Consider the following 57,096-nt stretch of genomic DNA (forward strand, 5'->3'; position numbering starts at 1 on the left):
CACAGGTGACCGAGCTGCAGACCCAGGTCGTGGAGGTGGAGCGGCGGCCCACCGTCGATAAACCGTCCTACAAACATCTCGGTGCGCGCGTCGAACAGATCTTCGCCATGGTCGACGACGAAGCGGCCGAGATTCGTGCGAAGGCCGAAGCGGACGCCAACCAGACCCGCGCCAAGGCCGAGCAGGACATCGAAGCGGTGAAAGCCGGCGTCGAGAAGACGTTCGCCGAGCGCCGCGAGGCCATCGAGGCCGAGTACGCGCAGAAGACGGCACACGCCGACAAGCTCGTCGTCGAGGCCGAGAAGCGGGCCGCAGCAATCCGCAAGGACGCCGAGGACGCGCGCGCCAAGGGCGAGCGCGAGGTCGGCGAGCTGCGGGAGCGAACGAAGGCCGACGCCCGCCGGGTGCAGGACGACGCCAGCCAGTTCTCCGCGCGGGTCCGCGGAGAAGCCGAGAAGCACGCCGCCGACGTGCTGGCCAAGGCCGACGCCCACTCCGCCGACGTGCGGCGCAAAGCCGACGAGGCCGCGCGGGGTGCCACGGACGCGGCCCGACGTCAGTCCGAGCAGACGATCACGAACGCCCGCACCGAGGCGGAGGGGATCCGCGCGAGCGCCAAGGCCGACGCCGAGCAGACGGTCGCCGAGGCGCGCCGGATCGTCGCCGAACTCGACACCCGGCGCAAGCAGATCAAGCAGGAGATCGGTCGGCTGCGCGAGGCGGTCGCCCGTCTGACCGGCGGTGGTGCCGGTCTCTTCGGCGACGACGACGTCGAGGAGACCGCTGCTGCGACGTTACTGCCAGAAGCTCCGGCGAGCTCGGCTGCTGCGCCCGCTCAGCAGCCGAAGCCCGCACCGCAGGCGCCTGCTCAGCAGGCACCTGCCCATCAGGCTGCAGCCGCCGCGACCACGCAGCGGATGGTGGTTCCCGGTCCCGCCGGGCAGCCGCAGGCACCTGCGCCGAACAACGGGATCGGCCCGCACCGCGGCGCTCCCACGAACGAGATGCCGCGGGTCAGCGCCGAGAGCTGATCGGAGAGGGCGAGCTCAGTTGGCGAGCTCGCCCTCTTCGTCGAGATCGAATTCCCCGTCGTTGACGCCGGCCAGGAACGCGTCCCACTCCGCCTGGGTGAACAGGAGGACGGCGGCCGGGTCGGTCGAATCGCGCACCGCGATCTGGTCACCGACGAACGCGACCTCGACGGTGGGGCCTTCGTCTTCCGCGCTTCGCGAGCTGCGCAGCCACACGGCCTCGGTGAGGTCGACGTCGGACATGGGGCCTCCGGTCCTGTACTCCCCGTAACGAACTACGGGCGCTGACGCGGGAAGGGTACACCGTGCGTCACGTCTGTCGCCGACCCCTCGGGGACGCCGTCGCGCCCCACCGAGGTGGTACGCGAACAGCGTCGGGCCGGATCCCGGGAAGCCCATCTACCAGGAGCGGGACGAGTAGTCGTAGTCCCACCGGCGATGGTGGTGACGGGGGCCGCAGCGGTAGTCGCGGTATTCGGCGAAGTCGCCGGGACCGTGACCGGCTGCGAGGTGCGCGCGCCACCTCGCGTGGCGCTTCCGATGCTTAGCGTGAGAAAAGAAAGTCAACGCCAGGAAGGCGAGCGGGAACACCGGCCAGAAGAAACCGCCACCCGCGATCGCCCAGACGGCGGTCAGCAGCAAGCCGAGGAACGTGATGAACGCGAAGTGCCCACCGAGGGCGGCGCGCACGGCCTGTCGTTCCCTGGTCTGCTCCTCCGGGTCCGGCGGGATCAGACCGCGGCCCTGATCCGGTAGATCAGCCAGCAGCGGTGCGAGTTCGTCGCGGTACTGCGACGCGTAGCAGGTGGCCATCCGCTCGTCGGCCTCGTCGAGCGTCAGGAGCCCGGCCTCGGCCGCCGCACGGAGGATCGAGACGACGCGCTCGCGCTCGACCGTGGACGATCGGGTACGGGGAGGAGGGGTGTGCTCGGCGGACATGTCGGTCTCCGTTCGAGTAGGTGACGTGTTCCATGGTCGGCCGCGATCGCGCTGATTTCGTCGGCTGCCGGGCGGCTGTGGATCTGCGTCGGAGGGCGCAGGCGGCGCGCCCACGTACTCCCGGCGTAGTACGTGCACGTGCCGTCGTGAGCCGATGACCGGCGACGTCGTCTGGCTTACGGTCTTGTCCATGAGGCGCGAGCAGCGGCATTGGAAAGAGCGGGCTCGCCGCTGGGAAGAGCGCGAGCGCAGCCGCGCCGAATGGCAGCAGCGCCGCTGGGAGGACCACGCCCAGCGCTGGGAGAAGCAGACCCAACGCTGGGAGGCGCAAGGACGCCGGTGGGAAGCACGCTGGGAGTCCCGTCAGTCGCCGGCGGGGGCCGCGGTGGGTGGCGTCGGCATCCTGACGATCGGCGGGACGCTGCTCGCCGAGCAGATCTTCGAGGGTTTCCACCCGCTCGACTCCCGCGGCTGGGCGCTGCTCGTCCTGGCCCCGCTCCTGCTGGGCGCCCGCCGGAAGGCGCCGATCCCGGTCGCGCTGCTCGTCACCGCGGTGCTGTCGGCGTACTACCTGCTGGGGTACCCGCCGGGGCCCGGCTTCGTGGCCCTGCTGGTCGCGCTCCACGCGCTGCAGACCCGATCCCGCCGCTGGATGGCATGGACGATCGCGGTGGCGGGATTCGTCGCGTTCATCACGGCGGAGCTCACGGTCGTGACCGGCCCGACGGTTCCGGTCGGCGGGCTGATCGCCGTCGCACTGTGGACCGCGCTGGTCATGATGGGCACCGAGGCCGGCCGTGCCGGGCGCGAGCGTGCGCAGGAGTACCGGGCCCGCCGGGCCGAGGCCGAACGCAGCCGGTTGGAGGGTGAGCGGCGTCGCGTCTCGGACGAGCGGCTGCGGATCGCCCGTGAGGTGCACGACCTGCTCGGGCACCACCTGTCGCTGATCAACGTCCAGTCGGGCGTCGCGCTGCACCTGATGGACACCGAAGTCGCGAGCGAAGCGGAACTCCGCACGTCGCTGGTGGCCATCAAACAGTCCAGCAAGGACGCCCTGGTGGAGTTGCGCGCCACCGTGAACGCGCTGCGCGGTGTCGACGAGGACGCGCCCCGGCAGCCGACCCCGACGCTCGACCGGCTCGACGATCTGCTGGCGGGGGCCACCGCCACCGGGCTCGCTGTCACGCTGGAGCGGGTCGGTGAGCCGCGGGAGCCGTTGCCCGCCCGCGTCGACCTCGCCGCGTTCCGCATCGTCCAGGAGGCGCTGACGAACGTGCGGCGGCACGCCGGGCCCGTGTCGGCCGTTGTCACGCTCGAGTACGGCAACGACCTGCTCGTCGTCCGGATCGACGATCCCGGCCCGGACGGCGCCCTGCCGGACGTCCATCTGGATCGCATCGATGAGCCACCACCGGGTGGCGGAAACGGGATACCAGGCATGCGGGAGCGAGCCCAGTCGGTCGGCGGGACGTTGCAGGCGGGACCGAAGCCCGACGGCGGGTTCCGGGTGCGGGCGGAGCTTCCGTTGTGAGCGAGATCCGGGTGCTGCTCGCCGACGACCAGGCGCTGGTGCGTGCGGGGTTCCGCGCGCTGCTGGACGCGCAGGCAGGCATCACGGTGGTCGGCGAGGCCAAGGACGGTGCCGAGGCGGCCCGGCTCGCCGACGCGCTGACGCCCGACGTCGTCCTGATGGACATCCGGATGCCGGGCGTGGACGGGTTGGAGGCGACCAAGCGGATCACCGCCAACGCGCGGCTCTCCGCGACCCGCGTGGTCATCCTGACGACGTTCGACCTGGACGAGTACGTCTTCGAGGCGATCCGGGTGGGGGCCAGCGGTTTCCTCGTGAAGGACACCGAACCGGCCGATCTGGTGCAGGCGGTGCGGGTGGTCGCCCGGGGTGACGCGCTGCTGTCGCCGGGCGTCACCCGGCGGCTGATCGCGGAGTTCGCCGGGCACTTGCGGAAGCCCGCGCCTGCCGTCGAACTCGACGTGCTCACCGACCGGGAGCGGGAGGTCGTCGCGCTGGTCGGGGCGGGGTTGTCGAACCAGGAGATCGCCGACCGGCTCGTGGTGTCGCCGGCGACGGCGAAGACGCACGTCAGCCGGGCGATGGCCAAGGTGAACGCGCGTGACCGGGCGCAGCTGGTGGTGCTGGCATATGAAACGGGCCTGGTACGCCCCCGCTCTACGTGAACGCTGGTTCGTACCACGGTGCGTCACTTGTCCGGCGCGGATTGCGATTGCCGTCGGCATTGGGTCACGATGCCCCGGTTCGTTACCGGGGGCGCACCCGTGGCGAAGGAGCAGGGCCGTGGCCCACGTCCATCACTTCACATACGGCTTGATCACATTGTTGCTGTCCTATGCGGTTTCGGTCCTCGGCTGTCTGCTCGGTCTGATCTGTACGGCTCGTGCCCGTGACACCCCGCGGATGAGCGCCCGCGTGCGGTGGCTCGCGCTGGGGTCACTCTCGATCGGCGGCACCGGGATCTGGCTGATGCACTTCCTCGCGATGCTCGGCTTCACGGTGTCCAACACGTTCGTGTTCTACGACCCGACGCTGACCGCGCTGTCGGCGCTGATGGCGGTCGGGATCGTGGCGGTTGGCATCTTCGTCGTCGGGCTCGGACAGCCGTCGATGCTCAAGGTTCTGGTCGGGGGCGTCGTCACGGGCCTCGGGGTGGCCGGGATGCACTTCACCGGCATGGCCGCGATGCGGGTCCTCGACGGTGAGGTGATGTACAACCCGATGCTGGTCGCCGCGTCGGTGGGGATCGCGGTCGTCGCCGCGACCGTCGCGCTCTGGTTCACTGTCGTCATCAAGAGCCGCCCCGCTCTGGCGGCCGCCTCGCCGATCATGGCGATCGCCGTGACCGGAATGCACTACATCGGGATGTTCGCGGCCACGGTGCGCGAAGTCGGTGGTCGGGGTCGCGTCGAGGGCGTCGACGTCACGACGCTGCTCATTCCCAGCGCGGTGATCGTCGGGACCGTGCTCATCGCGCTGCTGTACGCGACGCTCTCCGCGCCGGCCGCCGAGGAGCGTGCGGCCGAGGCGCTGATGACGCGGCTGCTCTATGCGAGCGAGGACATGGTGCCGCCGCCGGCCGCGCGTCCGACGCGAGCGACGATGCGGACCCAGCTGCGGCACGCGGTCATACCCCAAACCGACGCACGCACTACGTCCGTACCGCGCTGACGTGCCTGCGTTTGATGTGGTTTGTCGTCCATTGTTTGATGGCCATGTGTGATCGGTTCAACACCCTCCGAATTGGTCCGATTTGGGCCTTGAGAATGAGTGCGAGGTGAGCGAGCGTTCGGGCCCACGGCTGTTCCCTGGAGGGGTCTCGATGGCGGAAGTCCATCACTTTGCCTACGGCTGGCTGACGCCCGCACTGGCGTACGGCGTATCGGTGCTCGGCTCGTTGCTCGGGCTGGTCTGCATGGCCCGGAGCCGCCAGGCGCACACCGCGGCCAAGCGGTACGGCTGGTTGGCGCTGAGCGCGGTGTCCATCGGTGGAACCGGCATCTGGATGATGCACTTCCTCGCGATGCTGGGTTTCTCGGTGAACGGCAGCGACGTCCGGTTCGCTGTGGTGCCGACCATCCTGAGCGCGTTCCTCGCCGTGATCGTGGTGGGCATCGGCCTGCTGATCCTCGGCACGGGGAAGCTGAAGCTGTGGCGCGTGCTCCTCGGTGGTGTGTTCGCCGGGCTCGGCGTGGCGGGGATGCACTACACGGGCATGGCGGCGATGCGGCTCAACGGCACGGTCGGCTACGACCTGAAGTACGTCGCGTTGTCGCTGGTGATCGCCGTGGTCGCGGCCAGTGCCGCGCTCTGGTTCACGGTGGTCGCGCGGAACCTCTGGCTGGTGACCGGAGCGGCGCTGATCATGGGTGTCGCGGTCAACGGCATGCACTACGTGGGTATGGCTGCTGCGAGGGTGACGCTCGACGACACGCACAGCGCGGCCGAGGGCGCGGACGTGACGACCGCGCTGCCGATCATCGCCGGTCTCGCCGGGGTGATCGTCGTCGTGCTGCTGTACTCGGCGCTTTCGACGCCGATCGACGAGGAGAGCCGCAAGGAGGATGGGCGGCACCTGTTCGCCGGTCCCGAGGGGTCGGACGCGGAGGCGTTCTGGACGCCGAAGACCACGGGGCAGCCGCAGCCGTCGGTGCCCGGTAGCGCCACCGGCTCCTGGGCCGATGCGCCCAGCAACGGCAGGCCCCAGCAATGGTCCCCGGCCCCGGGCGCCCCGGGTACGCCGGATCTACCCCGGCGGCAGGCACCCTCGCATGCGCAGGTGCCGCAGAACGGGCAGGTGCCGGCGCAGGGGCAGCCAGGGCAGTGGCCCGCCGCGGCCCAGGCATCCGAGGATTCGCGGTGGGCGGCGTTGCGGCAGAAGCCTGCGGAGCAGGACACCGGAACGGGCCCCTGGGCCGACGTCGACCTCGCCGACGCGGCGCGTCGGCGTGACGCTCGCGACCCGTGGTGAGGTTCGCGCGGGTCCATTGACGGGTAGCTCCACACTGTCACCGGCCGGTGACATCGCCGGCGACGACCGGGTGAGGTGAGCGACCCATGCCGAACGACAACGAGTCCGGTATCGCACGTACTGAGCCGCTACCCTCGGGCGCGCTGCCCGAACTGCCTGACAAGCCCAACGAGCCGCTGGACCTCGAGCCCCGAGGAAACCGCCGTTCCCGCGTCTTCGGCCTGATCCTGCTGGCCGTCATCTTGCTGGTCGGCCTCGGTACGTTCCGCGCGTGCTCGTGGTGGAACAGCGACGACCGCCCGCTCGCGGAGAGCACTGTCGACCGCAGCGGTCCGGTGGTGCTCAAGTCGATCCAGGACCTGGCCCGGTTCCAGGCCGCGACCGGCACCTTCCAGGTCGTCGTCGATCTGGAGAAGGACACCAAGTACGTCCCGAAGGCGATCCTCGGCCAGCGGACGCTGTTCGTCGGCGTCGGCACCGTGGACGCGTACGTCGACTTCTCCGGGATCACCAGCGACGCGCTGACGATCTCCGAGGATCGGCGCTCGGTGTCGCTGCGCCTGCCCCCGCCGGCGCTGGAGAAGGTCAACCTGGACCAGGACAAGAGCTACGTCTTCGCGCAGGAGCGTGGCGTCATCGACCGGTTCAAGTCGCTCTTCACCGACGACCCGAACAAGCTCGGTGACGTCTACAAGGCCGCCGAGGCGAAGATCGGCGACGCCGCCAAGGAGACCGACCTCTCGAAGCGTGCACAGACCAACACCCAGGCGATGCTCGAGGGCCTCTTCAAGTCACTCGGCTTCACCACCGTCACGGTGACGTTCTCGGGTACCTGATCAATGAATTCTTTTTGACCGACCTCGGCGATACCACCGGGACCCTGGTGATGCTCTGAGGTTAAAAAGAGTTCACCATGGGGCTCGTGACCCCCAAACCTTGGCAGCCGGGGCCGGTACTGGCCGGAACACTGGTCGTACTGGCCTCCGGCGCCGTGCTGGTGCTGGAGATCCTGAGCCTGCGGCTGATCGCGCCGTATGTCGGGATCACGCTGGAGACGAACACGGCGGTGATCGGGATCGCGCTGACCGCGATCGCGGTCGGCGCGTGGGCGGGCGGGGCGGTGGCCGATCGGCTGCCGCCCGCCTATCTACTCGGGCCGCTGCTGGTCGCCGGTGGCGCGCTCGTCTTCGCGGTGACGCCGCTCGTCCGCTTCATCGGTGAGCTCGTCCAGGGCGCCGACGCGTCGGGCGTCCTGCTGGTCGCGGCGGCGGCGGTGTTCGCGCCGGCTGCGCTGCTCTCGGCGGTGCCGCCGATCGTGGTCAAGGCGCGGCTGGCGAACCTGAGCGAGACCGGCACGATCGTCGGTCGGCTGTCGGGGCTCGGCACGGTGGGGTCGATCGTGGCGACGTTCGGCACCGGCTTCGTCGCGGTGGCGATGGTGCCGACGACGCTGATTCTGACGGGTCTCGCGACCGTGCTGCTCGCCACCGGCCTCGGCGTCATCGCGGTCAGCCAGAAGAAGATGCCGAAGCGGATGGCCGGTCCGTTGGCGCTCGCTCTGTTCGGTTTCGGTGGCACGGTGGTCGCACCCAACCCCTGCGAGTTGGAGACCGCGTACCACTGCGCCAGCGTCAGCGCCGATCCCGCCCGCCCCGACGGCCGGGTGCTCCAGCTCGACACGCTGCGGCACTCCTACGTCGATCTGAAGGACCCCACCCATCTGGAGTTCGAGTACCTGCGGGTGATCGCCGCTGCCACCGACGTGTTCCGCGCGCAGGGTGCCCCGGTGAAGGCACTGCACCTGGGCGGCGGTGGTCTGACGTTGCCGCGGTACCTGAAGGCGGTCCGGCCCGGCAGCGACAGCTTGGTCTACGAGATCGACGCGGGGGTGCTCAAGATCGACCGGGAGCAGCTCGGCCTGCGTGAGGGCGACGGCATCCGGACGCGCGTCGAAGATGCCCGCGTCGGTCTGGCCGACCAGCGGGCCGACAGCTACGACCTGGTCGTCGGCGACGCGTTCGGCGGGGTCGCCGTGCCGTGGCACCTCACCACCCGGCAGGTCGTCGCCCAGGTCGACCGCACGCTGACGCCCACCGGTATGTACGCGGTCAACCTGATCGACCACGGCTCACTCCTGTTCGTGAAGGCCGAGGTCGCGACGATCGCCGACGTCTTTCCGCACGTCGCGCTGGTCGCCGAGACGGCTGCGTTCAGCGGCGACGGCGGTAACCTCGTGGTGCTCGCCTCGGCGTCGCCGCTGCCGCTCGACGCGTTGAAGTCCGCGCTCGCCACCAAGGCGCCGGCGATGAACGTCATCAGTGGAAACGACCTGACAGGGTTCGTGCGGGAAGCAAAGGTGCTGACCGACGATTTCGCCCCCGTGGACCAGCTCGTCACGCCTTACCGTTCAGCAGCGTCTTAGTGGGGTAGGCCCTTCGCGAGCGAGCTAAGGAGCGTTTGTGGCAGACAAGAAGCGCATCGTCGTTGTCGGAGCCGGGTTCGCCGGGCTGCACGCCGCCAAGACCGCGGTGCGTCAGACCAGGGGACTCGCCGAAGTCGTGGTGGTCAACCCGACCGACTACTTCCTGTACCTCCCGCTGCTGCCGGAGGTGTCGGCGGGAATCCTGGAGCCCCGCCGGATCACGGTTCCGCTGATCAGGACGCTCGGGGGCGCCCGCCTCGTCCTCGGCGACGTGGACGGCCTCGACACCGACGAACGGCGGGTCTACTTCGAGAACCCTGAGGGCGACCGGGGGTCGATCCGCTACGACCGGCTGATCTTCGCCCCCGGCAGCGTCAACAAGCTCCTCCCGGTGCCGGGTGTGGCGGACCACGCCCACGGGTTCCGGAGCATCGCCGAGGCGCTGTACCTGCGTGACCACATCGTGCGCCAGCTGGAGCTGGCCAGCACGACGAGCGACCCGCAGGAGCGCGAGGCGCGGTGCACGTTCGTCGTGGTCGGGGCCGGCTACACCGGCACCGAGGTGGCCGCGGCCTGCCAGCTGTTCAGCGAGTCCGCGGCGAAACACCTGCCGAACCTGAGCAGGCAGAAGATCCGCTGGCTACTGCTCGACCTCGCGCCGAACGTGCTGCCGGGGCTGGACCCGAGGCTCGGCACGGCCGCCGACGAGACGCTGCGCAAGCGTGGCGTCGAGGTGCGGATGAAGACGTCGGTGGCCGAGGCCACCGCGGACGGCGTGAAGCTGACCGACGGCGAGTTCGTGCCGACGCGCACGCTGGCCTGGTGCGTCGGAGTCCGGCCGGATCCGCTGATCGAGAGCACGGGCCTGCCGACGCAGGCCGGTCGGCTGACCGTCGACGCGTGGCTCAACGTCCCCGACCACCCCGACGTCTACGCGGCGGGCGACAGCGCGGCGGTGCCGGACCTGACCCGGCCGGGCGAGATCACGCCGATGACCGCGCAGCACGCGCAGCGCCAGGGTGTGCAGGCGGGCAAGAACGTCGCGGCCTCACTGGGCTTCGGGGTCGGAGCCCAGTACAAGCACCACGACCTCGGGTTCGTCGTGGACCTCAGCGGCGCCAAGGCGGCAGCGAACCCGCTCGGCATCCCGCTCTCGGGGTTCCCGGCCAAGGTCGTCACCCGCGGGTACCACCTGCTCGCGATGCCGGGGAACCACCCGCGCGTGGTGGCCGACTGGATCCTGGACGCGGCGTTCCGCCGCCAGGTCAGCCAGATCGGCACGGTGCGCGGCTGGGCGGTACCGCTGGACACGTCGACCGGCGCGGAGCACTGAGAAAACACCGATGCCCGGCAGCTCCAGGCTGCCGGGCATCTGCGTGTGAGCTCAGCGACGCCGGCCGCGCCAACGCGCCGGGTAAGCGGTGCCGAAACCGCACAGGTGCAGTGCGATGAACAACAGACCCAGCGCGACGAGCGTGTTCCAGTTCAACAGATCGCCGATCGGAAGCTGGTCGATCAGGTCCAGGAACAATAAGAGTCCGAACGTGATCGCGGCCAGGATGGCAAACATGCAGGGCTCCTTGGGGGGGAGGAGTACTATGCGCCCCCAGTTCCCCGTCCTGTTGAGACTGAAACTAGCGTTACCAGTTCTCCATCGAGGCGCGGAAAATGCCCGCTAGATCCTCGGCGGACGGTGTGCGCGGTGCCACGTTCAGCAGCCGCTGCTGCTTGACCGTGCCCTCGACCAGAGCATCGACGTCGGCCTCGGCGAAGCCGACAGCAGCCACACCGGACGGGATCCCGATGTCGCGCATCAGCGCGACGAGCGTTGCCGGCAGACGCTCGACCGGGGGAGCGTCGGAGGCCGCGCCGCCGGACAGCAGGTCCGCCGCGCGGACGTGACGCTCGGGGTCGGTCGGGAACGTGAAGCGGAACGCGGCGGGCGCAGTCAGCGACACCGACTGTCCGTGCGGCACCATCGGCTCGTCGGCGTCGTAACCGGCCGGACGGTACTCGCTGACCATGCCGGCGATCGGATACGCACACGCGTGCGGAATGTGGACACCCGCGTTGCCGAAGCCCATGCCGGCGAACGTGGCGGCTGCCATCATGTCCGACCGGGCGTTCAGGTCGGTGCCGACCAGCACCGCGCGCCGGAAGCTCTTCGCGATCAGCGTGAGGGCCTTCTCCGCCCAGACGTCGGAGACTGGGTTCGAGCCGTTGTAGGCGACCCGGGTCTCCGCGGTGTGGCGCAGGAAACTGGTGTACGGGCGCGCGGTGTAGGACTCGAGCGCGTGGCAGACGATGTCCATACCGGCCGCCGCGGTCACCGCAGCAGGCAGTGAGAGCGTGACGAGCGGGTCGACGACCGCGAGCACCGGGCGCAGCGAGGGGTGGCTGATGCCGCTCTTCACCTTGAGGCCGAGGATGTCCAGGACGCACACCGGAGTGCTCTCCGCGCCGGTTCCCGCGGTCGTGGAAACGGCCACCAGGGGCTTCATCGGCTTGCGCGGTGCCTGACCGCCGCCCACCGGCTTGTTCACGTAGTCCATCACGTCGCCGCCGGACGTGCTGAGCAGGTTGACGGCCTTTGCGGTGTCGATCACCGAGCCGCCGCCGACCGCGAGATAGCCGTCGAACTCATCGTCACCGGCGAGCTCGGCGGCGGCGGTGACGGCGGCGCGCAGGCTGTCGTCGGTCGGTTCGCAGTGGACCTGGTCGTAGAGCGCGTGGTCGACGCCGGCCGCTTTCAGCGCCTCTCCGACGCGGGCCGGGAGTCCGGTGGCGGCTATCCGTGGATCCGTCAGTACCAGAACGCGGCGGACGCCGAGGCGCGCGACGTCGTAACCGATCTCGTCGACAGCGCCCGGGCCGAACTTCAACGGCGGGGCGCCCCAGGTGAACACGGACTCGGTAAGTAGGTCAGTCATCAACGACTCCCTTCGAGCAGACCGGCTGCTTGGAACAACGGTGCGCTCTTCTCGGCCATCGGCGCCAGCACATCCCGGAGAACCGGTGGTATCGCCGATGTCCGTCGTGTCTCGCGGTCGACGTAGACGTGCACGAAACGGCCGAGCGCGGCGGCCTCCTCGTCGTCCTCGCGGAAGATCGCGAGCCGGTACACGACGCTGGAGGTGCCGAGCTTGGCCACGCCGATGCCGACCTCGAGCCGGTCGGGGAAGCTGATCGACCGGGAAAACCGGCAGGACGTCTCGACGACCAGGCCGAGTTCCGACAGGTTCCGGATGTCGACGCCGGTGGCCTGCATCAGCCAGCCGTTCACCGCGGTGTCGAAGTAGGCGTAGTACACGACGTTGTTCACGTGGCCGTAGTGGTCGTTGTCGTGCCATCGGGTCGGCACGTCGTGGAGCACGGGGAACGTGGACCGGCTCGGGAGGTTGGGCATGGGGGTCATCGTGCCCCGGCGGGGTTCGAGATCGCTATGTCTACCAAGCCGATAGGAATTGTTTTCTTGACCAGGGTCTGAAAGAATTCGGTCATGCGCGTAGTCCAGCAGCGCCCCAGGTCACGTCCGTCTGCTACCGCCGCGACGATCTCGGTCGAGGTCGCCGTGGCCGGGCCCGAGGCGCTCGAGACCGCGACGAAGCTCGCGGGGAAGATCCGCGACCTGGTCGATTCGGCGAACGCCGATGCCGGGAGCGTGGCGATCTCCGCGTCGGTGGGGTTGCAGCTCGGTGCCGGCAACCGTGCGGCTCGGCCCACGTTGACCCAGGTCGGGCGCACGGGCTGGGCTCCCGCCGGACCGGTACCCCTACCGGCCTTCGTAGCACCGGCCCCGTTTCCCATCGACCGCTCGGTCGAAGCTCCGCCGCACGCGGTCGGTGCGACCGGGGCAGACGGCGCCGGGGTGGGCGTTGCCGGGGCCGGCTCGCCGGCTGCGGAGACGGCGCTGCTGCCGACCGTACCGACGCTGCCTGCGGCGCCAGAGGGCGCCGCGTCGTTGCGGATCTATCCGGCGCGGCGGGTGGCGCTGCTCGACGGGGTGCAGCTCCAGCTCACCCGGCGCGAGTTCGACCTGCTGATGTTCCTGTCGGAGCACGCCGGGCGGGTCTTCGACCGGCCCCAGCTGCTCCGGCTGGTCTGGGGCCACCAGGTGATCTGTGGCGAACGCACCGTCGACGTCCACATTCGCCGCCTGCGCGCGAAGGTCGAGCCCGCCGGTCCGGTCATCTCGACGGTCCGCGGCGTCGGCTACCGCCTGGACGCCGCCGAGCGGGTGGCCGTGCTCCACGAACGCTCCTGACACGGGAACGGCCCGGGTGATCGCCCGGGCCGTTCCCGTGTGACGCTCAGCGACTCGCTGCGGCGCGCGATCGACGGCGGCCGAGCCGGCCCGTGGCACCCGCCGAGATGGGGCGGAACGCGATCGTCTCCATGTCGCTGGGCGCCGGCATCGTCTGCGGCGCCGAGTCGGGCCGCGGTGTCGTCCGCATGTGCACGGCCAGCCCGGCGACCCCGGTGGCCGCGACGGTGAGCGTGGCGAGCACCGCGAACCCGGCCAGCGCGGCCAGGTCGGAGAACGCGCCACCGCCGCCGATCAGGTGCTGGTACGCCCAGTACCCCTCGAGCGCGGTCGCGGTGGCGCCGATCGCGGCCACCACCGACCAGTGCAGCGGCTCGCGCCGCGACCGCTCGGCGTCGAGCACCTTGATCGTGTTCAGCGTCAGCGTGATGTCGGTGGGAGTGGTCTCGATCGGAGCCGGGATCCGGCTGGTGCGCCGCCGGGTGAACAGGAACAGCGCGTTCGGCAACCCGTCGTCACGAGTGGCCAGCGCGTGCCGGGTGAGGTGGTGCACGGCGTAGGCGAGCGAGGCCCCGACCAGTGCGAGGAGCACCGGCGGGACGCCGCTCATCAGCGCGAGACCGGCAGCGGCGGCGGTCCAGAGCGCACCACCGACGACCGCGAGAGTGGTCAGCGTGCGTTTCTGGCCGGCGGTCACGGTTGTGGCGACCGCAACCGCCAGGACGACCATGGTGACGAAGAGAACCATCGAGGCTCCTCCTTCCTGGGAAGGGCTTCTCGGCGCAGGGATGACATCCGAGTGGGAGGGTTGAGCTCCATCCTAGGGGTTCCTTCACAGGGAAGTGTCAGACCCGTTGGTGAAACACAGACTAGGTGGCGGTCGCAACCGACTGTCGGCGGCGCGCGGGGGTATGTGCTCGGTAACGAGAGGAGCGCCAGTGACCAACCTGGTCGTTTTCGACGTCGACGGAACTCTGGTCGACACCAACTACCACCACGCGCTCGCTTGGTACCGGGCGTTCCGCCGGTACGACCTGACGCCGCCGATCTGGCGTCTGCACCGCGCGATCGGCATGGGCGGTGACCATCTGGTCGAGGCCGTCGCCGGCTCGGACGTCGAGCGTGACCTCGGCGACCGGCTCCGAACGGCCTGGGAGGACGAGTACGCCCCGCTGCTGCCCGAGGTGATGCCGTTCGAGGGGGCCCACCGCCTGCTGGAGAGCGTCGCCGAGTCGGGGCGGCGGGTCGTGCTGGCCAGCAGCGGAAAGGCCGATCACGTCGAGCACTACCTCGACCTGCTCGACGCCCGCTCGATCGCGCAGGACTGGACCACCGCGGACGACGTCGAGCGGACGAAACCGGAACCGGACCTCATCGCGGTCGCGATCGAGAAGGTCGGTGGCGGCGACGCGCTGATGGTCGGGGACTCCGTGTGGGACTGCGAGGCCGCCAAACGGCTGGACGTGCCGAGCTACGCGGTGCGGACCGGCGGATTCTCGGTCGACGAACTCCGCGAGGCCGGGGCCCGCGCGGTCTTCGACGACCTGCGGGAACTCAGGGAGGAGCTGGTCGCACCGTCGCGTGCGTAACGGCCCTATCCTTTTGCTGTCACACGGGCGAGGAGGGAACCGGCGATGCCTAAGCGCGAGCGTCGGCTCGCCGTTCCCGCCTACGCCCGGGCGGCCTGGCAGCGGGTCGCGACCGGTCGGGCGGGCGGGCGGCACCGCGGTTCCCCCGGCCCGGCGGTAGCGGATCCCGCGCCGACGTCGGCGCCGGATCCCGAGACCGAACACGAACGCCACCACCCGCGTCGGGCGGCGTCCGTCGACGACCTCGGTGACACGGCGTTCGGGCTGGAGGAGGCGGAACGGCACCGCCGGAACGCGGCCGACCGCCGTCGTAACGACCAGATGCCCCGGTGGCTGCCGAGGGCGTTCGTGCTGGCGGCGCTCACCGTCTCCGTCTTCTTCCTGACCTGGTGGCTGCTCGGCCGCCTGCGCAACCTGATCGGCCTGCTGCTCCTGGCGCAGTTCCTCGCGTTCGCGCTGGAACCGGCAGTGAACTGGCTGGCCCGCCGCGGTTGGCGCCGGGGCGCCGCCACCGGCGTCACGATGCTCGTCGTCCTGGTGGCGCTGATCGGATTCATGGTCGCTGTGGGTTCGCTGCTGGTGTCGCAGGTGACGACGTTGTCCGCGCGCTTCCCGCAGTACCTGGACCTGGCCGTGGAGTGGGCCAACGACACCTTCGGCACGCACATCTCGATCCAGCAGATCCAGAACCAGGTCGTGGCCGACGACGGCCCGGTGCGGCGGTGGCTGGAGGGCGTCGCCAGCAACGCTGTCGACCTCAGCACCAGCGTGTTCGGCATCATCTTCCAAGCGCTGACCGTCCTGCTGTTCGGCTACTACCTCTGCGCCGACGCGCCCCGGGTCCGCCGGTCGCTGTGCTCCGTGCTGCCACCGGCCCGCCAGCGTGACGTGATGCGTGCCTGGGAGATCGCTGTCGACAAGACCGGCGGTTACCTCTACTCGCGCATCGTGCTCGCCCTGGTGTCGTCGCTGGCGCACTACGTCGTGCTGTCGATCCTCGGCATCCAGTACTCGGTCGCGTTGGCGCTCTGGGTCGGGCTGGTCTCCCAGTTGATCCCGACCGTCGGTACGTACCTGGCGGCGGCGTTGCCGTTGATCGTCGCGCTGGTGGCCGACCCGGTCGACGCGCTGATCCTGCTTATCTTCGTCGTCATCTACCAGCAGGTGGAGAACTACCTGCTCCAGCCGAAGATCACCGCGCGGACGCTCGACCTGCATCCGGCGGTGGCGTTCGGGGCCGTGCTGGCGGGCGCCGCCGTGCTCGGTCCGATCGGCGCGATCCTGGCGATCCCGTTCACCGCGATCAGCCAGACGTTCGTCGGGTCGTACATCCGGCGGTACGAGGTCGAGGAGCACCCGATCCACGATCCGAAGGCGATGGCGCGGATCCCGATCGAGCCGGCGCCCGTGGTGCCGCCGCGGCACGGGGACGACGCCCCGCACCACGAGGACGGCTCGCTCGCCGTTCCGGCGGAGCCTTCCATCGGTGACGCAGCAGTGGCGCCCGGCCAGCCCCTGACCGTTCCGGATGCCACTGAGCCGGAGAAGGCTGGGCCGCAGAAAGACGCGGGGCCGCGAGATGTGCCGTAAGTAGCCTAAAATGGCACAAGATATGCCATTACTAGGCTTCGGGAGGGTGTCCGATGCCTCGCCCGGCGGCTACCGCCCCGTACGTCTACCGACGCACCGATGACGAGGGCCCACGAGCGCGCCGACGCCGCGTGCTGCGGGAACGCCGCCGGAAAGCCGCAGTGGTCAGCGGTGTCGTCGCGCTGATGATCGGAAGCGCTCCGGTGGTCGGCTCCCTGCTGCACGGCGATCCGGAAGGGCACGGGCGCGGGGGCGGTACTGTTTCCGGTGAACGGCGCTCAGCGCCGCATTCGTCGGGATCGGCTCAGGGGGAAGCGCTGTATCCGCAGGGAAGCCAGGGATACGTCGGAGTTCCGTTCGGCAGTCTGCGGAGGGCGCACTACCGTGGCGCCGTCATCCGCCCGTCCGGGGAGCAAGCCGACCTGAACGGCGCGGTCGTCGCGTACTACCGCCAATGGCAGGCCGCGTTCGTGCGGCAGCGCCTCTGCGGCCAGGACTGGTCCGCGGTCGTCTCCCCGGACGCCGACCTGCCGTACGTCGGCGAGGCGCAGGGCTGGGGCCTGGTGATCACCGCGCTGATGGCCGGTGCCGATCCCAATGCCCAACAGCAGTTCGACGCCATCCTGCGGTACGTGATGGCGCACCCGTCGTCGATCGACAGCGACCTGCACGCCGCCGAGCAGAACGAGCGGTGCGAGAGCGTCAACGGCAGTGACTCGGCCGCCGACGCCGACCTGGACATCGCGTACGGGCTGCTGCTCGCGCACGAGCAGTGGGGCGGCACGACCTACCTCGACCTGGCGCGGCGCCGCATCGAGGCGATCAAGCGCAGCATCATCGACCCGGAGTCGCACCTCGTGCGGGCCGGTGACTGGGCCCGCGACGGCGACGACGACGTCAGCCGCATCTCCCGCTCGTCGGACTGGATGCTCGGCCACTTCCGGGCGTTCCGCGCGGTGACCGGGGACCAGTTCTGGGACGTCGTCCTCGACGCGCACCTGTCGTTGATCACCCGGCTGCAGGCGGAGTACTCGCCGGGCACCGGGCTGCTGCCCGACTTCGTCACGCACATCCACCGGACGCCGCGGCCCGCCGACGGGGAGATCCTGGAGAGCGAGAACGACGGCCGGTTCTCGTGGAACGCGTGTCGGGATCCGTGGCGGATCGGTACCGATGCGGTGCTGTCCGGGGATCCGCGGTCGGTGGCCGCGGCAGCGCACCTGAACACGTTCGCACGCACCACCACCCGCGACGAACCGACGCGGATCCGGGCCGGGTACTCGCTCGACGGGCGGCCGCTCGTCGACTACTCGGAACCGGCGTTCGTGGTGCCGTTCGCGGTGCCCGCGATGCTCGACCGCAACGGTCAGCACTGGATCGACGCCGAGTGGCGGTACCTGACCTCGACGCCGATCAAGCAGGACTCGTATTACCCGGCGACGATCACGCTGCAGGTGATGCTCGTGCTCACCGGGAACTGGTGGACGCCAGGCGTCTAGCTTCCCTGGGGCGGCACGAACGTGTTGGCGAACGTCTGGAAGTAGGTCCGGTAGGCCTTGTCCCACTGTCCGGCCGGGGCCTCGAACCAGAAGCCGTACGCCTTCGTGGGCGAGGTGACGAACCCGCGGTTGAGCACGTGCACCTGGCCGCCGCCCCGGTTGAGGAAGAACTGCCAGTCGGCCGCGGTCGCGTAGTTGCGGTACTGCACGGTCTCGATGCTGATCCGCTGGTAACCGGGAAGGCTGCCGCGGCGCGCCTGCTCCTGCTGCTCCCAGTCGGCCTTGGCGTCCTGCTTGGGGGAGTTCGACGACTGGATCAGCAGGAAGAACCCGTTGTTGCCGTTGACCCGGATGCCTTCGCCGGAGCTGGAGGTGCTCCAGCCGTTCGGCACGCCGATCGTGTAGCCGCCGGGGCCGGTGTACTTGCGCCAGCCGGCGGGGATCGGGGAGCTGCCACCGGTGTTGGCCGAGGCGCTGGGGCTCACCGGTGCCGACGGGCTCGTGCTCGGCGCGGCGCTCGGGGATGCGCTCGGGGCGGCGGACGACGGGGCGGCGGACGACGGGGCCGGGGCGCTCGCCGACGGGGTCGGGTCCGCCGTGTTGTCGGTGTCGGACCGGTTGGCCAGGGCGTAGACCACGCCGGCGACGACGACAGCGACGACGAGCAGGGCTGCGATGACGCCGATCAGGCGTCCGCGGCCGGACGACTTGGAGCCGTAGGTGGCGGGGACGGGCGTGTCGCCGTCGGGTGGGAAGGCGGCGCGGCGCGGGGTTTTCGTGCCGGGCTCGGATGCGAAGCCGACCGGGGCCGGAGAGACCGACTCGGGCCCAGATTCCGGCAGCCCGGCGGCGACCGGGGCCGGACTTACAGCCGCCTCCTCCGGGGGCGTCCGCTGCGCCGGCGTAGCCGGACCCGCGACGCCGCTGCCTGCGGCGGCACCGGTCGCCGCCGGGCTGGCGGGCTCGACCGCCGCAGCACCAGCCGCCGCTCCGGAGGTCGGGGCGCCAGCCCCGGACACGGCGGCGTCGGTCGCGGGCGCGCCAGCCGCCGCGTCGGTCGCGGGCGCACCAGACACCGCACCGGACACGGGCGCACCGGACACGGGCCCGCCGGACACGGGCGCAGCAGTTGCCGGGGCACCGGACACGGGAGCGCTGGCCGCGGGGCCGCCGGACACCGGAGCGCTGGCCGCAGGGGCGCCGGACACGGGGGCGCTCGCCGCAGGAGCGCCGGACACGGGGGCACCGGACACGGGGGTGCCGGACACGGGGGTGCCGGGGGCCGCGGCTGCGCCGCCAGCCGCGATGGCTGCGCCGCCAGCCGCGATGCCACCAGCAGCGGGGCTCACCGGCTTCGCGGCCCCGGCGCGCCTGGAGGGCTTCTCCTGGGCAGGGTCGGTGGCGGGGAGGACGGCGGTGGCCGAGAGGTTGCGGCGGCGGGGCCGCTCGGGGGCGGGCGGCAACGCGGCCAGCGAGATCTGACGCAGGGCCAGGCGCGCTTCCTCCACCGACGGACGCTTCGAGGGCTCACGCTGCAACAGGGCGGTGAGCACCGGCGCAATCGGGCCGGCCTTCACGAACGGGTCGGGATCCTCCATCGCCGCCGCCGTGAGAATCGGCACGATCCCGTCGCGGTCGTACGGCGGACGCCCCTCGACGGCGGTGTAGAGCGTGGCACCCACGGCCCACAGGTCACTGGCCGGCCCGGCGGGCAACCCACGGGCCCGCTCCGGCGCGATGTAGGACGGCGAACCGAGGATCAGACCCGACCGGGTCATCGCCGGGTCACCCTGCACACTGGCGATACCGAAGTCGGCGAGCACGACCCGGCCGTTGTCGGAGACGAGCACGTTGCTGGGCTTCACGTCCCGGTGGAAGATGCCGGACGCGTGCGCGACGCCGAGCGCGTTCAACAGCTGCACGCCGATCTCGGCGACCCGCTCCGGAACCAGCGACCCCTCGTCACGAACGATCTGGTTCAGACCGCGCGCTTTGACCAGCTCCATGACGATCCACGGACGCCCCTCCACCTCGACGACGTCGAAGACCGTCACGACGTTCGGGTGGCTCAACCGGGCGGCGGCGCGTGCCTCGCGCTTGGTGCGCTCCATGAGGTCGTCGCGCGTCTCGTCGTCGACGCCGGGAGGCAGTAGTACCTCTTTGACCGCTACGTCACGATCCAGCAGCTCGTCATGGGCGCGCCACACCGTGCCCATACCGCCGCGACCAAGCTGGTCGACGAGGCGGTAGCGGCCCGCCAAGACCGTCTGCTGCGTGTCGGCCATCGCTCTGAGGTACCCCCGAGTCAGTCACCGAAACGATACCGATTCTCCACTGTGTCCGTTGAACGGGGGAGGCCTCGGCGTGCGGTCAGGACAACCGCCCTGGTCAGAATGCGTTATCGGGTCAAGTTGCGACGTGATCGAGCACACACCACGGGGCACCACTTTGCCGGTTTTGGACCAACGCCGAGTTTCCGGACGCTGAATGTCTGGCAAGTGCAGGTCCCAAAACGGAAACACTCCTGGAGTCCGGAGCTCCTCGGCGGTACGAATTCCCTGGTGCCGCACTGCGCGGGGCCACCGTGAAGGAGGACTTGTGCGTATCCACCTCGCTGCGCTCACCACCGCGGCTGCGCTCGCGTTGGCGATCTCGGCCTGCTCGCCACCGGCCGAGGACAACTCGAGTGACGGTGGGGACACCGCCAAGGCGGCGACCGCCACCAGCGCCAAGGACCTCGGGAGCCTGGACGACCTCGCCAAGGCCGCCAAGGACGAGGGCGAGCTCAACGTCATTGCCCTCCCGCCGGACTGGGCCAACTACGGGAACATCATCAAGGCGTTCTCGGACAAGTACGGCATCAAGGTCAACTCGGCGCAGCCCGACGCGTCCAGCGCGGACGAGATCACCGCGGCCAAGTCGCTCAAAGGCCAGGACCGCGCGCCGGACGTCTTCGACCTCGGCAGCGCCGTCGCGGTGGCGAACACTGACCTGTTCGCGCCGTACCAGACCGAGAAGTTCGCCGACGTTCCCGAGGGCCTCAAGGACCCCAAGGGCACCTGGGTCAACGACTACGGCGGCTTCATGAGCATCGGCTTCGATTCGAGCAAGGTGCCGGCTCCGGCGAGCCTCGCCGACCTGCTCAAGCCGGAGTACAAGGGCAAGGTCGCCCTGAACGGTGACCCGACGCAGGCCGGTGCGGCGTTCAGCGGCGTCGTGATGGCCTCGGTCGGCAACGGTGGTTCCGCCGACGACATCGCGCCCGGCGTCGAGTTCTTCAAGAAGCTCAAGGCCGCCGGCAACTTCCTGCCGGTCGACCCGACCCCGGCCACGATCGAGTCCGGCCAGACGCCGGTCGTCATCGACTGGGACTACCTGAACGTCAGCCAGGGCGAGAAGCTCAAGGGCAAGGTCGAGTGGAAGACCGTCGTCCCGGCGAACGCCGTCGTGGGTGGCTACTACGTGCAGGCGATCAGCAATGACGCTCCGCACCCGGCCGCCGCGCGGCTCTGGCAGGAGTTCCTCTACTCCGACGAGGGTCAGAACCTCTGGCTCGCCGGTGGTGCCCGTCCGGTCCGCGCCGAGTCCATGGACAAGGCCGGAACGATCGACAAGGACGCCTTCGCCAAGCTGCCCGCGGTCACCGGTACTCCGGTCTTCCCGACCGAGGACCAGAACACGAAGGCCAAGGAATATCTGGCAGCGAACTGGGCGAAGGCCGTTGCCTGAGTCAGCCCCTCCCGTCGAGGCGCTGGCCACACCCGCTCCGCTCTCCACATCGGAGGGCGGAGCGGGTGGGCGTCGGCGGTTGAATCTTCTGAGCCTGCTCGGCGTCGTCCCGTTCGGCGCCTACATCGTCATTTTCCTGATCATTCCGACGCTCGTCGTCGTGATCGGGGCGTTCGGCGCCAACCCCGAGGACGGCGGCGGCGCGACGCTGGAGAACATCAAGGCGCTCGGCAGCCGCCAGGTCGTCGACGCGTTCGTGTTCAGCATCTCGCTGTCGGCCGCGTCCGCGCTGATCGGCGCTTTCCTGGGTGCCCTGCTCGCGTACGCGGTGGCCACGGCGAAGCCCGACGGGATGCTCCGCCGGATCGTCACGTCGGCCTGCGCGGTGCTGGCGCAGTTCGGTGGCGTCACGCTGGCGTTCGCGTTCTACGCGACGATCGGCCTCACCGGATTTATCACCATCTACCTGCAGGACCACTTCGACCTCAACATCTTTAGCGGCGGCGTCTGGCTGTTCGAGCTCCCGGGTCTGACGCTCGTCTACACGTACTTCCAGATCCCGCTGATGGTGATCGTGTTCCTGCCCGCGCTGGACGGCATCCGTCCGCAGTGGCGTGAGGCCGCCGAAAGCCTGGGCGGCTCGACCTGGCAGTACTGGCGGCTGGTCGGTGGCCCACTGCTCGCGCCGGCGTTCCTCGGCTCGACCCTGCTGCTGTTCGCCAACGCGTTCTCGGCGTACGCGACCGCTGCCGCTCTGGTGAGCCAGGGCAGCCCGATCGTGCCGCTGCAGATCCGCGGTGCGCTCACCAGCGAGGTGCTGCTGGGCCAGGAGAACGTCGGCAAGGCGCTGGCGCTCGGCATGGTCGTGGTCGTCGCTGTCGTCATGTGGCTCTACGCGATGCTGCAGAAGCGCACGTCGAGGTGGCTCGGATGAACCGCACCCGCCGACGCAAGCTGAGCCTGTTCCGCTGGGTCGTGCTCGTCGTCCTCGGTCTGTTCTTCCTGCTGCCGCTCTACGCGATGCTCGAGTTCACGACCCGGGGAGCCGATGGGCGCACTGCCGAAGTCTGGACGACGCTCGCGAACTGGGGCCAGATCCAGGAGGACTATCCCGACCTCTCGGCCGGCGTCGTCTACTCGCTGGAGCAGGCCGCTCTCACCGCGGTGCTGATGCTGGTCCTACTGGTGCCGACGATGGTCTGGGTGCGCCTGCGGTTGCCCTGGCTGCGCCGGCCGATGGAGTTCCTCTGCCTGCTCCCGCTGACGATCCCCGCGATCGTGCTGGTGGTGGGTCTGGCGCCGGTGTACGCCTGGGTGACGTACCTCATCAGCGGCTCGTCGCTGTGGCTGACGTTCGCGTACGTGATCCTCGTCCTGCCGTTCGCCTACCGGGCGCTGGACGCGGGCCTGGCGGCGATCGACGTGAAGACGCTGTCGGAGGCTGCACGCAGCCTCGGCGCGGGCTGGGGCACTGTGCTCTGGCGGGTCGTGCTGCCCAACATACGCTCGGCCGTCCTGTCTGCTGCGTTTCTTTCGGTCGCGCTGGTACTCGGTGAGTTCACCATCGCGTCCCTGCTCAACCGCGAGAACCTGCAGGTCGCGATCAACCTGCTGGGCAAGAGCAGCGCCACGATCTCGGTCGCGGTCTCGCTGGTCTCGCTGGTCCTCGCGTTCGTCTTGCTGTTCGCGCTCTCGTTCGTCGGTGGTCGACGGCGTTCCAAGGAGGCCTCATGACTACCGAAGTCGCCCTGGCGGGCCTGCGCCGGACGTTCGGCACCGTGCACGCGCTCGACGGCCTCGACCTCACGCTGAGCCCTGGTGAGATGGTCGCGCTGCTCGGCCCGTCGGGCTGCGGCAAGACCACCGCGCTGCGGGTGCTGGCCGGCCTCGAGGACGCGGACGCCGGCACGGTGACCGTCGGCGGCAAGGACCTGACCCGCGTCCCGGCCAACAAGCGGAACATGGGGATGGTCTTCCAGGCCTACAGCCTGTTCCCGCACCTCACTGCCGTCGAGAACGTCGCATTCGGACTGCGGCTACGCAAGCTGGGCGCCGCGGAACGCAAGAAGCGGGCGGACGAGGCGCTGGAGCTCGTCGGCCTGTCCGCGCAGTCCGGCCGCTACCCGCACGAGATGTCGGGCGGTCAGCAGCAGCGGGTCGCGCTGGCCCGGGCGCTGGCGATCCGGCCGGCCGTCCTCCTGCTCGACGAGCCGCTCTCGGCGCTCGACGCGAAGGTACGCGTCCAGCTCCGCGACGAGATCCGGCGGATCCAGCTGGAAGTGGGCACCACGACGCTGTTCGTGACCCACGACCAGGAGGAGGCCCTCGCGGTCGCCGACCGGGTCGGTGTCATGCGCGCAGGCAACCTGGAGCAGATCGGCCCTCCGGAGGAGGTCTACTCCCGGCCGTCGACCGCGTTCGTCGCGGAGTTCGTCGGGCTGAGCAACCGACTGCCCGGTGTGGTTGCCGCCGGTGGAAAGGTTGCGGTCCTCGGTCAGGAACTGCCACTTGCCCAGTCCGACGCCACGCCGGCGGGCACCGAGGTCACCGCATACGTCCGTCCGGAAGCCGTGGAGGTGGCCGTCGACTCCACCAGCGAGGCGCGCGTTGCCTCCTCCGCGTTCCTCGGCTCCAGTAGCCGCGTGACGGTCACGATGCCCAGCGGTGAGCTGATCACCGCGCAGGTGCCCAGCTCGCAGGTCTCGGAGCTGGCACCGGGCACCGCCGTGCGGGTGACGTTCGCCCGCACGCCGGTGGCTGTCAGCTGAGTTTCACCCGCGCTCCCTCATTCGGGGCGAGGCGTGCTCAGCACTCCGTCCTCGACAGCCCGGTCGCGCAGCTCGAGCTTCGTCCGAGCTGCGCGACCGGCCTGCTCGTACTTGTCGCGCACCCGGTCCAGGTAGCTCTTCGCGGTGCCCTGCTTGACGTTGAGCCGCCGGGCGACGCTCGACATCGTCAGCCCCGACGCGTACAGCCGCAGGGCCTCCCGCTCCTGACCGGACAGCTCCGGCACCCCGTAGGACCGGGCCCGCTGGATCAGCGCCGCGTGGCTCTGCGACACGTACCGTTCGCCCTGGGACGCCGCGGCCAGCGCCTGACGCATGTCACCGGCCTCCCGCGACTTCCGGACGTAGCTCAGCGCCCCCGCGCGGCCCGCCTCGTGCACGAAGCCGGCGTCGTCGATCGTGCTGCAGGTGACGACCGCGAACCCGGCGTCGATCAACGCCTGGACGTTCTCGGCGACCCGTCGGCCGTCCCGGAGCCGCAGGTCCATCAGCGCCACCGGGTTGATGCGCTGCGGTGGCTCCTCGGCGTAGGGACTGGGCCGCATCGACGGCACGCTCGCCCGGCCGATACCCGTGGGCCGGCTGACGCCGTTGTTGCGGTGGTGCCCGTTGTTGTAGCCGTTCTGTCCCGGCAGATACGCGTAGTTCGGTGGGGTCGCCGGGGGCGGGGTCGGGGTCGGTCTAGGCGTGGTGGAGAGCAGGTCGACGACGGACTTCGCGGTTGCGACGACCTGGACGTCGAGTCCGTCCGGGGCATCACCGGAGTTGGGATTGCCCTGGCAGAGCCAGGCTTCGATGCCGTGCAGCAGGATCTCGTCGTCGTCGACCACCGAGACTCGGATCACGCTGTGCTCCTCGTGTCCCATGTCACCTCCAGCCATGCGGTGTTTGTCATGTCCGGTTCGATGTCCACTCGAACCTGACGGTCGGGTACCAACTGATTACCGACGCCGACCGCCACGGACTGCAGCAGCGGCGCCGGGGTGCGCGTCGGAAAACAGAACGTGATCGCGATCTCCTCGGACGAGCCACGCACGGTGAGCGTCGCCTCGCCGGGCAGCGCTTCCGCGAGCATGCGATCCGTGAGTTGCGCGAACGTGCGTTGCCAGCCCGGCGAGGCGACGTCCAGGCCCTCGCCGAGATGCACGATCGGGACGATGTCGCGCTGGCGTGCGCTGCGCGTGACCGCGGCGACGGCGTCCAGCGTGGCGATCGGGGTGGTGAGGTCGTCGTGGTCGACCAGCGCGCGCACCTCGGCGGCGGCGAGTTCGCAGCGACGCCGGACGACCGGTGAGTCGGGGTTCGCCGAACCGTTGGAGAGCGCCCGCAGCAGCGGGAACAGGTCCCGGCTGAGTGCGGCGTCGCGCTGGACGCGGTCGGCGGTCACCGCGTTGCGCGTTGCGCGTGCGGCGTCCAGACGGAGCTGTTCGGCGAGAGCCCTTGCCGCGTCGGTCGCGTGCCGACGGAGCTCGAAGACGATCACCAGCGCACCGACCTGCGGAATACCGGCGCCGAAGACGACGCCCAGCGCGATCGCCACCGCGGTGCTCGAACCGTTCCACTCGATCGCGACAGCGACCAGCGTCGTGAGCGCGATCGTCAGCCAGGCGAGGTCGAACCACAGCGGACGGCGCAGCGCGAAGACCGAGAGGATCCAGCCGAGAACGCCGATCGGCCAGTTCGCGGGCGTCAGCAGGCCGTCGGCCGTGCAGTCGAGCAGTACCGCGAGCGCCGCGGCGACCGACAGTACGGTCATCCAGCCGGCGTGCCGGTCGATCCAGTCGGAGGGATGGCCCCGCTTGCCCTGGAGCGTGACCAGGTAGACCTGCACGAGCGTGATGACGAACAGGACGGACCAGCCGCCGAGCGCGACCCAGCCGGAGCGGTAGCCCGACCAGTTGGTGATCAGCAGCCCGAGGCTGAGTGCCTGCCAGAAGTGGCCGATCCAGGCGAGCGCGAGCAGCCCGTACTTCGTGTACCGGTCGGCGAGGATGCGCTCGTCGTCGCTGTCGGCGACGGGCGGGCCGGCAGCAGGAGCGCTGCTGATCGCTTGCGCAGGCTCGGCCGACGGGAGGACGCCGACGTGAGCGGCCTCCTCGGCGGACCAGCGCAGGGTCACGACAGTGCCGCGGCCGATCGCCGACTGCACGCTCGCGGCGCCGCCGACCGCCGACATCCGCCCGGTGAGCGACTTCTTCAACCCGAGACCGCCGGTGCGCGCGTTCGCCGGGTCGAACCCGCGCCCGCGGTCGTGGATCGTCAGCTCGAGCCACTGTTCACCGCCACGGGCGGCGATGCCGACCTCCGTGGTGCCCGCGTGCTTCTCGACGTTCGACAGTGCCTCCCGGCTCGCGGCGGCGAAGGCGGTGGTCACTTCGGCAGGCAGCGGGGCGGTGGGGGCGCCCTCGGCGACGTACACGCGCAGCCCCCGGTGCGCGGCCTGGCGGTGGACGACGTCGATCAGCTGGCGTCCGGTGCGGACCGGTTCGTCGCGCCGCGGATCGTGGGCGAGCGATTCCATGTCGTCGGTGCACCGGGCGCGGACGACGTCCGCCCGGCCTTCGAGTCCGCCGCGGGCGATCGCGGTCAGCGTCGTCAGGACGGTGTCGTGCAGCAGGAGACGGCGGACGCTGCGGTCGTGCAGGCGGGCGCTCTCCACCTGGTCGGTGCGGCGGGCGTTGTTGCGGACACTGATCGTGCCGCTCGCGTTCAGCGCCCCGAGCCGCACGAGCCGGACGAGCACGAGACCGATCGCCGCCAGCGCCAGCAGCACACCGGCCGCCTGCGCGGTGTCCGCGACGGGCCGGGCCAGACCGAAGGGTTCCCCGCTCCCGGCGTCCGTGCCCGCCAGCCGGGAACCGAGCAGGTAGGCGCCGACCTCGATCACCGCCACCAGCCAGACCAGCGACGCCTGGAGCCGCCAGGAAGCCAGCAGCACCGAGACACCGGCCCACCCGATGACCCAGCTCCCGGCCGCACCGACGAAGTCGTCGGGGACCAGCCGGACCATCGTCACCAGCAGCCCCGCCGACACCACGACGTCGCCGACGACCAGCGAGGCCGGGATCCGGCCCGTCCAACAGATCGCGGCGGCGCTCAGGCCCCACGCGAGCGCACCGACGACGAGCACGTGCTGCCAGATCGAGGGGGCTGCGACCGGGCCCGCGCCGTAGGCGACCGCCGGAAGGACGAAACACCAGGCGGCCCGTAGTACGGCACCCGATCGTGCGGCGACCGGGCCGAGGCCGACACGTCCGGACAGCAGCGACGACGACAAGCCTTCGGAATCTGCGGTTCCGTCGGACGGGTCGGCCCCCGGGAAATCGGGCGGCACGTGCTCCGGTCTCCCGCGTAACGCGGAGACCAATGTCAGCGGCATCCTGATGGTCCTTCGCTGTCGTCGGTCACCGAATTCGCCGTTTTTCCAGGCATAACACGCGACCGTGAACGGCGAAAACCCCCCATGTATCAGCTAGTCCCCAGCTGACAGCGAGATACGCGAATACACGGGGCAGGGTTTGGACGGACGCGGTTGGGGTCACTCCGGGGCTGGTTCGGTCGGTCGGCCAGGTTGTGGTCGGACACTGTGGATTCCCCGGAACCGGATTCCGCAATGACGTCGAGGCGAGTATGCCCCCAAATCGACTGCAGCGGGGGGCAGCCGGTTTGTGCAGGCCCTTTAGCCGGGACCGGCAAGCATGGCGGCCCGGACCGGGAGCGTCGCGGATTAAGACATCCCGAAGGGGCGCCTAAACCGACGGTCCGGATCTGCCGTACTCCGCATGCGCGCGGCACGATGACATCCGTTTAGATGTGCGTCGGCCGGTGTGGGTCAGCGCGGAGCGGTGGAGGCAGAAGCTTGGTCAGCAGGGCGTCGACCGACGAAGGCGTTCGGGCGTGACCGGCCAACGCTGGGAAGACGAGCCGATCGACGCCTGGGATCCGGCTGACACGGACTTCTTCGGTGCACCTCGCTCCAAGGGTGGCAACACCGGTGAGTTCCGGATCGTCGACGACAACCCCGACTCCGGCCGGGGCAAGCACCGTCGGCGCGCGTCCGCCTCCAGCGCCGTGACCGGCGTCGCGGGCGCGGTCGCGGCTCGCGCGGCAGTGGACCGCCAGGCCGTCGACCGGCCCACCGTCGACCGGCCCGCCGCGGATCAGCAGGCGGACGAGTGGCCGAGCATGGACCGGCAGCAGGCACCTCGACCGGACTACGCGCGGATGGACCGCGGTGACGGATTCGCGCCGGTGGTGTCGTCGTTCGAGACGGCGGACTTCCACAGCAGCGCCACCGCTGAAACGAAGCTGATCGCTCCGGCGGCCGAAGGCCGGTTCGCGGGGTTACGTCGGCTGCTGCGCCGGCGGTGGTTCGCCCCGAGCATGACCGGCGGGGTGGTGCTCTGCTCGGTCGCGTTCGTCACGGGCGTGACCCAGTTCGCCGGTGCCGCGTGCGCGGCGGTCCCCCCGGCCGGGGTGGAGCAGAGCGGAGAAGCGACGTTCTTCGACGGCGGCGTCGGCAACTGCTCGTACCCCTCGCTCCCGGCCGACGACCTGTACGTCGCGCTCGGCCCGTCCGAGTACTCCGACGCCGGGGCCTGCGGCGGGTACCTCGACGTCACCGGGCCCTCCGGCAGCGTCCGGGTGAAGGTCGTCGACCAGTGCCCGGAGTGCGAGGAAGGCCACATCGACCTGAGTCGGGAGGCGTTCGAGCAGATCGCCGACCCCGAGGCGGGCGTGGTTCCGGTCACGTACTCGGCGGTGACGAGCCCCGCGGTGGGCAAGCTCAGCGTCCGGGTGAAAGAGGGCTCTTCGGAGTTCTTCCTGTCGATCCTGATCGACAACCACGGAAATCCGTTGACGAACGTCGAGGTCAGCGGCGAACAGCTCGAGCGCACGACCGACAACCACTGGGTCGCCGACGGCGGCCTCGGCAACGGCCCGTTCTCGGTGAAGGTGACCGACAACGCGGGCCGCACGGCCACGATTCCGAACGTCACGCTCAGCCCGGGTAGCGTGCAACAGTCGACGGTGGCGCTCGGCGGCGGCAACGCCGTGAGTGCGCCGACGACGAAGGCGGCCGCTCCGTCGGCTCGGGCTTCGTCGTCGCGGGCGTCGGTGGCGGACGCTCCACTGGCGGCGGCCGCTCCACGGAAGTCCTCGGACAGTTCCTCCAGCGAGGACTCGTCCAGCAGTACCGAGCAGAACGAGACAGAAGCGGCAGTGACCCCGGACGCCGACGCGTCCGAGGAGATCGCTGCAAACCCAGCGCCGTCGTCGTCGGTCGCCGTACCACGTGCGACCGAGTCGGCAGCCGGATCAACGGGGCGGAACACATGTGGCTAGGCCCAGGGGGGCGACGGCGGTTGCTGCCACGACGGGGGCGGCGACGTCCACCGTTGGCACGACGCGGACCGATCGGCCCGAAACTCAGCCGTCCGCCGGCGGGACAGCCGCGCTCGTCGCGCTGAACGCCTGAATCTCGGCGGGGTGCGCCGGACAATGGCCGCATGGCTGTTGCCACGGTCACCGTCGACCTGACAGTCCGCGATCTCCTCCACGAGGATCTCGCGGGATGTGCTTGGACCGGGTCACCGACCCACCTGCGGTTCATTGCCGCTGCTCTCGGTCGGCGTTCCGCCGGCGTGGTCGACTACCTCGCGGTGTGCGGGCCCAGCGACTTACCGCTGGGCGTCGGCGGTATCGACTACGGGCGCAGCTCCGGCGCGGGCTGGCTGTGGCAGCTCGCCGTGCACCCGGCATTCCGCTCGTGCGGCATCGGCACGCTGCTGGTGCGATCGGCGGAGGAGCGCATCCTCCGCCGTGGACTCGACATCGCGGAGCTCGGTGTGGAGCCCGCCAACACGCGTGCCCAGCGGCTGTACGCGCGGCTGGGCTACCGCGTCGTGCCGGAGGACGGCCGCCGCAGCCACTGCGTGGTGATGCGGCGGCACCTTTGTTAGTCGACCTCGGCAGTTAGTCGACCTCGGCGACCTTCAGCAGCACGATCGAGACGTTGTCCTTGCCGCCGCCCTCGAACGCGGCGTGCAGCAGCGCGTTGACGCTGTCGATCGGGTCGGAGTGCGGGTTCGCGAGCGCGGCGGGGAGCGCCTCGGGCTCGCTGTAGTCGGTGAGACCGTCGCTGCAGAGCAGGAAGCGGTCACCGGGCACCACGCGGTGCACGGAGACGTGCGGGTGGATGATGCTCTCCTGACGGGTGCCGCCGAGCGTCTGCGTGACGATCGTCGTGAACCGACGGCCGGACGCGGGGTCCAGCGGCGGCGAGTCGTCGATCGACAGCTGGTCGAGCGACCCGTCGTCACCCACCCGGTAGCACCGGCTGTCGCCGACGTTCAGGCAGAACGCCCGGTCACCGTCGAGCACCAGGCCGACGATCGTCGTGCCCATCCCGTACCAGTCGGGGTTGTGGGCCATCTCGGCGAACACCGCGTCGCTGGCGCCCCGGACGGCGGACACGATCGACTCTTCGTCGTGCAGTTCGGGCGTGGCGTCGCTGAGCAGCGCCGCCGCGAGCCGACTGGCCCGGAAGCCCTCGACGTGGCCACCCAGCCCGTCGGCCACCAGGAACGACACCGGGCGACCGGTGTTCACTTCCAGGCGCACCGGCTCGTTCTCGAACGCGCCGGAGAGGAAGCCCGCGACCGCGAGACAGTCCTCGTTGCGGCCGCGGACCAGGCCGCGGTGTGTCACCGCGACTACGTCGACCCTGGTCACCGTGGACCTCCTCGTACCGGCTCTGTGGCGACAGGCTATGCCCCGCCAGCATCCTGTGCCGCTTTCCGCGCCGCGCGGGCGGAGAAAGCAGCGACGTCCTGGGCTCGGGGGCGATGCCCGTGCCCGGACCCGCGCTCACTGTGGACGCCGTTGACCGACGTCACCGCGCGGATGGTACCCACTCCGTGCCACCGCGTCCGGCGGTGGCCCCGTCGTGGCGCCCGTCAACCCTGTCGGAGTTCACCGGTGCACAACGACTCGTGCTGTGGAGAAGCGTGGTTTCGGGTGGTTTCGAGCGCATTCTCGATGCGTCCGTTTCTCCCGGAGGTGCATCGTGAACATCATTCGTATCGTGGCGCTGGCCGTCACCTTTCTGTTCATAACTGTTCCTGGTGCGAATGCGGCCGAGGCGCCGGTCACGTTCGGCGTCCGGTACTTCGCCGAGGGCGGCGGCCACCAGACGTACCTGGCTGCCCGCCAGGGCGGCGGGATGGCCGGTGAGGCCTGGTTGAATGCCAGCGACCACGACGGTCGGCCCGTGCGGGCCCTAGTGGTGTGTGACCGGCGCGACGACGGCATTCCGGTGAGTGCCCGAATACTGGTTCCCGACGGACGGGCGCTCGATTATTCGGCTCCGGCCGGAGCGCGGTGTTTCGAACGGCAACTCGGTTATCGGATCGCGCGCTGGCAATTGCTGTTCGGCTCCGAGTCGTCCGGCGCAGTGACGCCACCCCCGCTGGTGTGAGCCCAGCGGAACTCGATCCGGGCCACGCGGTCGGCCACGGCGTCCGGGTCCCAGTGCCCGCGGACGCCGGGCCGGTCGGCCAGGTATGCGGTGAGCGTCTCGGCGTCCCAGCCGTGTGCCTCGTGCAGGCCGCTGGCGATCATGCCCAGGTAGCGCGGTGCGGGCGGGGTCGGCTCGACGTCGGCGCAGGCCCACGGCGCGGTGAACGTCAGCATCGGGTGCCCGTCCAGCACGCCGGGGCAGACCAGCGTCTCGTACCGCCCCGGGCCGAGCCGGTAGCTGCCGGTCGCCAGCGCCTCGGCGAGATCCAGGTCGGCATCGGGGCGCCGGGCCATCTCCTGCGCCGCGATGTCGGCGAACTGGCCGGCGGTGAGCAGGTAGCCACGTCCGGCGGCGCGGCCGGGTAGGCGGGGGTCGTAGAACGCCATTCCGCCGGTCCAGGTGCGCGATTCCAGCGCGAAGTAGATGCCGCCGTCGAGGAACACCGGCTCGGTGCGGCGGGGCGGCCGGGGATCGCGGCAGCCCGGGTAGGTGCGGGCGGCGCCGGGTGGACGGCCGCCCGCGAGGTAGTAGCGCAGCCGGTCGGCGTGCATGTTCGAGCCGTAGGCCACGTACCAGACCAGGTCCGTCATGGTCCTCAGCGTGCCTGGGTACGCTGCGAGTCGTGACTGAGTCCGGACCCGCCGAGCCGACGCTGGATGCCCGGATCGACTCGTTCCTGCGGAGCTTCGCCCGCGTCAGGGGCCAGCGCAAGGGCCGGAAGCAGAAGGGCACAAAGAGCCTCCGGGTGCTGGTCTACTGGCCTGCCGAGCAGTGGGACGCGATGGCCGCACAGTGGCCGCAGTTCGTGCCGGAGTACGGCGACGACCACGACACGCACCGGCGGAACGTCGAGGACATGCTCCGGGCGCATTCCGAGGAGTCTTCTGCCTCGTTCGGGGTTGCTTCCCTGACCGTGGACGGGCTGGTCGAGTTCGCGCGAGGGCGGGAGCTCGACGCCGCGGCGTCCGAGACCAGGGCGGCGTACGCGGCTGAGCTCGGGCGGGTGGGCACTGTGACGTCGTGGCCGCCGGCGCCGGGGCAGAAGTGCTGGTGCGGGTCCGGGCGGGCGTACCGCGATTGCTGCGCCGTCAGGGACTGACCAACTGGGCTCTGCCTTCGCGCACCGTGTAGTTCAGGGTGGTCGTCACCACGAGCGGGGCGAGCACGCCGCTGCTGCCGTCGGACCCGGCCCAGGTGACCGCCCAGGTGACGCCGACCGTCACCCGGTACTGCGCAGCGGGTTGGGTGCCCGACGTGCGGCGGTAGGTGTGGCCGCAGTCGGGTGAGCCGGTCGCGCCGAGTCGTGGATCTTCCAGCGGGGTGCCTGCGGTGCGGCACACCACGGTGGTGCCGTCACCGGGGTGCCAGACCATGCGTACCGGGGCCGCGCTCACCACGGCTGACACCGTGCCCGCTGTGGCTCTGCGGAGGAGCGGGGTGCCGGTGGGGGGCCAGTGGGCCGGGTCGGTCCAGAGCCAGGTGGGTGTGTTGGTGAGGCCGCCGGTGCGGCCGTCGTCGAACGAAATCAGTGGTCGCAGGGACGGGGTGGGGAGCGGGATCGTGAGGCGGCTCCTGGCTTCGACGGCCAGCGCGGTGACGGTGTTGCCGCGCTGGGTGGGGCCACCGCCTGCGGCGCCCAGACAGGTGGCGCCGTAGGCGCTGTTGCGTTCGTGGCACGCGTCCCATGCCTCGGGGGCGTCGGCGGCGGTCGGCCGCCGGGGCTTCGACGGGGGCACCGAGCCCCGCCCGTCGTCCCGGACCCGGACGTCCACCGACCGCCGGTTGTCCCCGGTGACGGTCACGGGGGCGTCGTCTCCCCAGGCTGGGACAGTTGGGGCAGGAAACAGCACCAGAACCAGGGCTACGGCGAGGCATCGGCGGGTCAACACGTGGTGGCCGGGGGGTAGGTGACTGCGGAGATGCGCCAGATGCCGTCGGGGGCGTGGATCAGGTCGGCGCGGACGGGGTTCCGGGGCACGCCCCGGGTGACCGGATCGCCGGTGGCGGCGTTCGCAACGCCTGACCGGCTCGAATCGAGGCAGCCCGTTACCAGCGCGGACGTGCCGTTCACCCGGACGGTCTGGGCCACCGGGACGTCGGCGCCGTAGTTGCGCTGCCCGTTTGCGTCGAGCGCAGCCAGGCTCCGCACCAGGTGCGTGAGCTCCGGCTCCGCGGTGACCACCGCGAGGATCGTTCGCCGCCGCGAGGCAGGCGCCGCAGCCGCCGCAGGCAACACCTCGACCCAAAACCGCCGATACTGCGCCACCACCGCCTCCTCCGCCTCGGTCGAGGCGCAGGGGGACGCGCTGGGAGTGGCGTCGGGGCCTGCGCCGGGTGCCGCCGCCGTGGCACACGGGCCCTGCGGCCCCGTCGCCGCGGGGCCGGGGCGTGGCGCATCCGTCGCGCGGGGCGCATCCGTCGCGCGGGGCGATGAGGAGGCGGCTGGGGGTGGGAGGGAGCCGTAGGGCTCGGCGGTGCAGGCGGCGGACAGGGCTAGGAGGGATGCCGCTGCGAGTGCGCGCACCGTCCACATGCCTCCACGGTAGCGACGCGGCTACGTGGCGTGGCTAGATTTCCACAGGCCACTCGCGCAGCGTGGAATCGAACTGCGCGCGCACGAGGTCGACGAGCTTGTCGACCTCCTCCACCGGCCACTCGGCGGTCTCGATCGGCGCCAGCACCGCGACGTCCACGGTGCCCGGATGCACCAGCAACGAATCCCGCCACATCAGATCCCCGGCGTTCCGGATCACGATCGGCACGATCGGCACCCCCGCCTCGATCGCCAGGTGGAACCCGCCCTTCCGGAACCGCCCGAGCCGTGGCGTCGGCGAGCGCGTGCCCTCGGGAGCGATCGCGATCGACGTCCCGGCACGCAGCTTCGCCACCGCGGGCTCCAACGCGGCACGCCCACGCCCGGCGGTGCGGTCCACGTACGCGACGTCCAGCAGCGCACCGATCGCGGCGAACCGCGGATCCGACCGTGCCTCCCGTTTCACGACCGCGGTGACGTCCCGCCGGATCAGGCTGCCGAGGATGCCGAGGTCGAGGCTGCTCTGGTGGTTGAACATGAACACGGCCGGGCGCCGGGCCCAGAGGTTCTGCTCGCCGGTCACGTCGAGCCGTACCCCGGCCAGCGTCAGGGCCAGGTCGGGTCCGATCGACCCGGCCAGGTTCGCGGCTGTCGCCCGCGACCGGCTCAGCACTCCCACGGCGGTGCTGACGCCCACCGAGGTCAGCAACGCACTCAACGCGACGCCGGTCCGGACCAGCGACGTCGGGCTGAAGCGGCTGCCCGGCGGGTCGAGGCGCAGGATCGGCCACTCGTGCAGGAGGGCGGCGGCCGGTAGGTCACCGTCGGGGTTGAGGGCACACGGGTAGCCGGCGAGGGCGAGGAACGGCACGTCTTCCGCGCCGTTGGAGTAGGCGTAACTGTCCTGCAGGGAGACGTCGTGCCGGGTGGCGTAGCCCTCGACCGCGCGGGCTTTCGCGGGGCCCCAGAGCGAGCCACCGTCCAGTTCGCCGGTGAGCATCCCGTCGCGCACGCCGTGCCGGGTGCAGAGCACGTCGTCGAATTCGAGGTCGTTGGCCACCGGGCAGGCCTGGAACCAGGTCGCCGACGTGGCCATGACGAGTTGGTGCCCGGCTCGGCGGTGCGCCTCCACGAGGAGGCGCGCGCCGGGGTAGACGAGGCCGGCGATCTCCTGGCGGAACAGTCGCTCGCCCCACTCCTCGAGGTCCTCCTCCTGGCGTCCGGCCAGCGCGCCGACCGCGAACGCGGCGAGCGCGTCGAGGTCGGCGCCGCGCAGTCGCATGTCCAGCGCCAGGCCGAGCGTCTGGCCGAGTTCGCGCAGGCCGACGTCCCGCTTGCGGATCCGGTCGCGGTAGACCGACACCGCCGTGTAGCCGTCGATGAGCGTTCCGTCGAGGTCGAAGAACGCGCCGACGCTCGGCCCCTGCGGGCCGGCCGCGATCGCCGCCAGCCGCTCCGAGAGCTTCACGACTGCGAAACCCCCGGCCGCCGAGCACTCAACGTCACTACCGGAGCAACGTGCTCGGGCTCGGCGAGGGCCAGGGCGCGTACTCGGCGCACCCGGTGCACCCAGGCCCCGATCTCGTCGGCGAACTGCTGGCGCGCCTCGCGGACCTCGTCGCGGCCCGGATCGACCAGGTCCCGGTTCGCCGCCAGCTTCAGCGCCGTCGCGTACAGCTCCCCGGAGATCGACTCCGAACTCGCCAGCTGTTGCTGCATCCGCAGCTGCCGCGCCACGTCCAGGCACTCCCGCGTGAACGCCTTCGCCTCCACCGGTGTGCGCGGGTCCCGGGCGGCCAACCGCTGCGCGACCACCCAGTACGCCTCCAGGAACGGCTGCAGCACCCGGTGGGCCAGGTGCACCCGCAGCGACGCCAGCAACGTCGCCGCCCCGTCCGGATCGGCGATCCGCGACCGCCACGACGGGTCGATCAGCGCCAGCTCGCGGTGCACCTCCGACCGGAACGCCTCCTTGTCGCTGAAGAAGAACTCGAACTTCAGCAGGTCACGCAACTCCAGCGCCGCGTTCCACCCGTACTCGAGCACGTCGTCCGGCGACGCTTCGGACACGGCCTGCAACATCAACTCGGCCACCGCCCGCGCCACCAGGAAGTGGATCGTGTTGTTCCGGTAGAACGCGGCGACGAGATGCTGGTCGGGCCCGACCCGGTACACCGGCTCGGTGCCCTTGTCGTACCGCTCCACCACACCCGCATGAGCCAGGTCGTCCAGCGTGTGCTGCACGCCCCGGTCGTCCGAAAGTCCCAGCGATTCCCGGGACGCCAGCTCCCGCGACGAGAAGTACGCCACCAGCGGGTCGAGCACCGACGCCACCTCGGCGACTGTCAACGCCCGGTCCTCGATCCCGAGCAGCGCGAGCGTCACCAGCGACCGCGGCATCACCGGGCTGGCCTCGTTGATGCGGTGCGACACCTCGAACGCGGTCTTCTGCACCGCCAGCCGGGTGTCGGGCTCGTCGGCGAGCGCGTTCCGCAGCGAGACCGGCTCACCGAACCGCACCTGCACGACGCCACGCTGGCTGTCCTGCGCCCGGTTGAACCGCAGCAGCCAGGCGAAGCTCTCCGCCGGCTTGGCACCGCCGTGCGCCTCCTCGGCCATCAGCCCGACCTCGTACAGCTGGTCGTAGCTGAGCGACACCGGCACCAGGTACACGTCCTCGACGCCACTCGACCGGAACGCCTCGACGAGGTACGTCAGCAGCCCGTACCGCGGCGGACGAAGCTTCCCGGTGCGGGACCGGCCGCCCTCGATGTACCACTCCAGGTTGAAGCGCTTCGACAGCAGATAGCCCATGTACTCGCGGAGCACCCAGCGGTACACGGCGTCGTCGGCGATGCTGCGCCGGATGAACACGTAGCCACTGCGGCGCGTCAACGGCCCGACCGGCCAGAAGTCGATGTTGATGCCGCCCATCACGTGGTTGAGCGGCAGCCCGTGGGCCAGCAGAGCCGGCCGCAACACCAGCGGGTCGAGGTAGGAGCGGTGACTCGGCAGGAACACCAGCGGATACTTGCCTCCCAGCTCGCGCAGGGAATCGGCACCCCGGTCGTCGACGACGAGCCGGTACGCACGCGCGAAGTAGCGACCCAGGCGGTTCCAGGCGTCGATCGCCCGGCGGCTCTGCGCGGCCACCATCTGGTTCAGCGCGGCCAGCGCCCGCTGCTGCACTTCGTCGACGGACAGGTCCAGCTCGTCGGCCAGCCGCTCGATGCCGGCCCGGAACCGGGGAGACGCCGTGATCTCCTCCACGACGTACCGGGCGACCTTGTACTGGCTGCCGATCAGCGCGCGCTCGGCGCGGTCGAGGGCGAGCACGGCCTGACGCTCGACGAACCGGCCGAAGCGTTCCCGGCTACCCGACGACTCCCAGCGCGAACGCAGGTCGCCGACGGTAGCGGGTTTCGCGACCAGCACCTGGTAGCGGTCCGAGCCGCCGCGCATGATCAGGCGCTGGGCACCGGAGCGGGCCCGGCGGTTGCCCCGCCGCGCGAGTGCCGACCCCAGCCGGGAGAGCGGCTTCTCGTTCTCGTCCTCCGGGAGCCATACCACCCGCAACGGCTCGACGAGCAGGTCTTCGGCGTCGGTGAGGATCTCGTGGAGCCGGTCGTCGGCCAGGTCGACGACCATGCGGCCACCGTCGTCGTTCTGACCCTCGAACTGCGAGGTGAGCCAGGCAGCGATGATCTGCCGCTCCTGTGGGGTCTCGGACTGCACCAGGTACAACGTGTTCATTTCAACCCCAGCACTTCGTCCAGACCTTCGGAGAGGCAACGCAGGAACAGATCGGGCTCGGTCACCGCCGCGGTGTCGATCGTGATGCCGATGCAGCAGACGCCCGTGTGCGAGACGAGTGTCGACATCACACCGCACCCCGGGGCCGGCGCGAACGGGAACATCCGGTCGATCCGCGCCCCGGCCATGTACACGGGCACCGGAATGCCCGCCACGTTGCTGGCCTGGAGATCGATCAGCGACGTCTGCGCGAGGTACCAGCGCGCGACAGCTGCCACCGGCAGCCGCGACAGCGCGGGCGCCGCGAGCGACAGGATGTCCGCCGCGGGCTCGGCCCGGGCGTCCAGCACCAGCTCACGGATGCGTCGGATCCGTTCCGCCGGGTCCGCCACCCCGACCGGAGCCGCGAACCGGGCGACGCCGAACCGGTTGCCGCCCATCGAGTCCGCCGAGCTCCGCAGGCTGATCGGCATCCCGATCGGCAGCTTTTCCACCGGCGTGTCCAGCTCGGAGTGGTAGCGCCGGTACCCACCGAGCAGCGCGGCCAGGTACGCGTCGTTCAGCGACCCGCCGGCCGACTTCGCGGCGGCCCGCAGCGCGTCCACTGTCACTTCCAGCGTGCCGAACCGTCGGCCGAGACCCCGGGTGCGCAGCAACGGCGACGGCGGGCACGCGGGCGGAGTGGCCATCCGCAGCAGCGACTGGGTGAACTCGATCGCGCCCGCGGGGTTCCGCGCGAGCTGCAGCCCGGCCCGGACCGACGCCGTCACCGTGGCCGGCAACGTCCGCACCCGGTCGGTGAGCTGTTCCTGCAGTGCGCCCAGGCCGGTCAAGTGCTCGGGCGGCGGTGCCACGCCCGTCGGCTTGTGCGGCGTCGGCTCGCGTCGACGGCTGTGCAGCAGCGTGACCAGCTGCATGCCGCCCATGCCGTCGGTGATGCTGTGGTGGGTCTTGAGCAGATAGACGGCCCGCCCGTCGTCCAGACCCTCGATGAGCAGCGCTTCCCACGGCGGGCGGGCGCGGTCGAACGGCCGGTCGACGACCGTGCGGCACAGCTCCAGCGCCGCCTCGAACGTTCCCGGCGCGGCGAGGCGCACCCGGCGCAGGTGGTAGTCCAGCTCGAACTCCGGATCGACCGACCAGACCGGTTTGCCCAGCTGGAGCGGCGGGTCCACGACCCGCATCCGGAATCGGGGGACGACGTTCAGCGCCCACTCGTGGGCAGCGACGAGCCGCTCCCAGTCGGGGGTCGTGTCGAGTACGTCGACCGCGGCGATCGTGGACCGTAACCGCGGCTCGGCGGTTTCGAGCCGCCACATACCGGCCTCGAAATCCGACATCGTCCGGCTGGAACCCCAGCCGAGCGTGCCGTAGTCGACGTCGACCGCACTGGGCGGGAGTTGGAGCCCGGACACCGCACCTCCCGATCCACGACCGGCTATTTTGGCCGCGCGCGTCCCACTTTTCCCGCCCCGGATGTGGCGCGCAACACAGTTGGCGAGATCGGTGTTCGCTGGGGCCACGGATGCAGCTGGGCGCGGCGACTCGTCCGGAGGTCGACGGTGTCGGGGCAGGTGTTGCGGTGTGCCACCGCACCGGGTTCGCGGTAGGCGTCCGGGAACTCGTCGAGGATCTCTTCCAGCGCGGTCTCCAGCCACGTGACCGCAGCCGCCGACAGCCCCTGCCGGTGCCCGGCCCAGCGGATCCAGGCGGTCAGTACCGCCGGCATCGCGTTCTTCGCCGGTGCGTCCAGCAGGGCGTGATCCGGCACGTCGACCAGCAGCAGTTCGTCGAGAACACCCGGGCCGACCCTCGCCGGGGTGTCGGCGTGCACCAGCGCCCGGTCGATCAGCAGCCGCGCCCAGCGCTCGGCCAGGTCGCGGTCGGGCAGCTCGGCGGCCTGCGGGGCGTCGAGGAACTCCGCGACGAGCGCGTCCGGCGACACGATCCCGCCCAGCGTGCCGGTTTCGATGCTCGGCGGCAGCTGCCGGATGCGCGCCAGCGCCAGCGCCCGGTGCGGCGCGAACTCGTCGTTGACGCGCGGTTCGACCCTCGCGTCGGTCAGCGCGAACGCCCGCTGCAGACGGCGACGCGCCACCGCCGGCTCGATGGGTTCGAGGAACGCCACCGGCGTCGCGGCGAGTTCGTACTGCAGGTCGGCCAAGCTGTCGGCGACCGCCTGGGTGAAGAACACGTCCTTCGCGATGCCGCCGAGCGTGTGGTCGATCAGGACGAGCATCGCGTGCTCGGTCGAGCCCCGGCGGAACGCGCAGAGGATCGTCTCCTGGTCGCCGAACACGTCGCCGTAGTGCCAGCACTCCCCGGCGGAGAGGTCGTCGAGTCCCAGGCCCGGCCGCGGTTCCCCGAGGCGCTCGGCGGCCGACGAAGCCGCCCGACGCATCGTCGAGCTACCGGCCATCGTCCCCAGCACGGTCAGCGCCGCCATCGCCGCGCGCCGTTCGGTCGCCGGTCCTTCCGCCGCCGCGATCCAGGCGTCCACAAACGTCTCTTCGGCCGCGGGATCACCGTCGGTCGCCGCCCAGACCGCACCGAGCACGTCGGAGCACCAAAGCTCGGCCTGGATCGGATCGTTCTGCTCGACCAGGTCGGCGGCCTGCTGGAACAGCAGCCGGACCAGGTTCTCCGGCAACGCGTCGGCCGGGTGGGCCGGTGCCGATTCGGTCGGGGGAGTGGCCAGGGAGAGGTGTGACGACTTCCGTCGGCTACTCCGTTGGCTCATGAGCCTGGATCCTTCCACCGATTCGCGCGGTGCGACGACGACGCCCCGGTATCAATTGATAATCCCGGTTTTATCCGAGATTTCGGGACGCCAGTGATACAGAGGCGTATCAGGGAAGAATTGAGCTAGGTGAGCCCCACCAGGACACTCGGAGCACGTCGCTGGCCCGGGTCGCGGCGACGAACAGCACCGAGCGTTCCTGCTGCAGATCCAGTGCGTACGCCACCGGATCGTCGTCCTCTCCGGTCAGCGCCGACGAGTCCGGCACGGTTCCGTCGTTGACGCCGATCAGCGCCACCCGGCGGAACTCCAGGCCCTTCAGGCCGTGCATGGTGCCGACTGTGACGTCGGGAAGACCCAACGCAGAGGCCGCACTGCGCGCGATCGACGGCGTCCGCGCGGCGACACCGATCTCCGACCACTCGACCCCGTCCGTGTGCCAGTCCCGCACCGTCGCGACCAGACCGTCGAGCTCCGCCGCGGCGTTCGGATACCCCACGACCTCGGGTGCGGCGCCGTGCCGCACCGAGCGGTAGCCACGCATCGAGTCGATGCCGCCGTCGAGGTCGTCCGAGTCGGCCTCGGAGAGCACCCGCATCGCCCAGTCCAGGATCTCCGCGGTAGTGCGGTAGTTCACCATTAGCCGCGTCGACCGCCCGCCGACGTCCACCCCGAGCCCGTCGAGCCGCACCCGGTACCCGTGGATGCGCTGGTGCGGGTCCCCGGTCAGGAACAGGTCGTCCGGTCCGGGCGCGACCGCCGCCCGCAACAACCGCCACTGCGCCGGGTGCAGGTCCTGCACTTCGTCCGCCACCACATGGGCGAAATGCTTCTCTGGTTGCTCTTCGAGCAGCGCAGCGGCCCGGTCGGCGACGGTGAGCGGAGTCCACACGCCGGTGGCGAGCAGCACCCGGTTCGCTTCGGCCAGCGCGGGCCAGAGCTGCTGTTTCTGACCGGTGCTCAGGCGCCGGCCGCGGCCCCGGCGGTCGGCCGCGAGGTAGCCGTCCAGGTCGGCGACACCGTGCGCGAACACGACGCTCTCCCACTCCCGGCGGACGAACTGGGGTCCGTACTGGCCGCCGGTGCGCCGCGACACGTCCGCCCAGAGCCGGGTGTACTCGTCGTCGGTGAGCAGGCGCAGGTCGCCGTAGTGCTCGCTGACCAGCTCGGACGCGAACTGCTGGATGCTCGTGACCCGGACGGCGACGCGGTGCCGTTCGTCGAGGATCTGGGCCAGATCGCGCTCGGCGGCCAGGCTCAACTCGTCGGAAAAAGAAACGAACAGCACCGACGACGACGGGTCGCGGAGCACCAGGTGGCGGACGCGGTGAAGGGCGGTAACGGTTTTGCCGGTGCCGGGACCACCGAACAGCGTGGCCGGTCCGGCGAAGCTGGGCCGGTAGGCAACGGCCTCCTGCTCCGGGTGCAGGAACGCGCGCTGACGCGAGGGTGCGATCGCGATCAGCGCGTCGACGTCGTCGACCAGGGCGATGCGGCCCTGGGAGCGGCGGATCGCGGCGGCCAGGTCGCCGCTGTCGAACTCCTGCTCGGCCGCGGTCGGGGGGAGGCCGTCGCCGAGCAGGTGCAGGGTCGCGTACTGGGCCTCGGGGAGGATGCCCGCGAGGTCGCGCAGCTGGTCGAGCGTGCGGATCGTGCGGGCGACGGCGAGGACGTCCTGGCTGATGCCGGCGCGTCGCAGTTGCTCGTCGGTGAGCCGGGCGAACAGCAGGGACGGGGCCTCGTCGGCGGCCTTGCGCAGGTCGGGCAGGAGCCGCTCGAGCGCGTCGACGTCGGTGATCTCCAACACCCCGGAAGCAGCGTTCACCGACAGTGCGTGCGATTTAGCCCAGGCCTCGGCGTCCGGCCGCACCCCCAGCAGCAGCCGAACATCGCCCGGTGCCGCGACCGTCGCGGCGAGTCGATCGGTGAGTCGGGTCGTACTGATGTCGCTGCCGGGAACCGGCGTGAGTGGGGTGTCCGCGATGTCGGTCAGCGCGGTGCGGACCTGGGCGCGTTCGTCCGGGTCGAGTCGGCCGAACTCGCCCAGGAACTCGACGTGTAAGGCCAGCTGTGCCACGAGTTGCCTCCATCCGCTCCCTCTGTGCCCAGTCTGATAGACCAGGGGTGCCAGGCGAACACCCGGGGGAGACGATGGCGAGATTGAGCACGATCCTCGACCAGATCGATGCGGGGTCGATGCTCCTGCCGGAGTTCCAGCGTGGGTACGTGTGGAACCGGGACCAGGTCCGCGGGTTCATGCGGTCGCTGTACCTGGGGTATCCGGTGGGATCGCTGCTGGTGTGGGAGACCGACACCACCGACAAGGCCGTGCGCGGCGGCCCCGGGGGCGGGGTCCGGCAGCTGCTGCTCGACGGACAGCAGCGGGTCACCTCGCTGTACGGCGTCACACGCGGACGCCCGCCCGCGTTTTTCGAGGGCGACCCCGCGGCGTTCACCGGCTTACGCTTCAACGTCTCCGAGGAGTCGTTCGAGTTCTACGCCCCGGTGAAGATGAAAGACGACCCGCTCTGGATCGACGTCACCGAGCTGTTCGTCCACGGCGCGGAACGCCAGATCGAGCGACTCGCCACGGACGCGAAGAACTGGCAGCACGTCGGCAAGTTGATGAAGCTGCAGAACCTGCTCGAGAAGGACTTCCACGCCGAGCAGATCACCGGGCCCGACAAGACCACCGATGTCGTCGTCGAGATCTTCAACCGGGTCAACTCGGGCGGAACCAAGCTCTCCAAGGGCGACCTGGCGCTGGCCAAGATCTGCGCCGAGTGGTCGGGCGCGCGGCCCACGATGCGCTCCTACCTGCAGCGCTGGAACAACGAGGGGTACGACTTCAGCCTCGACTGGCTGCTGCGCAACGTGAACGCGGTCGCGACCGGCCGGGCGCCGTTCTCCGCGCTCGACGCCGTCTCGGCCGACGAGTTCGAGCAGGCGCTGACCGGCGCCGCCGACCACATCAACCTGGTGCTCGACGAGGTCGCGTCGCGGCTCGGTCTCGACCACGCCCGGGTGCTGCCCGGCCGCCCGGCCATCGCGGTGCTGTCCCGCCTGCTGTCGGAGAACGGTGGTGAGTTCACCGATCCGCTGCAGCGCGACAAGGCGCTGTACTGGTACGTGCACGCGGCGCTGTCCGGCCGGTTCGCGGGATCCACCGAGACGTACCTGAACCAGGACCTGGCGACGATCTCCGGGCCGCGCGGTATCGACGACCTGATCGGACGGCTCCGGCGCTGGCGCCGGTCGCTGGTGATCAAGCCCGACGACCTGCAGGGCGCCGGCAAGGGCGCGCGGTACTACCCGCTGGTCTACCTGGTGGGCCGGATGCTGGGTGCGCGTGACTTCGCGAGCGGCGAGAAGGTCGGTGACTTCCTGGTCCAGCCGCTGTTCGGCAAGTCACTGCTGTCCCGCGCCGGGTACCGACCGGCGGAGATCAACGCGATCGCGAACTTCGTGCTGGTGACGCCGGAGTCGGCGGCCGAGGTGGCGCGGCGGCGGCCCGAGGACTACCTGGGTGGCGCCGAGGAGATGTTCCCCGGGCTGCTTGCCTCCCAGTGCCTGCCCTCCGATCCCGATCTCTGGCGGGTCGAGCGGTACCGCGACTTCCTGGCGGCACGGCGGAAACTGCTGGCCGCCGCCGCGAACGAGATTCTCGACGGCCTGCTCGCCGGCGACCGGGTCGACGCGCCGCGGCTGCCGCGGGTCGCGGTGCGTGCCGGGGGCGACGACGAGATCGACATCCGCGCCGAGGAAGTGGGTGCGCTGGTCGAGGAGCTGCTCGGGCTCGGGCTGGCCGCCCCGGAGCGGGACGCCGAGATCCCAGACCCGGAGACCGGTCGGGCGCTGTCGGTCGCCGAGGCGGTCTGGCCCGACGGTCTGCAGCCGGGCCAGGGCGCGCCGGTCGTGCTGGAACTCGACCCCGACGAGGCCGACCTGCCGCGGATGGCGGAGCTCGGTTACGAGGTCTTCACCTCGGTCGAGGCGCTGCGGGGGTACGCGCTGCGGCGTCGCCGGGAGGCGGCCGGAAGCGCGCACGAGGCGCCGGTCCTCACCGGGAGCCCGGATGAGGCGCCCGCCTTCACCGGGAGCTTCGACGAGGCGCCGGTTTCGCCCGCGGTCGGCCGCGTGCCGGCAGCACCGCCGGCGGTGGCCGCCGACCCCGAGCACGAGTTCCACCAGGCGATGACCCGGATCTACCAGCAAGCCCGCGACGAGACCGGCTACAACGCCACCTACCTGCTGTCGATGCTCGCGGAAGACGGTGGCGTCGAGACCGCGAAGCGCCTGCTGGCCTCCGCGACCGTGAGCACCGGGTTCACCGCGCTGTGGAACAAGCAGCGCCTCGACCTGACGGTCGAGGCGCTGGTCCTGGATCAGAAGTTCGCGGGCCTGTTCACGCCGGACGAGCTGGACGTCGCCCGCGGGCGGCTGGCTCAGTTCGACTACGCGTGACGGCGCGGCCAGCCGAGGTGGACGGCGAGGGCGGGCACGAGTAGCGAACGCACGACGAACGCGTCGATCAGCACCCCGACCGCCACGATCACGCCGATCTGGATCGACGGCGTGAGCGGCAGCACGCACAGCGCCGAGAACGTCGCGGCGAGCACGACACCGGCGCTGGTGATCACGTTCCCGGTGCTCACCAGCGCCCTGGTCACCGAGCCCTCCTCCCGGGCACGCGTCATCAGGAAGATCGTGTAGTCGACGCCGAGCGCGACGAGGAACAGGAACGTCGAGAGCACGACGCTGTACTCCAGGTGCGGGTAGCCGAGCAGGTGCAGGATCCCCGCGGCCGCACCCAGCGCCGCCGCGTACGACAGCACGACGCTGCCGATCAGCAGCAGCGGCGCCACGACCGCGCGCAGCAGCACGACCAGGACCAGGAACACCACGCCGAGAATCGTCGGCATCAGCACGCGGTGGTCACGGTCGACGGTGCGCTCGGTGTCGAGTTGGCCGGCGGTCTGGCCGCCGACCAGCGCTCCGGAGTCGTCGACCGCGTCGCGGAGGCGGTCGATCGTGTCCTCGGCGGCCCTGCTGTCGGGCGGATCGGTGAGCGTCGCGGAGATCAGCGCGGTGCCCTGCGAGATCTGCGGGGTGCCCACCTCGGCGACGCCCTCGACGTTCCGCGCGGCGGCAACGGCCGCCGGCGCACCGTCGGCCGCCACGACGATGTCGGCCGGTGTGGACGTGCCCGCGGCGTAGTGCTGTTCGACCAGGCGCTGGCCGGTCACCGAGCCGACCTCGCTGGTGAACGCCTCGTCCGACGGCATACCGAGGCTCAGTGTCGTCGCTCCGATCGCCAGCCCCGCCAGGATCACGGCCGTAGCGGCCCAGATCCGGCGCGGTGCACGCCCGACGAAGCGCGCCACCGCACTCCAGACCCGCGGGTCGCGCTGCGCCGACTCCCCGACGCGCGGCACGAACGGCCAGAACAGCCACCGCCCGCAGACGACGAGCAGCGCCGGGAGCAGCGTCACCATCGCGGTGAACGCGGCGACGATTCCCAGCGCCGCGACCGGCCCCAGGCCCCGGGTGCCGTTCAGGTCCGCGAACAGCAGGCAGAGCAGCGCGAGTGCGACGGTGGCCGCCGACGCGAGGATCGCCGGGAACGACCGCCGGAGCGCGATCGCCATCGCGCGGTGCCGGTCCTCGTGGCGTCGCAGTTCCTCCCGGTAGCGGGAGATCAGCAGCAGCGCGTAGTCGGTGCCGGCGCCGAACACCAGGATCGTCAGGACGGTCTGCGCCTGCAGGTCGACGGCCAGCCCGGCGTTCTTGGCCAGCAGGTAGACGACAGCGCTCGCGAGTTGGCTCGCGATGCCGACGGTGAGCAGGGGGATCACCCAGAGCACCGGGCTGCGGTAGGTCACCAGCAGGAGGATCGCGACGACGCCTGCGGTGACGAGGACGAGGAGGAGGTCCATGCCCTCGAAGGCGTCGAAGATGTCGCCGTCGGCGCCGGCCGAGCCGGTGAGTGCGGTGTTCAGGTGCTGGGGCTTGCCGGTGCCGAGGGCGTCGCGGATGTCCGAGGTGGACTCCGATTGCGTGTCGGAGTCGCCGGACAGGGGGAACGACAGCAGGAGCGCCTTGCCGTCCTGGCTGGGCACGGGGGGCGGAACGGCGCGATCGATCGCGTACCGCGCGAACGAGGTCCGGTCGGCTTCCACCGCTGCGCGGTCGGCGTCGGTGATCCCGCCGTCCCGGGTGTAGATCGCGACCGCCACCAGCGCGTCCGCGTTCGGGAACGCGGCCTCGACGCGCTGCTGCGCCTGATAGGCCTCCGACGAGTGCGGCGCCGACGTCAGCGAGGAGTTGTCCTGGACGCTGGTCAGGCCGATCGCCAGCGGGGTGGTGACACCGGCGATCACCAGCCAGACGACCAGGACCAGGTACTTCGCGCGCGGCCCGACGAGCCGGCGCCAGCCCGGTGGGTCGGGCTCGGACGAGAGCGTGGTTTCCGATTCCTCGAGTTGAGTTGTCATACGCGCAGCGTCGAGCGCGATGCGCACCGCCGACGCACGAGCCACTGACGGGCGCCCCCGCCCAACCGTCAGCGCCGCGCGCGGCGCCCGACTCCGCGGCGCCGGAGGCACAGCGGCGCCGGAGGCGCTCCGCTGAGGGAGCGCCACCGGCGTTGGCGATCGGTGGGGTCAGGGCACGTCGGTGCAGTCGACCCGGTCCGAGGACAGGCGGCCGGTGGTGAGGAAGTCGACGGTGGCGCGGTCGGCGCACTTCGAGCCCGCGTTGTAGACGTAGTGCCCACCGTTGTCGACACCCACGAACTGGGCGCGCTGCCCGAGCGCCTTCTTCAGGCCCAGGCCGCCCTCCCACGGGGTGGCGTTGTCGCGGCGGTTCTGCAGGATCAGCACGTTGCGCGGCCCGTCGTCGGTGACCTCGATCGGGTCCTCGATCGGCGAGTCCTTCCAGAACGCGCACGGCCAGACGTTCGCCGGCATACCCCCGGTCAGCGGGAAGGCCTTGCGGTCCGCTGCCGTCTTCGCCGCGTACTCGTCGACGTCGTCGGACCATTCCGCGTCACCGCAGGTGAGCGCCAACGCCATCGTGGCCTGGTTGTCCGCGGGCACACCGGGCGCAGCCGGCTGCGGAGCGGAGACCTGCTGGAGAACCTTCGCGTCCGCCGCGGTCAGCGCGCCGTCGGCCAGGTGCTGGGCGGCAACCCAGACCTGGGGCACCAGCGGCAGTGTCTCGTTGTGCAGCAGCAGCCCGTACGTGAGGCTGCGGACGATTGCGCCGGTCACCGCGATCTGCGTGCCGGGAACCTTCGCCGGCTTGCGGTCGAGCCGGTCGACGAGCGCGAGATAGGTCTTGGCCGCTCCCGGGGCCAGATCGGCGAACCGGTCCTGCATTCCCTTGCCCCAGAGCGAATACTGCTCGGCCCACACCTTGGTGGGGTCGACGTTGCCTTCCAGGATCACCCGGTCGGTGTGGCCGGCGAACAGCGAGGCGTACACCGCGCCGAGATAGGTGCCGTAGGACTGACCCCAGTAGGAGATCTTCTTCTCGCCGAGCGCCTTCCGGACCTGGTCCAGGTCCCGCGCCGTGTTGGCGGTCGTGAAGTACTTCAAGTTCTTCCCCGACGCCGAAGAGGCGCACTTCGCGGCCACGGAACGAGCCAGTTCGACGTTCTTGGTGATCGAGCCGTCCGCAGCGGGGTAGGGAAACATGCTGGTCAGGTTCGGGTCGGCGAGACCGCAGCTCTGCGGGGTGCTGTGGCCGACGCCGCGCGGGTCGAAGCCCACCAGGTCGTAGCTCTCCAGCACCGACGTCGGCAGCGTGGGCGCGATCTGGCCCGGCAGGTCGAGCCCCGCCAACGCGGGCCCGCCGGGGTTCAGCACCAGGACACCGCGCCGCTTGCCCGGCTTCGCGGTGGAGATCCGGGAGATCGAGACGTCGATCTTCGTGCCGTCCGCGTCGTCGTAGTTCAGCGGGACCTTCACCGTCGCGCACTGCTGACGCCCGTCCCGGGCCGGCTCGCCCTCGGCTTGCGTCGGGCACGCGCCCCAGGCGACGGTCTTCGTCTCGGCGGCCTGGCTCGCGGTGGTCCCGAACGCGGCCATCGCTCCGCAACTCAGCGTTGCCAGCGCGAGAGCGGCCGTGATCCGCCTGCCCGTCGTCGTCGCCATCGTCGTCTCCTCTGTGAATTCTTCGTTCTTCGACGTCGACGAAGTTACGGAGACACCGGGGTGTGGCACGTCCCTCCAGGACGGACACCTTCGGGTAGCTCGCGCGGGGGACACGCGCCGTCAGGCGAGGCGGTGCAGGAGCCCGATCGCTTCGTCACGGGGCAGCGACGCTGCCGAGGTGAACGCCGCGTCGTACGCGACCGGGCCCAGCGCTTCGCGGGCCGTCTCGGCGATCGGCGGTAGTCCGGGGTAGTTCGCGGCCTGCCCGCCGCGCAGCGCCGGCACCAGCCCGAGCAGAGTCGCGGCGGACGCGGCGTCACCGGAGACCATCGCGATCCCGGCCAGCCCTTCCGCGATGTCCGCGGACACCGGCGAGTAGGACTGGACGCCGCTGACCAGCGCCGAGCGGTGCCGGTCGCGGGCCCGCGCGGTGTCGCCGGTGGAGTACGCGACCCAGCCGAGCCCGATCAGCAGCAGCGCCCGCACCTCGTTGGCGATGTATCCGGCGCCGGTCAGCTCGGTCAGCCCCTGCTCGTAAAGGCGGCCGGCTCCCTCGGCGTCGCCGCGCAGCCAGCGCACGTGTGCCTGCCCGGCGAGCGACCTGGCGTGCAGGTCCGACACCCCGGCGCGGCCGCCGAGCTCGGCCGCGTGCCGGTACAGCGCGTCGGCGGTCTCCAGGTCACCGGTGCGGGCGGTGTTCGCCGCGCGGCGGCAGAACAGGCCACCGCGGTCCTCGACGGACTCCAGCTCGACCGCGAGCCGCATCGCTTCCTCGTTCAGCGCGAGGAAGCGTTCCTGCTCGCCGCGCGCCTCGGCGAGGTCGGCGAGCTCGGTGAGCGCCATCGTCTCGCCCCACCGCTCGCCGACCGCCCGGAAGCCGGCCAGCGACGACTCCAGGCAGCGCAGCGCTTCGTCGATGTCCCCGCTGGTCATCGCCCGCATGTACGCCATGCCGAACTTCTGCAGCGCGGCGGTCCACGGATCGAGGTCCGGCACCTCGTACCAGACCTCGAGCTTGGCGAACTCGGACTCGGCGGGCGGCCCGGCGCTGAGCGCGACCAGCACGTTGACGAACGGCAGCCGCGGCGGTCGGTACATGTCGTTCGGGTCGGTCGGCCAGAGTGCGCTCTCGGTGGCCCAGCTGCCCTCGTGCCCGGCGAGCCGTGCGGCGAGGACACACATCGCGTGTTCCTCCTCGAGACCCTGCGGCGGCCGGGACCCGACGTGTTCCAGCAGGTCACGCGCCAGCGCGGCGAACTCGCTGCGCCGGCCCCGGATCCAGGACCACATCGCGAGCGCGGCGGCCAGGCGCAGCCCGGCCGCCGGATCCGCGGTGCCCGACCAGCGCGCCGCCGAGTGCAGGTTGTCGCGCTCGGAATCGAGGAGCGCGGCCCAGCGCAGTTGATCGCTGGTGCGCAGGGCGGCGTCGCCGGTCAGCGCCAGGTCGAGGAAGTACTCGGCGTGCGCGCGGCGGAGCTGTTTGAGCTCCCCGGCCTCGGCCAACCGCTCCTCGCCGAACACCCGGATCGTCTCGAGCATCCGGTAGCGGCCGTCGGCGAACTCGACGAGCGACTTGTCGACCAGGCCCGACAGGGAGTCCGGGTCGGTCGGCCCGCAGACCCGGTCGATCGCCTCCAGCGTGGCGCCGCCGGCGAACACGGTGAGCCGCCGGGCCAGCGTCCGCTCGTCGTCGTCGAGCAGGTCCCAGCTCCACTCGATCGCGGCGCGCAGCGTCCGGTGTCGGGCCGGAGCCGTGCGCTCACCCCGCGACAGCAGCCGGAACCGGTCGTCGAGCCGGGACGCCACGTCGCCGAGCGACAGGCTGCGCAGTCGTGCGGCGGCCAGCTCCAAGGCCAGCGGTTGTCCGTCGAGCGTGCGGCAGATCCGCACGACGTCGCCGGCGCTCGTGACGTCGACGACGAAGTCGGGAAGAGCCGCGGACGCGCGATCGGCGAACAGCCGCACGGCGGGTGCGTTGCGGATCCGCTCCGGCGGATCCCCCTCGCCCGGGAGGCCGAGCGCGCGGACCGGCAGCAGGTTTTCGCCGGTGATGCCGAGCGGCTCCCGGCTGGTGGCCAGCGCGCGGAGCGACGGGCACCGGCGGAGCAGGTGGTCGACGAGCGTCGCGGCGGCGTCGATCAGGTGCTCGCAGTTGTCGAGGATCAGCAGCGTCGGGTGGTCGGTGAGCACCGCGACCAGGCGGTCCAGCGGATGGGCGGCCGGAACCACGGGACGCAGGCCGCTGTCGCGCAGACCGAGCGCGTCGAGCACGACCTGTTCGATCTCGGCGCCGGTGGTCACCGCCGCCAGCTCGATCAGGTAGCTCTCGCTCGAGTGCCGATAAGCGGCCTCGATCGCCAGGCGGGTCTTCCCGGCGCCGCCGGGACCGGTCAGTGTCACCAGGCGGTGGTTGCCGAGCAGCTCGGCGATGCGGGCCAGCTCGGGCTCCCGGCCGACGAAGCTCGTGAGCTGCGCCGGCAGGCGCTTGGGCGGTGCGGCGCGGTGTTCGGGCGCACGCAGGATGGCCAGGTGGGCCTCGCGAAGCTCGGCAGAGGGATCGGTGCCCAGCTCGTCGGCGAGCGTGCGGCGGGCGTCCTCGAACGCCAGCAGTGCGGCGGCGCTGTGGCCGGTGGCGTGCAACGCCTGCATCAGGTGGACGCGGAACGACTCACGCAGCGGGTGTTCGGCCACGAGCGCCCGCGCCTCGGCGACCAGGTCGTCGGAGGCGCGGCCGAGCCGGAGCTGGGCGGCGACGCGGGCGTCGAGCGCGTTCGAGCGGATGTCGTCCAGTTCGGCGGCGGCGGCCCGAATCGGAGCGCTGTCGCCGGCGCCGGCCAGCGCGGGGCCGCGCCAGAGGCCGAGCGCCTCGGTGAGCAACGGCACCGGATCGGCCACGGACGTGGCCTCCGCGACGAGACGCCGGAAGCGATGGGCATCGACGTCGTCCGGGTCGACGGCCAGCCGGTAACCGGCCGGGTGGAACTCGACCACCGCTGTGTCGCCGAGCAACTGCCGCAGCCGCGACACCTGCGACTGCAGTGCGTTCGTGGCGCCGGCCGGCGGCGTGGTGCCGTAGACGCCGTCGATCAGCCGCTGGGTCGGAACGACCCGCCCGACCTCGGTGAGTAACAGCGCGAGCGCGGTGCGCAGTCGGGAACCGCCGACGGCGATCGTCCGCCCGTCAGCCGTCTCCACCTGGATCGGGCCCAGGATCGCGAACCTCACAGCCCAGATTCTTCCGTAGAGGGGTCGAATTCGGTGGGCGGTGGGAAACGGGTGACACGAGTGTGCACGATGGTGTCGTGGAGCAGACGACCGGCGTGTTGGTTCCCGCGCCCGAGAGGGATCCGTCGGAGAACCGCATCGGCCCGCGCCCGGGCAGCGGCACACGGACCATCGTGCTGCTCGCCGGTGCCTCGACGGCGATGCTCGTCGTCGCGATGGCCACGATCCTGGCCGCCGGGCTCTCGTTCTGGCGCGCGTCGGAACCCGCCGCGGCGGAGCCGCTGGCCAAGAGCTATTCGGGCAACCTGGCGGCCGACCTGCGGATCGCGCCGGTGACCTCGGCCACCGAAGGTGGCTGCACTGACGGCGGCACACCCGGACGCTTCGCGGGATGCTTCACGCTCGGGGACGGCGGGATGGTGGTGACCGTCGTCGAGCGCGTGAGCACCGCGCTCCAGGGCGGCAAGTGGGTCGTGCAGCTGCGGTTCTCCAGCGCCGACACGGTGGCGCTCCGCGCGCTGACGACGCAGAGTCAGCAGATCGCGCTGGTGCTGGACGGAACCGTGCTCACGGCGCCCTCGGCGAAGAAGCCGATCACCGGTGGCGAGCTCCAGATCTCCGGCGACTTCACGAAGAAGGACGTCGACGCGATGTTCGCCGAACTCACGGAGCGGTGAGCACCCGGTCCAGCTCGCCGAACAGCACGCGGTCGAACGTCGAACGGGTGCTGCGCAGCGGCCGCCGTGAACGGGCCGGCGCCACGACGTGGTCCGCGACCACGATGCCGACGTCGGCGTAACCGCACTCGAGCAGGCAGAGCTCGCTCGGAGCCTCGGTGAGCACGAGCGCGACCGGCGCGAACGCCAGGCAGGCCCGGGCGAGGGACAGCGCCTGGCGCCACGACCCGCTCACCGGAACCAGCACGCCGGCCAGCCCCGACTGTCCGTCGCGGCCGTCGGAGACCACCACGGTCAGGTCGGTGTCGCGCACACGGACGCCGTCCACCGGCGTTCCGTGCCACCCGAGCGCCGTGACGACGCTCTCCTCACACGTAGGGCTCGCAGTCACGACGCTCCTTCTGTCTTCGAGTTCGGATCAGCCGACCGGTGGCGCAGCGGCTACCGGACTACCGCGCCACCGACCGGTAACCGGCACTACGTGGCGGACGGCACGAACGTTCACCGTAGACCGTTGACCGAACGGAGAGTTCCCAACCGGGGGGAAGTGCATGCGGCGGTATCGAATTGTCCTGCTCGCGACTGCTGTGGTCGTGATGCTGGGGGCGGGCGTCACGACCCTGTTACTGCGGGGTGGCCCGGAGCCCGAACGTCGCTCCGTCGCGGTGCCGAAGCTGGACGGCTCGCTGTACGACGACGGTGGCCAGGCCGCCGCCTGGGTGCGGGCGAACCCGGACGATCCGAACGCCGGTGTCATCGAGGAGAAGATCGCGAGCGTGCCGCAGGCGGTCTGGATCACCGGTGGTGACGACCCCGCGAAGGCGAAGACGCAGGTCACCCGGACCGTGACCGCGGCGGGGACGGCCGGTGAGGTGCCGGCGCTCGTGGCGTACGCGATCCCCGACCGCGACTGCGGTGGAGCCGCCGCCGGTGGGTCGCCCGACGGCACCGCGTACCGCGCCTGGGTCGACGCGGTCGCCGCCGGTCTGGGGCCGGAGCCGTCGATCGTCGTCCTCGAACCGGACGCGCTGGCGCAGATCGACTGCCTCAACCAGGCGAAGCGCGACGAGCGCAACGAGCTCCTCACGTACGCGGCCAGGACGATCACCGAGAAGGCGCCGAAAGCACAGGTCTACTACGACGCCGGCAACTCGAAGTGGAAGCCGGCGGCCGAGATGGCGTCCCGGCTCGCGGCCGCCGGCGCGAACGACTACGGATCCGGCATCTCGCTCAACGTCTCGAACTTCCGCCCGACGGGTGACGAGGTCGGGTACGGCAAGCGGATCCTCGACGGGCTCGCGGTCGACGGTAAGAAGATCGTCGTCGACACCTCGCGCAACGGCGCCGGAGCGGCGGCCGACAACGAGTGGTGCGACCCGGCGGGCCGCAAGATCGGCCGGACGCCGACGCTGGACACCGGCGACGAGGACGTGACCGCGTTCCTCTGGGTCAAGCGGCCCGGGGAGGCCGACGGCTGCGCCGCCAACGCCGGCACGTTCGTCCCTGACCTGGCCACCGCGCTGGCCGAGGGCGCCTGACCGACAGAAATCCTCATCGTTCGCCGCCAACGGCCGATGGAACGGCATGCGAGGCGCTCCGGTCGGGCTGCGTCCGGTGCTCAACCTGCTCGACCGTCTCCGGACGACGGCCCGGTTGACGCTGGTCATCGTGTTGCTGGTCGTGCCGGGTGCGATCGCGACCGTCGAGTACGCCCTTCGTGAGGGCGGCCAGATCGCGTTCACGAGCGCGGAGCGCGACGGTGTGCGGGTTCTCCGGCCGACGTTGCACGCGATGGCCGCGATGGTCGGCGGGGGCGACGCCGATCTCGGCGCGGTCCGGTCGGCGGTGGGCACGGAGTCCCAGCTCGGCCTCCAGGACGAGGTGAACGCGATTCCGGACGGCGGTGCGGACACTCCGGCCGCGCGCCTGGCCGCGGCTCAGGCGTTCCTCGTGCTGATCACCGAGACAGGAAACGCGTCGAACCTGATCCTCGACCCGGACCTCGACTCGTTCTACGTCATGGACAGCCAGGTCGTGCAGCTGCCGCGCATCCTCGAGGCCGCTGCGGCCGCCGCCGCGGCGACCGGCAGGCCCGGCAGCTCCGAGCTCGTCGCGGCCAGGGCGGTGCTGGCGGGTCAGTTGTCCACCGCCGCCGAAGCGCTCCGCGCCGACGTGAAGACCGCCGTCGCGCAGACCAGCGCGCCCGGCCTCGAGTCCAGGCTGGCCGACCTCGGGCAGCTCGCGGACGAGGCGGACGCACTGGCCGGCCGTCTGACGGCGGCGCTGGGCGCCATCGGCGCGGACGTATCCGGGGTGGCGGACGGCGCCGGGGACGCCATCGACGCCTCGGAACAGGCCCTGGACGGGTTGCTCCAGACCCGCGTGGAAGGCCTGCAGCGCGGCCGGACGATCGTTCTCGCCGTCACCACGATCGGATTCGCCCTCGCGTTCTGGCTCGCCGCTGCCGTCTGGTGGCGCAGCAGGCACGACGTCGCACTGGCCCTGGCGGGAGTGCGGGCGATCGCCGACCGGGACTACCGCGACCACGAACTGCCCGGCGGGCGGGACGAGTTCGGTGACATCGGTCGTGCGCTGCTGCAGGCTCGGGAGCGCCTGGTCGAGCAGGACGAAGCGCTGAAAGACGCCCAACGGCAGCAGGAGCAGCAGACCCGGGAGAACTTCGCCCAGCAGCGGCGGGCCGAGAAGCAGGCCAGGCAGCTGGCCCAGCAGCTCATCGAGGAGAGCGCCGAGGCCCTGAACACAGAGCTCAACGACGTCGCCGTGGCGGTCGAGGAGGTACGCACCTCCGCCGGGTCGATCCACGAGCGCGTCGACACGGCTGACGGTGTCCTGCGGTCCCTGCTGGCCGACGCGGGGAACGCCGACGCGGTGACGACGGCGCTCGGGGAACGCCTGCAGCGCGTCGCCGGCATGGCCAAGATCATCGCGTCGGTGGCCGACCAGACCAAGCTCCTGGCGCTCAACGCGACGATCGAAGCCGCGCGGGCCGGTGAGGCCGGGCGTGGCTTCAGCGTCGTGGCCAACGAGGTCAAGGATCTGGCCGCCACCACTGCCCATTCCACCGACGAGATCACCGGCACGATCCAGGCGTTGGAGCGCGAAGCGACAGCGGTGTCGACGATGATCAACGCGATGACGACCGGTATCGGCGGCGTCGACGAGGCGACCGGTGCGCTGCTCGGTGTCGCGGACGAACAGCGCGCCACGGTGGCACGGATGGACCAGCGGCTGGCGAACGCGCTGGACCGGGTCCGGGCGATCGGTGACCTGCGCAACATGATGGAGCGGCGCGGGGACGAGCGGGTGCCGATGTCGGGGACCCTCGTCTTCTCCGATGGCGGTCGTCGCGTCGAGATGCGGATGAAGGACCTGAGCCAGGGTGGCGTGCGGGCCCTGCTCGAGCCGGGTGACGTCCTCCAATCCGGAGCGAGCGGGACGGTGGAGGTGCCCGTTCCCGGCGTGCCGCCGCTCGACGCCGACCTGTTGCGACAGGACGGGCATGAGGTCGTCTTCCATTTCCGGGCGGCTCCACCGGCTGCTCTTGCCGAGTTCCTCGACGCCCAGCTGGTCTGAGGTGTCACGAAGTCGGTACCGGTTTCGTCCTGGTAGAGGAATCCGAACGAGGAGGACTCACGATGGACGTACTGGTGGTGGGCGGTACCGGTGAGGCCGGGCGGGCGACGGTGGTCGCGCTGGTCGAGCGGGGGCACACCGTCCGGGTGCTGAGCCGATCGGGCACGACGGACGTACCGGGCGCCACCGGCTATCGCGGTGACCTGACCACCGGCGCCGGGCTGCACGAAGCCATGGCCGGCGTCGAGGCGGTCGTCGACACGTTCAACGTCACGACCCAGTCCTACGACGTCGCTCGGAAGGCGTTCGTGGGTTCGACCGAGCGGTTGCTCGCGGCCGAGGTCGAGGCCGGTGTGAAGCACCACGTGCTGCTCTCGATCGTCGCTATCGACGGCTCGTCGTTCCCGTACTACCGGGCCAAGGTGGACCAGGAGCAGGCGGTCGTCGCCGGGCCCGTGCCCTACACGATCCTGCGTGCGACCCAGTTCCACGAGTTCGCGGGTCAGTTGGCGACCCAGACGAAGTTCGGTCCGTTCGTCGTCGTG

General features: G+C 70.9%; 47 protein-coding genes (2 of these 47 running past the window's edge). 25 read left to right on the forward strand and 22 right to left on the reverse strand.

Annotated elements, in window-relative coordinates; translation table 11 throughout:
• Window positions 1-1,031: the 3' portion of a hypothetical protein gene (locus ACGFY5_RS02410; protein ID WP_392716453.1), read on the forward strand. 190 nt of this gene lie to the left of the window's left edge; the window shows 1,031 of its 1,221 coding nt (coding positions 191-1,221); its start codon lies beyond the left edge, outside the window; the stop codon is at window positions 1,029-1,031.
• Window positions 1,032-1,046: 15 nt separating this feature from the next.
• Here the strand turns inward: ACGFY5_RS02410 and ACGFY5_RS02415 are convergent, their stop codons facing one another.
• Together ACGFY5_RS02415 and ACGFY5_RS02420 are read right to left on the reverse strand one after the other, a co-directional pair.
• A complete protein-coding gene (locus tag ACGFY5_RS02415) occupies window positions 1,047-1,274 on the reverse strand; it encodes a DUF397 domain-containing protein (RefSeq protein ID WP_392716455.1) in 228 nt (75 codons plus the stop codon).
• 156 nt (window positions 1,275-1,430) lie between these two features.
• On the reverse strand, window positions 1,431-1,970 hold the full coding sequence (locus tag ACGFY5_RS02420; RefSeq protein WP_392716457.1) for a DUF1707 domain-containing protein: 540 nt from the start codon (window positions 1,968-1,970) through the stop codon (window positions 1,431-1,433).
• 190 nt (window positions 1,971-2,160) lie between these two features.
• On the opposite strand from ACGFY5_RS02420, the gene ACGFY5_RS02425 reads away from it, so the two are divergent.
• From ACGFY5_RS02425 to ACGFY5_RS02455, 7 genes are all read left to right on the forward strand, one after another.
• Window positions 2,161-3,501: a sensor histidine kinase gene (locus tag ACGFY5_RS02425; protein WP_392716459.1), complete on the forward strand. Its 1,341-nt coding sequence runs from the start codon at window positions 2,161-2,163 to the stop codon at window positions 3,499-3,501.
• Entirely contained in the window at window positions 3,498-4,166 is a 669-nt protein-coding gene (locus tag ACGFY5_RS02430) for a response regulator (protein ID WP_392716461.1), read from the forward strand. Before ACGFY5_RS02425 ends, ACGFY5_RS02430 begins: the two co-directional genes overlap by 4 nt.
• A 118-nt stretch (window positions 4,167-4,284) precedes the next feature.
• Window positions 4,285-5,172 carry an MHYT domain-containing protein gene (locus ACGFY5_RS02435; protein WP_392716463.1) on the forward strand — a complete coding sequence of 296 codons (888 nt, stop codon included), beginning with the start codon at window positions 4,285-4,287 and terminating at the stop codon, window positions 5,170-5,172.
• A 151-nt stretch (window positions 5,173-5,323) separates the two neighbouring features.
• A complete protein-coding gene (locus ACGFY5_RS02440) occupies window positions 5,324-6,472 on the forward strand; it encodes an MHYT domain-containing protein (RefSeq protein ID WP_392716465.1) in 1,149 nt (382 codons plus the stop codon).
• A gap of 86 nt (window positions 6,473-6,558) precedes the next feature.
• Window positions 6,559-7,308: a DUF4230 domain-containing protein gene (locus ACGFY5_RS02445; RefSeq protein WP_392716467.1), complete on the forward strand. Its 750-nt coding sequence runs from the start codon at window positions 6,559-6,561 to the stop codon at window positions 7,306-7,308.
• Between the two features lie 77 nt (window positions 7,309-7,385).
• Window positions 7,386-8,894, forward strand: coding sequence for a fused MFS/spermidine synthase (locus ACGFY5_RS02450; RefSeq protein ID WP_392716469.1), 1,509 nt, complete (start codon window positions 7,386-7,388; stop codon window positions 8,892-8,894).
• A 37-nt stretch (window positions 8,895-8,931) separates the two neighbouring features.
• Window positions 8,932-10,227 (forward strand): NAD(P)/FAD-dependent oxidoreductase, encoded by a 1,296-nt coding sequence (locus ACGFY5_RS02455; RefSeq protein ID WP_392716471.1) that lies wholly within the window; start codon window positions 8,932-8,934, stop codon window positions 10,225-10,227.
• A 51-nt stretch (window positions 10,228-10,278) separates the two neighbouring features.
• Here the strand turns inward: ACGFY5_RS02455 and ACGFY5_RS02460 are convergent, their stop codons facing one another.
• The 3 genes from ACGFY5_RS02460 to ACGFY5_RS02470 form a co-directional block, all read right to left on the reverse strand.
• On the reverse strand, window positions 10,279-10,464 hold the full coding sequence (locus ACGFY5_RS02460; RefSeq protein WP_035848311.1) for a hypothetical protein: 186 nt from the start codon (window positions 10,462-10,464) through the stop codon (window positions 10,279-10,281).
• Between the two features lie 70 nt (window positions 10,465-10,534).
• Window positions 10,535-11,824 (reverse strand): hydroxyacid-oxoacid transhydrogenase, encoded by a 1,290-nt coding sequence (locus ACGFY5_RS02465; protein WP_392716473.1) that lies wholly within the window; start codon window positions 11,822-11,824, stop codon window positions 10,535-10,537.
• On the reverse strand, window positions 11,824-12,309 hold the full coding sequence (locus ACGFY5_RS02470) for an acyl-CoA thioesterase (protein WP_392716475.1): 486 nt from the start codon (window positions 12,307-12,309) through the stop codon (window positions 11,824-11,826). Before ACGFY5_RS02470 ends, ACGFY5_RS02465 begins: the two co-directional genes overlap by 1 nt.
• A gap of 84 nt (window positions 12,310-12,393) precedes the next feature.
• Here ACGFY5_RS02470 and ACGFY5_RS02475 point away from each other — a divergent pair, with 84 nt between their 5' ends.
• Window positions 12,394-13,158 (forward strand): winged helix-turn-helix domain-containing protein, encoded by a 765-nt coding sequence (locus tag ACGFY5_RS02475; RefSeq protein ID WP_392716477.1) that lies wholly within the window; start codon window positions 12,394-12,396, stop codon window positions 13,156-13,158.
• A gap of 46 nt (window positions 13,159-13,204) precedes the next feature.
• Here the strand turns inward: ACGFY5_RS02475 and ACGFY5_RS02480 are convergent, their stop codons facing one another.
• Window positions 13,205-13,906 (reverse strand): hypothetical protein, encoded by a 702-nt coding sequence (locus ACGFY5_RS02480; protein ID WP_392716479.1) that lies wholly within the window; start codon window positions 13,904-13,906, stop codon window positions 13,205-13,207.
• Between the two features lie 190 nt (window positions 13,907-14,096).
• Here ACGFY5_RS02480 and ACGFY5_RS02485 point away from each other — a divergent pair, with 190 nt between their 5' ends.
• From ACGFY5_RS02485 to ACGFY5_RS02495, 3 genes are read left to right on the forward strand one after another with little or no spacing between them, the layout of a single operon-like run.
• Window positions 14,097-14,747: an HAD family hydrolase gene (locus ACGFY5_RS02485; RefSeq protein WP_392716481.1), complete on the forward strand. Its 651-nt coding sequence runs from the start codon at window positions 14,097-14,099 to the stop codon at window positions 14,745-14,747.
• 45 nt (window positions 14,748-14,792) lie between these two features.
• On the forward strand, window positions 14,793-16,337 hold the full coding sequence (locus ACGFY5_RS02490; RefSeq protein ID WP_392716483.1) for an AI-2E family transporter: 1,545 nt from the start codon (window positions 14,793-14,795) through the stop codon (window positions 16,335-16,337).
• A gap of 53 nt (window positions 16,338-16,390) precedes the next feature.
• On the forward strand, window positions 16,391-17,836 hold the full coding sequence (locus ACGFY5_RS02495) for a glycosyl hydrolase family 8 (protein ID WP_392716485.1): 1,446 nt from the start codon (window positions 16,391-16,393) through the stop codon (window positions 17,834-17,836).
• On the opposite strand, the gene ACGFY5_RS02500 is transcribed toward ACGFY5_RS02495, so the two are convergent.
• Window positions 17,833-20,121 carry a protein kinase gene (locus tag ACGFY5_RS02500; protein ID WP_392716487.1) on the reverse strand — a complete coding sequence of 763 codons (2,289 nt, stop codon included), beginning with the start codon at window positions 20,119-20,121 and terminating at the stop codon, window positions 17,833-17,835. The two genes, ACGFY5_RS02495 and ACGFY5_RS02500, sit on opposite strands and share 4 nt — an antisense overlap.
• Before the next feature lie 313 nt (window positions 20,122-20,434).
• On the opposite strand from ACGFY5_RS02500, the gene ACGFY5_RS02505 reads away from it, so the two are divergent.
• The 4 genes from ACGFY5_RS02505 to ACGFY5_RS02520 are packed head-to-tail and all read left to right on the forward strand — an operon-like array spanning window position 20,435 to window position 24,333.
• Entirely contained in the window at window positions 20,435-21,565 is a 1,131-nt protein-coding gene (locus ACGFY5_RS02505) for an ABC transporter substrate-binding protein (protein ID WP_392716489.1), read from the forward strand.
• On the forward strand, window positions 21,558-22,499 hold the full coding sequence (locus ACGFY5_RS02510; RefSeq protein WP_392716491.1) for an ABC transporter permease: 942 nt from the start codon (window positions 21,558-21,560) through the stop codon (window positions 22,497-22,499). Before ACGFY5_RS02505 ends, ACGFY5_RS02510 begins: the two co-directional genes overlap by 8 nt.
• The gene (locus ACGFY5_RS02515; RefSeq protein ID WP_392716493.1) at window positions 22,496-23,299 is read left to right on the forward strand and encodes an ABC transporter permease; all 804 of its coding nucleotides are present in this window, start codon (window positions 22,496-22,498) and stop codon (window positions 23,297-23,299) included. The genes ACGFY5_RS02510 and ACGFY5_RS02515 overlap by 4 nt, the downstream gene beginning before the upstream one ends.
• Complete coding sequence (locus ACGFY5_RS02520; RefSeq protein WP_392716495.1) at window positions 23,296-24,333, forward strand: ABC transporter ATP-binding protein; 1,038 nt, start codon at window positions 23,296-23,298, stop codon at window positions 24,331-24,333. The genes ACGFY5_RS02515 and ACGFY5_RS02520 overlap by 4 nt, the downstream gene beginning before the upstream one ends.
• 17 nt (window positions 24,334-24,350) lie before the next feature.
• Here the strand turns inward: ACGFY5_RS02520 and ACGFY5_RS02525 are convergent, their stop codons facing one another.
• Entirely contained in the window at window positions 24,351-25,196 is an 846-nt protein-coding gene (locus ACGFY5_RS02525) for a LuxR C-terminal-related transcriptional regulator (protein ID WP_392716497.1), read from the reverse strand.
• On the reverse strand, window positions 25,193-27,730 hold the full coding sequence (locus tag ACGFY5_RS02530; RefSeq protein ID WP_392716499.1) for a sensor histidine kinase: 2,538 nt from the start codon (window positions 27,728-27,730) through the stop codon (window positions 25,193-25,195). The genes ACGFY5_RS02525 and ACGFY5_RS02530 overlap by 4 nt, the downstream gene beginning before the upstream one ends.
• Window positions 27,731-28,248: 518 nt before the next feature.
• Between ACGFY5_RS02530 and ACGFY5_RS02535 the strand changes: the two genes are divergently transcribed.
• Window positions 28,249-29,697: an expansin EXLX1 family cellulose-binding protein gene (locus ACGFY5_RS02535; RefSeq protein WP_392716501.1), complete on the forward strand. Its 1,449-nt coding sequence runs from the start codon at window positions 28,249-28,251 to the stop codon at window positions 29,695-29,697.
• 164 nt (window positions 29,698-29,861) lie between these two features.
• On the forward strand, window positions 29,862-30,314 hold the full coding sequence (locus ACGFY5_RS02540; protein ID WP_392716503.1) for a GNAT family N-acetyltransferase: 453 nt from the start codon (window positions 29,862-29,864) through the stop codon (window positions 30,312-30,314).
• Between the two features lie 13 nt (window positions 30,315-30,327).
• On the opposite strand, the gene ACGFY5_RS02545 is transcribed toward ACGFY5_RS02540, so the two are convergent.
• Window positions 30,328-31,086 (reverse strand): PP2C family protein-serine/threonine phosphatase, encoded by a 759-nt coding sequence (locus ACGFY5_RS02545; RefSeq protein ID WP_392716505.1) that lies wholly within the window; start codon window positions 31,084-31,086, stop codon window positions 30,328-30,330.
• Window positions 31,087-31,420: 334 nt separating this feature from the next.
• On the opposite strand from ACGFY5_RS02545, the gene ACGFY5_RS02550 reads away from it, so the two are divergent.
• Window positions 31,421-31,831: a hypothetical protein gene (locus tag ACGFY5_RS02550; protein ID WP_392716507.1), complete on the forward strand. Its 411-nt coding sequence runs from the start codon at window positions 31,421-31,423 to the stop codon at window positions 31,829-31,831.
• On the opposite strand, the gene ACGFY5_RS02555 is transcribed toward ACGFY5_RS02550, so the two are convergent.
• Window positions 31,756-32,463, reverse strand: a complete 708-nt coding sequence (locus tag ACGFY5_RS02555) for a histone deacetylase (protein WP_392716509.1) — start codon at window positions 32,461-32,463, stop codon at window positions 31,756-31,758. The genes ACGFY5_RS02550 and ACGFY5_RS02555 overlap by 76 nt on opposite strands.
• A 32-nt stretch (window positions 32,464-32,495) precedes the next feature.
• Between ACGFY5_RS02555 and ACGFY5_RS02560 the strand changes: the two genes are divergently transcribed.
• Window positions 32,496-32,972, forward strand: coding sequence for an SEC-C domain-containing protein (locus ACGFY5_RS02560; RefSeq protein ID WP_392716511.1), 477 nt, complete (start codon window positions 32,496-32,498; stop codon window positions 32,970-32,972).
• Here the strand turns inward: ACGFY5_RS02560 and ACGFY5_RS02565 are convergent.
• The 7 genes from ACGFY5_RS02565 to ACGFY5_RS02595 form a co-directional block, all read right to left on the reverse strand.
• Window positions 32,962-33,675 carry a hypothetical protein gene (locus ACGFY5_RS02565; protein WP_392716513.1) on the reverse strand — a complete coding sequence of 238 codons (714 nt, stop codon included), beginning with the start codon at window positions 33,673-33,675 and terminating at the stop codon, window positions 32,962-32,964. The two genes, ACGFY5_RS02560 and ACGFY5_RS02565, sit on opposite strands and share 11 nt — an antisense overlap.
• An 80-nt stretch (window positions 33,676-33,755) precedes the next feature.
• Entirely contained in the window at window positions 33,756-34,139 is a 384-nt protein-coding gene (locus ACGFY5_RS02570; RefSeq protein WP_392716515.1) for a hypothetical protein, read from the reverse strand.
• Window positions 34,140-34,440: 301 nt separating this feature from the next.
• Window positions 34,441-35,874 carry an HAD-IB family hydrolase gene (locus ACGFY5_RS02575; RefSeq protein WP_392716517.1) on the reverse strand — a complete coding sequence of 478 codons (1,434 nt, stop codon included), beginning with the start codon at window positions 35,872-35,874 and terminating at the stop codon, window positions 34,441-34,443.
• On the reverse strand, window positions 35,871-38,159 hold the full coding sequence (locus tag ACGFY5_RS02580) for a glycerol-3-phosphate 1-O-acyltransferase (RefSeq protein WP_392716519.1): 2,289 nt from the start codon (window positions 38,157-38,159) through the stop codon (window positions 35,871-35,873). The genes ACGFY5_RS02575 and ACGFY5_RS02580 overlap by 4 nt, the downstream gene beginning before the upstream one ends.
• Window positions 38,156-39,574, reverse strand: coding sequence for a wax ester/triacylglycerol synthase domain-containing protein (locus tag ACGFY5_RS02585; RefSeq protein ID WP_392716521.1), 1,419 nt, complete (start codon window positions 39,572-39,574; stop codon window positions 38,156-38,158). The genes ACGFY5_RS02580 and ACGFY5_RS02585 overlap by 4 nt, the downstream gene beginning before the upstream one ends.
• A gap of 23 nt (window positions 39,575-39,597) precedes the next feature.
• A complete protein-coding gene (locus ACGFY5_RS02590) occupies window positions 39,598-40,899 on the reverse strand; it encodes a hypothetical protein (RefSeq protein WP_392716523.1) in 1,302 nt (433 codons plus the stop codon).
• 109 nt (window positions 40,900-41,008) lie between these two features.
• A complete protein-coding gene (locus ACGFY5_RS02595; RefSeq protein ID WP_392716525.1) occupies window positions 41,009-42,976 on the reverse strand; it encodes a UvrD-helicase domain-containing protein in 1,968 nt (655 codons plus the stop codon).
• Window positions 42,977-43,050: 74 nt separating this feature from the next.
• Between ACGFY5_RS02595 and ACGFY5_RS02600 the strand changes: the two genes are divergently transcribed.
• Window positions 43,051-45,363: a DUF262 domain-containing protein gene (locus ACGFY5_RS02600; RefSeq protein ID WP_392716527.1), complete on the forward strand. Its 2,313-nt coding sequence runs from the start codon at window positions 43,051-43,053 to the stop codon at window positions 45,361-45,363.
• Here ACGFY5_RS02600 and ACGFY5_RS02605 read toward each other — a convergent pair.
• The 3 genes from ACGFY5_RS02605 to ACGFY5_RS02615 all read right to left on the reverse strand — a co-directional run bounded on the left by ACGFY5_RS02605 (window position 45,354) and on the right by ACGFY5_RS02615 (window position 52,280).
• Window positions 45,354-47,393, reverse strand: a complete 2,040-nt coding sequence (locus ACGFY5_RS02605) for an MMPL family transporter (RefSeq protein WP_392716529.1) — start codon at window positions 47,391-47,393, stop codon at window positions 45,354-45,356. The genes ACGFY5_RS02600 and ACGFY5_RS02605 overlap by 10 nt on opposite strands.
• 168 nt (window positions 47,394-47,561) lie before the next feature.
• On the reverse strand, window positions 47,562-49,055 hold the full coding sequence (locus ACGFY5_RS02610) for an alpha/beta hydrolase (protein WP_392716531.1): 1,494 nt from the start codon (window positions 49,053-49,055) through the stop codon (window positions 47,562-47,564).
• A gap of 120 nt (window positions 49,056-49,175) precedes the next feature.
• Complete coding sequence (locus tag ACGFY5_RS02615; RefSeq protein ID WP_392716533.1) at window positions 49,176-52,280, reverse strand: BTAD domain-containing putative transcriptional regulator; 3,105 nt, start codon at window positions 52,278-52,280, stop codon at window positions 49,176-49,178.
• Window positions 52,281-52,357: 77 nt separating this feature from the next.
• On the opposite strand from ACGFY5_RS02615, the gene ACGFY5_RS02620 reads away from it, so the two are divergent.
• Window positions 52,358-52,957: a hypothetical protein gene (locus ACGFY5_RS02620; RefSeq protein WP_392716535.1), complete on the forward strand. Its 600-nt coding sequence runs from the start codon at window positions 52,358-52,360 to the stop codon at window positions 52,955-52,957.
• Here ACGFY5_RS02620 and ACGFY5_RS02625 read toward each other — a convergent pair.
• Window positions 52,944-53,348, reverse strand: a complete 405-nt coding sequence (locus ACGFY5_RS02625; RefSeq protein WP_392716537.1) for a hypothetical protein — start codon at window positions 53,346-53,348, stop codon at window positions 52,944-52,946. The genes ACGFY5_RS02620 and ACGFY5_RS02625 overlap by 14 nt on opposite strands.
• 160 nt (window positions 53,349-53,508) lie before the next feature.
• On the opposite strand from ACGFY5_RS02625, the gene ACGFY5_RS02630 reads away from it, so the two are divergent.
• The 3 genes from ACGFY5_RS02630 to ACGFY5_RS02640 form a co-directional block, all read left to right on the forward strand.
• Window positions 53,509-54,495, forward strand: coding sequence for a glycoside hydrolase family 6 protein (locus ACGFY5_RS02630; RefSeq protein ID WP_392716540.1), 987 nt, complete (start codon window positions 53,509-53,511; stop codon window positions 54,493-54,495).
• A 46-nt stretch (window positions 54,496-54,541) separates the two neighbouring features.
• Window positions 54,542-56,551 (forward strand): methyl-accepting chemotaxis protein, encoded by a 2,010-nt coding sequence (locus tag ACGFY5_RS02635; protein ID WP_392716542.1) that lies wholly within the window; start codon window positions 54,542-54,544, stop codon window positions 56,549-56,551.
• A 62-nt stretch (window positions 56,552-56,613) separates the two neighbouring features.
• Window positions 56,614-57,096, forward strand: the 5' portion of a protein-coding gene (locus ACGFY5_RS02640) for an SDR family oxidoreductase (RefSeq protein WP_392716544.1). It continues 300 nt past the right edge of the window; only the first 483 of its 783 coding nucleotides appear in the window; its start codon is at window positions 56,614-56,616; its stop codon lies beyond the right edge, outside the window.

It is taken from the genome of Cryptosporangium sp. NPDC048952, from assembly GCF_043197895.1.
GTDB lineage: Bacteria > Actinomycetota > Actinomycetes > Mycobacteriales > Cryptosporangiaceae > Cryptosporangium.

What these genes read in the sequence shown, in the direction of transcription:
- ACGFY5_RS02500 (WP_392716487.1), bottom strand. Translation starts at nt 20,121, where the DNA reads ATGGCCGACACGCAGCAGACGGTCTTGGCGGGCCGCTACCGCCTCGTC.
- ACGFY5_RS02470 (WP_392716475.1), bottom strand. Translation starts at nt 12,309, where the DNA reads ATGACCCCCATGCCCAACCTCCCGAGCCGGTCCACGTTCCCCGTGCTC.
- ACGFY5_RS02590 (WP_392716523.1), bottom strand. Translation starts at nt 40,899, where the DNA reads ATGAGCCAACGGAGTAGCCGACGGAAGTCGTCACACCTCTCCCTGGCC.
- ACGFY5_RS02630 (WP_392716540.1), top strand. Translation starts at nt 53,509, where the DNA reads ATGCGGCGGTATCGAATTGTCCTGCTCGCGACTGCTGTGGTCGTGATG.
- ACGFY5_RS02520 (WP_392716495.1), top strand. Translation starts at nt 23,296, where the DNA reads ATGACTACCGAAGTCGCCCTGGCGGGCCTGCGCCGGACGTTCGGCACC.
- ACGFY5_RS02605 (WP_392716529.1), bottom strand. Translation starts at nt 47,393, where the DNA reads ATGACAACTCAACTCGAGGAATCGGAAACCACGCTCTCGTCCGAGCCC.
- ACGFY5_RS02440 (WP_392716465.1), top strand. Translation starts at nt 5,324, where the DNA reads ATGGCGGAAGTCCATCACTTTGCCTACGGCTGGCTGACGCCCGCACTG.
- ACGFY5_RS02490 (WP_392716483.1), top strand. Translation starts at nt 14,793, where the DNA reads ATGCCTAAGCGCGAGCGTCGGCTCGCCGTTCCCGCCTACGCCCGGGCG.
- ACGFY5_RS02450 (WP_392716469.1), top strand. Translation starts at nt 7,386, where the DNA reads ATGGGGCTCGTGACCCCCAAACCTTGGCAGCCGGGGCCGGTACTGGCC.
- ACGFY5_RS02600 (WP_392716527.1), top strand. Translation starts at nt 43,051, where the DNA reads ATGGCGAGATTGAGCACGATCCTCGACCAGATCGATGCGGGGTCGATG.
- ACGFY5_RS02460 (WP_035848311.1), bottom strand. Translation starts at nt 10,464, where the DNA reads ATGTTTGCCATCCTGGCCGCGATCACGTTCGGACTCTTATTGTTCCTG.
- ACGFY5_RS02475 (WP_392716477.1), top strand. Translation starts at nt 12,394, where the DNA reads ATGCGCGTAGTCCAGCAGCGCCCCAGGTCACGTCCGTCTGCTACCGCC.
- ACGFY5_RS02425 (WP_392716459.1), top strand. Translation starts at nt 2,161, where the DNA reads ATGAGGCGCGAGCAGCGGCATTGGAAAGAGCGGGCTCGCCGCTGGGAA.
- ACGFY5_RS02420 (WP_392716457.1), bottom strand. Translation starts at nt 1,970, where the DNA reads ATGTCCGCCGAGCACACCCCTCCTCCCCGTACCCGATCGTCCACGGTC.
- ACGFY5_RS02465 (WP_392716473.1), bottom strand. Translation starts at nt 11,824, where the DNA reads ATGACTGACCTACTTACCGAGTCCGTGTTCACCTGGGGCGCCCCGCCG.
- ACGFY5_RS02445 (WP_392716467.1), top strand. Translation starts at nt 6,559, where the DNA reads ATGCCGAACGACAACGAGTCCGGTATCGCACGTACTGAGCCGCTACCC.
- ACGFY5_RS02415 (WP_392716455.1), bottom strand. Translation starts at nt 1,274, where the DNA reads ATGTCCGACGTCGACCTCACCGAGGCCGTGTGGCTGCGCAGCTCGCGA.
- ACGFY5_RS02580 (WP_392716519.1), bottom strand. Translation starts at nt 38,159, where the DNA reads ATGAACACGTTGTACCTGGTGCAGTCCGAGACCCCACAGGAGCGGCAG.
- ACGFY5_RS02540 (WP_392716503.1), top strand. Translation starts at nt 29,862, where the DNA reads ATGGCTGTTGCCACGGTCACCGTCGACCTGACAGTCCGCGATCTCCTC.
- ACGFY5_RS02515 (WP_392716493.1), top strand. Translation starts at nt 22,496, where the DNA reads ATGAACCGCACCCGCCGACGCAAGCTGAGCCTGTTCCGCTGGGTCGTG.
- ACGFY5_RS02495 (WP_392716485.1), top strand. Translation starts at nt 16,391, where the DNA reads ATGCCTCGCCCGGCGGCTACCGCCCCGTACGTCTACCGACGCACCGAT.
- ACGFY5_RS02480 (WP_392716479.1), bottom strand. Translation starts at nt 13,906, where the DNA reads ATGGTTCTCTTCGTCACCATGGTCGTCCTGGCGGTTGCGGTCGCCACA.
- ACGFY5_RS02530 (WP_392716499.1), bottom strand. Translation starts at nt 27,730, where the DNA reads ATGCCGCTGACATTGGTCTCCGCGTTACGCGGGAGACCGGAGCACGTG.
- ACGFY5_RS02555 (WP_392716509.1), bottom strand. Translation starts at nt 32,463, where the DNA reads ATGACGGACCTGGTCTGGTACGTGGCCTACGGCTCGAACATGCACGCC.
- ACGFY5_RS02635 (WP_392716542.1), top strand. Translation starts at nt 54,542, where the DNA reads ATGCGAGGCGCTCCGGTCGGGCTGCGTCCGGTGCTCAACCTGCTCGAC.
- ACGFY5_RS02610 (WP_392716531.1), bottom strand. Translation starts at nt 49,055, where the DNA reads ATGGCGACGACGACGGGCAGGCGGATCACGGCCGCTCTCGCGCTGGCA.